This window comes from Klebsiella terrigena, assembly GCF_006539725.1.
GTDB lineage: Bacteria > Pseudomonadota > Gammaproteobacteria > Enterobacterales > Enterobacteriaceae > Klebsiella > Klebsiella terrigena.
Window position 1 is genome coordinate 115,344 of the sequence record NZ_BJNO01000009.1, and the last position, 52,764, is coordinate 168,107.

The following is a 52,764-nucleotide window of genomic DNA, read 5'->3' on the forward strand; positions in this document are numbered from 1 at the left end:
AGCATGTAGATGCGGATGGTGGTCCCACGCGTCGAAATGCCCATCAGGTTCGCCGAGACGGCGCTGCCGCCGATGGCGTACACCTGATTGCCAAAGCGGGTGCGGTGAGCCATAAAAATGCCCGCCACCACCACCAGCAGCATCAGCAGCCCCATCGCGCTCAGGCGACCGCCGCCGGGAATGGTCCACGCCAGCCCAGAGAGCGTGTCATACACCGGATGATCGATAGGAATGGACTCTTCAGAGACCAGGTAGCTCACGCCGCGCAGGAAGAACATCCCGGCGAGGGTAATAATAAACGCCGGGATCTTCAGCGTATCGATAAGCCAGCCCATCAGCGCGCCAAACGCACAGCCCATTACCAGCACCAGCGGGAACGCCAGCAGCGGCGTGATCCCCCAGACGCCAATCGCTTTTGCGAGGAACACGCCGGTGAAGGCGATGACCGACCCGACCGAGAGGTCGATGCCGCCGGAGAGGATCACGAAGGTCATCCCGACGGCAATAATGCCAAGAAAGGCGTTATCGGTGAGGATATTGCAGATCACCCGCGTCGAGGCGAAGCCGGGAAACTGGGTCAGACAATAGAGGTAGCCCAGCACAAATACGGCAAGGGTAATCATCAACGGCAAGTTACGTTTTATCACGGCCGCGCACTCCTTTCAGTAAGCTGATAAAGCGCGGCGACTGAACGATCAGTACGCACAGCACCACCACCGCTTTCACTACCTGGTTTAACTCCGGCGGGAAGCCCGACAGCAGGATCCCGGTGTTCATCCCCTGGATAATCAGCGCGCCGATGACCGAGAGCAGCAGGTTAAAGCGCCCGCCCATCAGCGATGCGCCGCCGATCACCACCGCGAGGATCGCGTCCAGCTCCAGCCACAGACCGGCGTTGTTGGCATCGGCGCCGCGAATATCCGCCGCAACGATGATCCCGGCTATCCCCGCGCACACGCCGCTGAGCACGTAGGCCAGCATCACGACGATGCGGGTGTTGACCCCGGCATTTTTCGCCGCCCGAATGTTGATCCCGACCGCTTCAATAAACATCCCCAGCGCGGTTTTGCGGGTGAACAGCCAGAACAGCAGCAGCGTGGCGGCAGCAATCAGCACCGGCGTCGGCAGCAGCAGCAGCGAGCCGCTGCCGAGCCACGCCAGAGGCGGCGAGTCGAAGGTGACAATCTGCCCGGAGGTGATCAGCTGCGCGACGCCGCGCCCGGCCACCATCAGGATCAACGTGGCCACGAACGGCTGGATCTTCAGCACCGCCACCAGGATGCCGTTCCATAGCCCAGCCAGCGCGCCCGCGCCCAGCGAGGCCAGCAGCACCACCGGCAGGCTATGCCCGGCAACGGTCATTGAGGCGGCGGTCGCGCCGGCAATCGCCATCACCGCGCCGACCGACAGGTCAATCCCGCCGGTAGCGATAACCAGCGTCATGCCAATCGCCAGCAGCGCGACCGGCGCCGCGCGGTTAAGAATATCGATGGGGCTACCGAACAGGCGCCCCTCCTGGAGGACAATCTGGAAAAAGTGCGGCGCCACCAGGCTATCAACGGCCAGCACCAGCAGCAGCGCAATAATTTGCGGCATACCCTTCGGCCAGTTGAAGCGACGCTTCGTTTGGCCGGTTTGCGGAAGAGATCCTGGCATCATGATTTACTCCTATGCCGCAATTGCGTTCATGATCGCCGGAACGGAGAGCTCCCCAAGCGGGATCTCCGCCACCTGCTTGCGATCGCGCATAATAATGACCCGATCGGCATAGCCCACCAGCTCTTCCAGCTCTGACGAAATGACCAGCAGCGCCAGGCCATCGGCGCACAGGGTTTCAATCAGGCGGATGATCTCGGCGTGGGCGCCGACGTCTATCCCGCGGGTCGGCTCATCGAGGATCAAAAACTGAGGTTTGGTCAGCAGCCAGCGGGAAAGCAGCACCTTCTGCTGATTGCCGCCGGAAAGAAATTCGATCGGCTGCTCGGCGCTGGGGGTACGGATACCCAGCTGGCGGATAAAGCGTTCGGCAATTTCATTTTGCTCACGCCGGGAAATCGGACGCAGCCAGCCGCGCTGCGCCTGCAGGGCCAGCACGATGTTCTCCCGCACCGACGCCGCCGCGATAATGCCGTCGGTTTTTCGGTCTTCCGGACAAAAGCCGATCCCGAGGCTGGAGGCCTGATGCGGCGAGCGCAGCGTCTGCGGCTTGCCTTTAATCCACGCGTTGCCGCTATCGGCCGGCTTGATGCCAAAAATCACCTCTGCCGTTTCGGTGCGTCCGGAGCCCAGCAGCCCCGCCAGGCCGACGATTTCGCCGGGGCGGACCTGGAGGTCGAACGGCGCGATGGTGCCCTTTTTACCAAATCCTTCAAAGGCGGCGATCGGCTTGTCGCTCAGCAGGGTGCGGCCCGCACGCTGCAGTGCGTTATGCTCCAGCTCGCGGCCCAGCATCATTTTCACCAGCTCAATCTGCGGCAGTTCGCGGGTTTCCCGGCAGCCGACGAAGCCGCCGTTGCGCAGCACGGTGATCCGATCGCTCACGGCATACACCTGATCGAGAAAGTGGGTAACAAAAATCAGGCTGACGCCGCTATCGCGCAGCTGGCGCATCAGGGTGAAGAGCATCTCCACCTCCTGGGTATCCAGGCTGGCGGTAGGCTCATCGAGGATCAGCACTTTGGCCGACAGGTCAATGGCGCGGCAGATAGCGACAATCTGCTGCATCGCCACGGAAAAGCGGTTAAGCGGTTCACGCACGTCGAGGGAGAAGCCGTAGGAGGCCATCAGATCGGTGGCGCGCTTTTCCATCTCTTTGCGCCGCAGCAGGCCAAAGCGGCGGGGCTCGCGGCCGATAAACAGATTGTCCGCCACCGACATATTCGGCAGCAGGTTCACTTCCTGGTAGACGGTACCGATGCCCAGCTGCTGCGCGTGGGCGGTATTTTTCGGCGCAATGGTCTGGCCCTCAAGCCAGATAGTGCCGCGATCGGCGTGATAAACGCCGGTGAGCGCTTTGATCAGGGTCGATTTTCCCGCGCCGTTTTCACCCAGCAGGGCCATGATCTCACCGCGCCGCAGGCTGAAATCGACGTTATCCAGCGCCTTAACGCCGGGGAAAAATTTGCTCAGTCCCTCGGTACGAAGGATCTCCTGGTGTACATCGCCGTTCATGGTTTCCCCTCCCCTAACCCTCTCCCCACCGGGGAGAGGGGACTAAACCGAGCGTCCTGATGGCCTACGCTCACTCAATAGCCCATGTTTTTCTTCTTCTCTAACTCTTCTTTCGCCGTATCCGGCAGGTAGAGCGTCGATTTGGTGATGGTCAGCTTCTCAGGCAGGGTGCCGTCTTTCTTGAATTTCTCCAGCGCATCAAACGCCGGCCCGGCCATGTTTGGCGTCAGCTCGACGCTGGCGTTAGCTTCGCCGGCGATCATCGCTTTGTAGATATCCGGTACGCCGTCAATCGAGCCGGTCAGAATATCTTTGCCCGGCTTCAGCCCGGCCTCTTTAATTGCCTGGATGGCGCCGATGACCATGTCGTCGTTATGGGCGTAAACCATGCAGATGTTCTTGCCGTTGTTTTCCGCTTTGATAAAGCTCTCCATAACCTCTTTCCCTTTACTGCGGGTAAAGTCGCCGGACTGAGAGCGGATAATCTTGATGTTCGATGCTTTAGCGATGGCGTCAGCGAAGCCTTTTTTGCGGTCAATGGCGACGCTGGCCCCGACGGTGCCCTGCAGCTCAACGACGTTGCACGGCTTGCCGTCGACGGTTTTCACCAGCCAGTCGCCAATCAGCTGGCCTTCCAGCACGTTATTGGCGGTGACGGTGGTCATGTAGAGATCTTTGTCTTTTACATCAATGGAGCGGTCGAGCAGGAATACCGGAATTTTGGCCTCTTTGGCCTCTTTCAGCACCGGCTCCCAGCCCGTCGCCACGACCGGGGCGATAAAGATGGCGTCGACGCCCTGCGCAATGAAGGAGCGTACGGCTTTAATCTGGTTTTCCTGCTTTTGCTGGCCGTCGGCAATCTTCAGAGTAATACCGCGCTTAGCGGCCTCCTCCTTCGCAACGCTGGTTTCGGCCGCACGCCAGCCGGATTCAGACCCGACCTGCGAAAATCCTACGGTCAGAGGGGCAGCTATTGCCATAGATGACATAGCTGCGGAAACTGCTGTGACAAGAAGTAAGCGCTTCCACATAAGGCGATCCTCGTAGGGTTATTGTTAGTAAGATTGTTATCTGCGGACAAACTATAGACAATCAGAGATGTAACTGAATGCGTTACATCACACTTCGAAGAAGTAAACCAAATGTTAATTCATGCCGTTTAAGGCAGCTCAGAGCGGGTAAGGCTTTTGCAGCGATGCCACTATCGCCGCAGATGGCGAAAAATTTAGCACTTTGATAAATCAATCACATGCAATGTAAACGGTTACATAAATTTATTCAGGATGTGGCTATGTTTATGGATTTTCAGGTTGTTTTGCGATCGAAAATGACGCCATCTTTCCGCTGCCGGAAACAAAAGAAGCGAAGACATTCGATGTGAGTTGGCTATAATACCGGGCACTTGTTTGCTATACATTTTAAAGGAACAGACATGAGCTTACTCAACGTACCTGCGGGTAAAGATCTGCCGGAAGACATCTACGTCGTTATCGAGATCCCGGCGAACGCAGACCCAATCAAATACGAAGTCGACAAAGAGAGCGGTGCACTGTTCGTTGACCGCTTCATGTCCACCGCGATGTTCTATCCGTGCAACTACGGCTACATCAACCACACCCTGTCTCTGGACGGTGACCCGGTTGACGTGCTGGTCCCGACTCCGTATCCGCTGGAGCCAGGCTCAGTGATCCGCTGCCGTCCGGTTGGCGTTCTGAAGATGACCGACGAATCCGGTGAAGATGCCAAACTGGTTGCGGTACCGCACACCAAGCTGAGCAAAGAGTACGATCACATCAACGATGTGAACGACCTGCCGGAACTGCTGAAAGCCCAGATCACCCACTTCTTCGAGCACTACAAAGATCTGGAAAAAGGCAAATGGGTTAAAGTTGACGGTTGGGACAATGCTGCTGCAGCGAAAGCTGAAATCATTGCTTCCTTCGAGCGCGCTGCGAAGAACTAAGTTCGCCTCTGCGTGAAGCCAGACCCTGAACGCCGCCTGCCGGCTAGTAAGGGTTTTTTTATGTCCGCTGTTCACCCCTGCCCGTTTATTTCCCCTCTTTCTCCTGCCCTGCGGACAAACCTGCGGCCAGATTTGCGCCTACCAGAATAGGGAGTCGGCTGGTCACATTTGCAATTGCGAATGAAATTAAAAATCATTATCATTTTCAATTCGTAAACAAATGTGAATAAACGTCAATGAACCTCCACAATGTGAAGACCTTAACGCTCTGTTCCGGCATGGCGCTGACCGCGGCTCTGCTACTCACCGGCCTGACCGCAACGGCTGCCGCGCTGCCTGAGAAAGATTTCCTGACGCGTGAAGTGGGCCATGGCGTCTATGAGCTGGCGGTAGACGCGCAGCAGCATGCGCTGTTCGCCGCCTCCGCCCCTTCGTTTGATAAAGACAAAACGACGGGGCAGATTTACAAGCTGGACCTGGAAAGCCTCACCACCGTTGAAGTCATCAAAACCAGCCGTCGGGCGTTTGCCACCGCGCTGGATGAGGTGAACCATGTCCTGTACGTCGGCAATACCCTTGAAGGCTCGGTCACGCTGGTCGATACCCGCAGCGGCAAGGAGCTGGCGGTGCTGCAGCTCAGCGAGGCGAGCGACCCGAAAGCGATTATCCATACGCGCGAAATGGTCCTCGATAAGCAGAACCACCGCCTGTACGTCTCCGGCGTCGCGGAGAAGGGCGTTGTCTGGGTGATCGATACCGCTAAGCGGGCGAAGATTGCGACCATCAGCGAGATGGGCGAATACCCAACCGGCATGGCGGTCGATCCGCTAAAAAACCGGCTCTACGTGGTGAACGGCAGAAATGGCCTGATCGTCATCGATACCACCAGCAATAAAATTATCGACCGCTTTACCGTCGCTCCGGATAAAAAGCGCTTTTTCCTTAATATCGCCGTGGATGCCAAAAACAGCCGCGCCTTTATTACCGACCCGGATTTACCCAATGTATTAGTGGTCGATATTGGGAACGGTAACGTCCTTTCTAAAATTGACGTGATTAACTCCCTGGCCGTGATTTATAACGAGAAGCGCCAGGAAGTTTATATTACCCACCGCAACGCCAAACTGATAACCATCGCCGACAGCGAAACCGGCAAGGTAAAACAAAGCATTCAGACTACCGCCCTGCCCAATAGCCTTGCGCTTTCCGCCGATGCCAACACGCTGTACGTCAGCATTAAACAGCCCGAAGAGCTGATCGGTAAAAAGCCTGACTACGTGATGAAAATCGACCTGACTCAATACTAATCATCATCACGCGTTATTTTTCACCTTGTGGCGGCGCACCGTCGCGAGGTGATGTCGTTATTTTCTCTTTGCAGGTGTCTATATTATGAAAACGCGTCAACTGATTACGCTTACGGGGATCGTCGCGCTGTCCGGCGGGGTTATTTTGCCCTCTCAGGCGGAAGAACTCAGCGAAACCTCGCGCAGCGGCGAAGATCAAATGGTGGTGACAGCCACCGGCTTTGCGCAGGAAAAGCGTGAAGCACCGGCGACCATCTCGACAATCGATCGTAAAACGCTGGATGTTCAGCCCGATCGCAACGTCGGCGAGGCGATAAAAAATCTCCCCGGCGTGTCGGTGTCGAGCGGCAGCGAAATATCCTCGGGCAGCATCATGATGCGCGGCATGGACCCTTCCTACACCGCCTTCATGGTGAACAGCGTCAAGCAGAATACCGGCGAATCTCGCCCCTATGGCCAGGACCTCGGCACCGAAGCCAGCTTCCTGCCGCCGATGGAGGCGATTGAGCGTATTGAGGTGATTCGCGGCCCGATGTCCTCCCTCTACGGCTCAGACGCCATCGGTGGGGTGGTGAACGTCATCACCAAAAAGCCTTACGGCGTGAAGGAGTGGACCGGCGCCCTGGCCGCCAACACCTGGCTCCAGGAGCACCGTGATTTTGGCAATACCAGCCAGATGAATCTGTTCACCATGGGCCCGCTGATCCCCGACGTCCTCGGCCTGAGCCTCGCGGCCGACTGGCTGGATCGTCGCGATGACGAACGCGAAAACTACTTCGGCAAGCACAACCGCAAGTCCCTCGATATGACGCTCGGCCTGGCCGCCAGCGAGAACAACCTCTTTGACCTGAACGTGGTCACCGGCGAGCAGGAGAAAAATCGGACCTGGCAGCGCGGCACGCCCTGGACGTGGCGCTTCGACCGCGACGCCTTAACCCTGACGCACTCCGGCTGGTATGCCGACGATACCGTCGCCACCACCAACTACATTAATTATGAAAAGGGCCGCTCAAAGTACGTCTATGACGGGCAAACGCCGCAATACGTGCAGACGGAAAACTACGTTGCCAACAGCCAGACAACCCTGAGCCTGGATAACCACAAGCTGACCGTGGGCGCGAACTTTACCCGCGAAGAGCTGAATGACCGCTTTGATGTCGCCAACAAAACCCTGCCGGGCGCCACGCCGGTCACCAAAGTGAGCCGCAACGGCTGGGCGCTGTTTGCCGAAGACGGCTGGACCCTCGGCGATTTCATCCTGACCACCTCAGGGCGCCTCGATCGCGATGATAACTTTGGTACCCACGTCACGCCTAAGCTGTACGGCAACTGGGCGTTTAGCGACGCATGGGCGCTGAAGGGCGGGGTCTCTGCAGGCTATAAAAAACCGGAGCTGCGCGCCACCTCCAGCGATTTTATTACGCCGCACGGCTCAACCGTACCCTATCCCTTCCTGACGGTCGGGAACGACGACCTGAAGCCGGAGAAAAGCGTTAACTCCGAGCTCGGCCTGTACTGGACGGGCAGCGCCCTGGCGCTTGACGGCACGGTCTTCTATACCCAGTTCAAAGATAAAATTACCGAGCAGAACATCTGCGAAACCACGGCCACCAGCCAGTGCTCCGTTAACGGCTACAAAGCAGACTCAATCGACAAGTACTTTAACGTCAGCAAAGCGGACGTCTACGGGGTCGAGCTCAACGCTGACTGGCAGATTAGCGCCGATATCAAGGCTAACGCCAACTACACCTACAACCACAGCGAGCAGAAAAGCGGGGCGGAAAAAGGCTATGCCCTGAACGACTACCCGCGCCATATGGCCAATCTGTCGCTCAGCTGGGCGGCAACGCAGCGTCTGGACGCCTGGAGTACGGTGAACTATCGCAGCAGCAACCGCGATAGCGGCAGCCACGATGAGTATGAGGCCTATACGATGGTTGATGTCGGCCTGCGCTATCGTGTCAACAAAAACGCGCAGCTGCTGGCGGGGATCTATAACCTGTTTGATGCCGACCCTAAACGCACCACCTCGTGGGGCGAGTACGGTCAGATAGAGGGTCGACGCTATAACCTCGGCGCGCGCGTCGAGTTCTGATTAGCGGCCACAAAAAACAGCGCCACCCGAGGGTGGCGTTGTCGTTTTTAATACTGGTCTCTGTCTAACCAGTTACCGCTCTCTATCCGCGTAAATCCCTCAACCGGGCGCTGATAGACATACATCCATGCGCCGCCATACGGCGTCTGGATAAGATGGCGCGCGTATTCGCCGCCTTTGGTACGCAGAGCATCCAGTTCGGCCAGCGTCGATGCGTCAATACGATAGACTTCACCATGTACCGTGCCTTCACCGGGCACCGCGCCTGGATAGTGGCCCAGGCTGTACAGCTGATAATCGTTGACACTATGAGCGCCCAGCCACTGAGCGTTGGTCATCCAGTGGCTGTTGCCTTGTTTGCGTCGTAAACTGCCGTAAACAAATATTCGCATTGCTAAAACTCAAACTGATAGAGCAAATCGAGAGCCTGGTCTACGCCAGACACCGCTTCCATATATAGCTTCGGCATCAGGCGATAGCGTAATGTCAGCGTCGCCAGGGAGTCGAAGATACCGACCCCGTATTTTACCTGCAGACCCGGCAGCACGTAGCCGCTGACTACCACCTGGGAAGAGTCGCCTACCCCCTCGGTATCCAGCGCCAGATTGCTTACGCCAAACGTCTCGCCGATTTTACCCACAACCTGACCACTTTGTGCAACCCCCAGGCCAATAAGCATTGACGTCATTGCGGCGCTATCGCTCTGCCCGCTGCTCAATCCCTGGCCGCGCAGCAGATAAGAAAGCGCTTCCTGCTGCGACATGACCGGGTCGGAGAAGATCTCTGCCCGCGGCTGGTCGGCCGAGCCGGTGACGCGAACGCCGGCAATTACGTCGTCTTCTGTGGCATCCGGGTTGCGAATGGCTTCGATATTCAACGAAGGCTGATCCGGCGGACCGGAGAACAGCAGCTCGCCTTTACGGACGATCAGATCCTGACCGTAGGCGTGGAAGCGCCCTTCAGGAATATTGATCTGCCCGTTGAGGCCCAGACCCTGTTTATCCTGAGCAACTTTTAAATCGCCGGTCAGGCGCGCCTTCAGGCCAAACGCGCTGAGGCGAACGTTGTTACCGACGTGGATAGTCAGGTTGCTGTTGATCGGGATACCGGCGCTCTGCGGCTTAATCGGCTGCAGGGAGTCGTTCAGCATCACCTCATCGGAAGAGACGCCGACCGCGCTCTCCGGCACGTCGTTAACCACAATACGCGCCCACGGAATATCGACGCTACCGTCAAGATTAAACAAGCTCGGCGTCGCGGTAAAGACCACGTCCGGTGAAACGTCCAGGCGCACCATCGGTGGCACCGTAATACGCACCCGGCTGCCCTTCGCCGCGATCTGCGCGCGCCAGTTGTCTATCTGGGTCCAGTCGGCGTTACCGTTCAGGCTAATCTGCCCCTGGCGCGTATTCACCGTTCCCTGCAGCGTCGAGCGGGTGCCGTTGAAGTTCATCGCCAGCTGGCTCGGCTGCATATCGAACGGCATAAAGTTACCGTCAATATCCACGCCGTTCAGCTGCATCTGACCAAACAGCTGCGGATTTTTCACATCGCCGCCGAGGCGCAGGTTGGCGTTAAGCCGCCCTTCCGCCTTTTCCCCGCGCGAGAAGATCGGATTAATCATCGCCAGCGAGAAGTTATTGATGTTGATATTGCCGCCGAGATTGCGTCGGCCCTGCGGGTCGGTGACCTGAACCTGCCCGTCAAGCTGACCGTTATTGGTCAGGCGGATCAGCCAGCCGAGCTGCGCGCGGTTGTTGTGCAGATCGGCGGTGAGGTTCAGGGTATCGAAAGCCACCGGCAGGGGCGCATCGTTGACCGTCTGGGTCACCTTCACGTTGCGCCCGCTCAGCGTCACCTTGCCCTGCGGCAGCCCCTCTTTGGTGGTGTCCCAGCTCACGTCGGCGTTACCGCTAAATACGCCGCTGGCCTGGGTGGCTTCCGGCATAAACGGCTTGAGCATCGCGAGGTCGAAACGGTTGAGGTTGACGACCGCCCGTCCGCTCGCGCCCGCATCGATCGTCTGCGGCACGCAAAGCTCGGCGTTCGGGTTGGTCCAGCAGTGCGGCCCAATGCTGATTTTCTGCTCGCGGTTACGGTAGTCCAGCGCGATATTACGCGTCAGCGAAACCGGGCCCACCGGCGTCTGGAAGCGGGTATTGCTCAGCGCGCCTCTCCAGCGCTCCTCTTTGCGGTCAAAGCTCCCCGCCAGCGACAGCTGGCCGGATACCGGGTCGCCCTGCACCCTAAGCTGCAGGTCATGCTGCTTCTCATTCCCCTTCGCATTGAGCTGCACCAGGCTGATATTGACGCCCGGCTGGCTGATACGATCGATACGCACGTCGAGGTTGCCGCCGATCTGATCGCTGGATTTCACGTCGCCTTTGACGTTAACCTGGGCGATCGACAGCTCCTGCCAGCGCAGGGCGCGGGCGGTGATATCCGCCAGCAGCTGCGGCGCCTCCACGGTGCCGCGCACCTTCACCAGCCCTTTCGCCGTTCCGCCAAGGCCCGGCAGGGCGTTGTCGAGATGCGGGGCATCAATGGTGGCGTCGAGATCGAGATCTTTAACCCCCAGCTCGCCTTTCACATCGGCGCTGTTGGGACCTAACGCCAGGTGCAGGCCGGGAATTTTCCACTGCATATAGCTATTGCCCTGCAGGGAACCGCTGACATCAACCTTATTCTGCTTCACGTTACCGGTGATTTTCAGCTCCGGCACCGACATCTGCCAGCTGCCGCCGTAGAGGCTGCCCTGGGTTTTAATCAGACCGTTGAGCTTCGAAGGCCAGTCCGGAACCTCTTTGGCGGTGTTAATGCCGTCGAGGGTCAGCTCGCCGCGCCAGCTGATCGCCTGCTGCCAGTCGAGCAGCGCCTTAAGCTCGGTTTTCCCTTCCAGCGCGGCGACGGTCAGCTTATCAATATTCACCTGCTGCTCGTTGCCCTTCGCATTGAGGCTGATTTTCGCCGGCGGCAGGGATTGCCCCTTCACCGCGGTACTCATCGCCAGGGCGTAGTCGGTCATCTTGCCGCTGAACGTCAGCAGCAGATCGTCGGCCTGGAACTGCTTTTCACCGCTAAACGGCCAGTAGAGCTGTTTGCTTTTCAGTTCCATATTGAGCGGCAGCCCGGCTTCCGCCAGCTGCGTTTCGGCGCGCAGCGTCATCGCCACCGGGCCGGCTAAATCAACGCCAACCGTCAGCTTTTTACGCATCTCGCCGCCGACCTTCAGCTGGACCTTCTCGCCCTTGAGCGGGTCAATATTCAGCGCACCGTTGAGGGTGATATCAACCGGCCAGCTGTCCTGCAGCTGCGCGCTGCCCGAGGCGGTGACTTTGCCCTGGTCGGAATCGACATCCAGCGTATCGAGCTTCATCTGCCCATCAATGCTGCTGACCTTCAGCAGCAGGCTGTAGATGGTCATATCGGTATCGCCGGTGATCCGCAGCTGCTCGCCGCGGAACTCCTCGATATTGAGGTTAAGCGGCAGGTGGACGTCGGCCATCTCCGGGAGCACCGGCTTCTCAAACAGCGCCTTCATCGTCTCGCCGAGCGGTTTCTCTTCCGGCTGCGGATTCTCTATCTTCGGCTCGACGATCTGCTCCTGCGCCACCTTGACAACTTTCGGCAGCGCGATAAGCAGCCCCTGCAGCGACGTCGGCGTCAGGGTCAGGTTTTTCTCCTGCCAGCGCAGGCCGGTGGAGAAGTCGCGCACCGAAACGGCGGTATCATCAATTTTGACGTTAACGTTTTGCAGCGCGACGCGGCTCAGGGTGATGGGATACGGCGTGGAGAGATTCAGCGGCCCCGTATCTTCCTCTTCTGCCGGTGCGGAAGGCGGCATTTTTGCGGTATCGATAGCGACGTAGATATCGCGCAGCGAAATATCATTGACGCACAGGCTGCTGTCCCACAGGCAGCGTAATTTGACCGCAAGGTGGAACTGACCGGCGGTCACCGCTACGCCCGGCTGGGCAAAGCGCACGTTCTCCAGCGTCAGGTCACGCCAGCCGCCGGTGACCTTGCCGATCTCCAGGCCAGGTACCCAGCGGTCCGCCGCCTTCAGCACCAGGTGCAGGCCGCTGGTGGTGCCGACCAGGAAGCCAACCGTGCCCAGCAGCAGGACCAGAAAGAGCATGATCCCGAGGCTTATCTTCATCCATAAACTCATAATTCAGGCCCCAGACCGATGTAAAACTGTAAACCGTGTTCGTCTTTATCGCCGACCGGAGCAGCGATATCCAGCTTGATCGGGCCGACCGGCGACTGCCAGCGCACGCCAACGCCGGCGCCGGTTTTGAAGTCGCTTTTGCGGATATCGCTGACCGCTTCACCGCCGTCGATAAACATCGCGCCCCACCATTTTCCGCTGACGTTGTATTGGTACTCCAGCGAGCCGGTAGCCAGCTTCGATGCACCAATCAGCTTGCCATCATCGTCTTTTGGCGAGATAGATTTGTATTTGTAGCCGCGAATGCTGCGGTCACCCCCGGCGAAGAAGCGCAGATCCGGCGGGACCTTGTCGAAATTATCGGCCTCAATCCAGCCGAGGTTACCGCGCACCACGAAACGGTGGCGATCGTAGAGGGTGCGGATCCACACTTCCTGTGCCTGGGCGACGACAAAGTTAATGTCCGAGCCCCACATGGTGTTGGAGTAGTCCACCGAATAGCGCTGGGAATCGCCCCAGGTCGGCATCAGGCCGCCCCGCGAGCGGGTGCGGTTAACCGATACCCCGGGATAAATCAGCATGGTGGTATTGGTGACGTTAGCCTGGGTAAAGTGATCGAGGCTCCAGCGCAGGTTGATCGCGCGCTGCCAGCCGCTCGACATCTCCCAGAAACGCGACGCCCCGAGGGTGGTGGAGTCGGCTTTGGTATCGTTGAGATCCGTGCGCTTGAAGCCGCCCTGCATCAGGTAATACTGCTCCAGCGGGCTTTTCAGCAGCGGGACCTTATAGCTGAAATCAACCTGCTGCTCCGGCGCGGAGAGGCTGAGGCTGGAGGTTAGGCTGTGGCCGTAGGAGTTCATCCATGGCTTTCTCCACGTCGCCTTCACCCGCGGCCCGACGTCGGTCGAATAGCCGACACCGGTTTCGACGGTATTCTCTTTGCGCGGTGCGACGACGCCCTTCAGGGGCAGGACTTTCGTTTTTCTGGATTTTTCAAACTCCGGCGCGACCACCACCGAGCTGAACCAGCCGGTGGCTGCCAGGCGGCGGTTTAGCTCCGCCAGATCCTCGGAGGTGTACTCATCCCCCTCCTTAAACGGCACCAGATTTTGCAGATATTCGTCGCGGATCTGCGATCCGCTGAAGGTCACGGCGCCGAAGCGATAGCGCTCGCCGCTGTTGTAATCGATATCCCAGAAGGCCTGATGGCGATCGAGAGAGACCCCGAGCTGGCTTTTATTGAATTCACTATCAAAGTAGCCTTTGCGCAGCGCAACGCGGGTCAATGAGCTTTTAAAACCGTCGTAATCGCCGTGGTTCAGCACGGTGCCGATTGCCGGACGCGTTTTTAACAAATCCAGATAGTCACGGTCGGTTCGCGCGCCGCCGCGCAGGATCACGTCGGTGCCGCCAATACGCACCGGTTCGCCGGGCGTCACTTTGGCGATCAGCACCTGCCGCCCTTTTGCCGGCGGCGGACGTAAATCAAAATCGATCGTCGGTTCGTAGTAACCTAGCGCTTTTAGGCCTTCACGGATGGCATCATCAACGCGCGCGCGAAAGCGGCGATCCGGCGTGACTTCATCACTTTGGATCGTCGACAGCCGGGCACGGACGTTTTTTTGCAGCTCCCCGGATAGTCCCTCAACCTGCAAACGCACGCTCGCGGCGCTAGCGACCCCGCTGACCAGCAAAAGGCTGGTGACACATAACTGGCGGATTTGTAGCACGTTTTCTCCTGAATATCCTTGTTTCCCCCCGAAGGAAACGAAAGCGCCGTTCCACGGCTTAACAAAACCCTAACAACTAAGGGTTGAAAAAGTGACGATAACCCAAATAATTCTTATGTTTAAATCCAGACGTACCGATCGTGTTTATTGTGTAAAAAGACACGCATCGTTACAACCTTAACTACGACTTATGTTTCAGAGAGGCCAACCGTGAGTCTATTTGATAAAACGCATCTTGTCGCCCAGGCGGATGCGCTACCCGGACGCAACACCCCCATGCCGGTGGCAACGCTCCACGCCGTCAATGGCCACTCCATGACTAACGTTCCTGCGGGAATGGAAGTTGCGCTGCTGGCGATGGGCTGCTTTTGGGGAGTTGAGCGCCTGTTCTGGCAGTTGCCTGGCGTTTACAGCACCGCCGCAGGCTACACCGGCGGCTACACCCCTAACCCCACCTACCGCGAAGTCTGTTCCGGCGACACCGGCCACGCCGAGGCCGTACGCATCGTGTATGACCCGCAGGTCGTCAGCTATGAGCAGCTGCTGCAGGTATTCTGGGAAAACCACGACCCGGCTCAGGGAATGCAGCAGGGCAACGATCGCGGTACCCAGTATCGTTCGGCCATCTATCCGCTGACGCCGGAGCAGGATGCGGCCGCCAAAGCCAGCCTGGCGCGTTTTCAGGCGGCGATGCGCGACGCCAACGACCCGCGGCAGATCACCACTGAGATAGCCACGGCGAAGCCGTTCTACTATGCTGAAGACGACCACCAGCAGTATCTGCATAAAAATCCGTACGGATACTGCGGGATCGGCGGGATCGGCGTATGCCTGCCGCCACAGGCCTGATAGTGAATATTACCGGGGCGCACAATTAACGCTCTGGCGGCTTTACAGTACCTTACGCTATACTAGGCTGTGTTGTAGCCGGTCCAGTGCCTTCGGACCGGTTTTTTATGTATTCCACATTAGAGTTATCAACTTCCCTTCCGAGGATCTGGCCTCAACGGCTAGATAAACTATGTTAAACAGTATTTTAGTAATACTTTGTCTGATTGCCGTCAGCGCATTTTTTTCGATATCCGAAATCTCGCTGGCCGCCTCACGTAAAATCAAACTCAAACTGCTGGCCGATGATGGCAACCTGAACGCTCAGCGCGTTCTCAAAATGCAGGAAAACCCCGGGATGTTCTTCACCGTTGTGCAAATCGGCCTGAACGCGGTGGCGATTCTCGGCGGTATCGTCGGCGATGCGGCATTCTCACCGGCCTTCAACAGCCTGTTAAGCCGCTATATGTCCTCGGAACTCTCCGAGCAGCTCAGCTTTATTATCTCTTTTACTCTGGTCACCAGCCTGTTCATCCTGTTTGCTGACCTGACCCCGAAACGCATCGGTATGATTGCGCCAGAAGCAGTGGCTTTGCGCATCATCAACCCGATGCGCTTCTGCCTGACGGTGTTCCGCCCGCTGGTGTGGCTGTTCAACGGCATGGCTAACAATATTTTCCGGCTGTTCAAAATACCGATGGTGCGTAAAGACGACATCACCTCCGACGATATTTACGCGGTCGTTGAGGCCGGCGCGCTGGCTGGCGTGCTGCGTAAGCAGGAGCATGAGCTGATTGAGAACGTGTTCGAGCTGGAATCGCGTACCGTTCCGTCGTCGATGACCTCGCGTGAAAATGTTATCTGGTTCGATCTCCACGAAGACGAGCAGAGCCTGAAGAACAAGGTTTCGGAGCATCCACACTCCAAGTTCCTGGTCTGTAACGAAGATATCGACCATATCATCGGCTACGTGGACTCCAAGGATCTGCTGAATCGCGTGCTGGCGAATCAAAGCCTGGTGCTGACCGGCGGCGTGCAGATCCGCAATACGCTGATTGTCCCCGATACCCTGACGCTCTCCGAAGCGCTGGAAAGCTTCAAAACCGCCGGCGAAGACTTTGCGGTCATCATGAATGAATATGCGCTGGTGGTGGGGATTATTACCCTGAATGACGTCATGACCACCCTGATGGGCGATCTGGTCGGCCAGGGGCTGGAAGAGCAGATCGTCGCCCGCGATGAGAACTCATGGCTGATTGACGGCGGTACGCCGATTGATGACGTGATGCGCGTACTCGATATCGACGATTTCCCGCAGTCCGGCAACTATGAAACCATCGGCGGCTTTATGATGTTTATGCTGCGCAAAATCCCCAAGCGCACCGACGCGGTGAAATTCTCAGGCTACAAGTTTGAGGTGGTGGACATCGATAACTACCGCATCGATCAGCTGCTGGTCACCCGCATCGACAATAAGCCGACGGTGCTGGTACCGAAGCAGTCGGAAACGATGGCAGGCGAAAAAGAGTCGGCATAATCGCCGCCTTCAGAAACACTAACGGCTCCCATCAGGAGCCGTTTTTCTTACCGTACAGCTATACCACTTTTCAGATTAAGCCATCTCTGTTTGCAGACGCAGAACCTGACGATTGACCTCGGACATCACAGAAAAGTGCTGCTTGTCCTTTACCTTCGGGATAAGGATTTTGCCCTTATCAAACTCAAAAGCGCCAACATCCTTGATATATAACCGTCCACGGAACAGGATCTTCACGTACTTCGCCACTTGCAGCGGATTGTAGCGTTGGAAAATTTTCATTGTTGTCTCCTGCCAGGGTTACGCTCCTGTGGTGCCACACTTAGCCCACGAGTCCAGAACGCAAATTTTAATGCCCTGAAACTATAGTCCAGAACTTCTGTAATACCCAGCATGCATAAGTTTATTTACCTTTTGATGACACTAATTAAGAATTTTCTTTTCATACATACGTAGAAGTGAGTATAAGTCACCGATTTTATTCGAATATGTGCGTTAACACGCAATCTGGCACTCTGATTGCGTGTCATGCCGATAAATCGCACTTATGCTTAAGCCAGACCAAGTGGTCGGATCACCTGTACATAATAAGGAAACATCATGGCCCTACGTAAAATTCTGGCGGCTTCACTCCTTCTGCTTCCGCTGATCGCCTCAGCGCATAATTTTGTCGATGGTCAGCGCGTCGCGCCGGTTGGCATCGCCGACCGGGGAGAATTAATTCTGGATAATGATAAGTTTAGCTATAAAAACTGGAATAGCTCGCAGCTGGCAGGAAAAGTTCGCGTACTGCAGCACATCGCCGGGCGCACCGCGGCAAAAGAGAAAAACGCCACGCTGATAGAGGCTATCAAGGCCGCGAAGCTGCCGCACGATCGCTATCAGACCACCACTATCGTCAATACCGATGACGCGATCCCGGGCTCAGGAGTGTTCGTGCGCAGCAGCATTGAGAGCAACAAGCAGCTCTACCCGTGGTCGCAGTTTATTGTCGACGGTAACGGTCTGGCGCGTAAGGCGTGGCAGCTGCAGGAGGAGAGCTCGGCCATCGTGGTGTTGGATAAGGACGGCCGCGTTCAGTGGGCTAAAGACGGTGCGCTAACCCAGGATGAAGTGCAGCAGGTTGTCGCCCTGCTGCACAAGCTGCTCAGTAAATAGATACCCGGAAGCCGGGGTTGAGGAAGGATTCACGCGGCGTGTAGTCGAGCGTTCTTCCCTGCCAGTCGTGAACGTGCGCCCCGGCGGCAACCGCGACCGCATGGCCGGCGGCGGTATCCCAGCTATTGGTCGGCCCGAAGCGCGGATAGAGCTGGGCCTGACCTTCCGCCACCAGGCAGAACTTCAGCGATGAGCCGATCGAAGTGGTTTGATGTTCACCGATCTGCTCCAGGTACTCCTCCAGCTCCGGATCGTTGCCGTGGGAGCGGCTGATGACCACCAGCGGAGGCCGGGCGTCGCGAACCTGAATTTGCTTACGCCTGCCGCACTCATCTTTCCAGGCCTTGCCGTTTTCCGCGCAGTACAGCACCTTCATCACCGGCGCATAGACCACGCCAAGCACCGGTTTACCCTTCTCAATCAAGGCGATATTGACCGTGAACTCGCCGTTGCGCTTGATAAACTCTTTGGTGCCGTCCAGCGGATCTACCAGCCAGTAGCGCTGCCAGTGCTGGCGCACCTGCCACTCCTGGGGGTCTTCTTCAGACAGGATCGGGATATCGGGGGTCAGCGCCAGCAGGCCGCTCATAATGACTTTATGCGCAGCAATATCCGCCGCGGTGACCGGAGAATCATCCTTCTTGCTGGCGACGTCCATCGGCTGATTTCCATCATAGACTTCCATAATGGCATCGCCGGCGATCCGTGCGAGCTGACATACTTGTTCTAACATTCTCCACCTCATCTGGTTGCAGTGGCGTTAACTCGTTGTTTTATTTATATCGCATCGCTGCGAGTTCCGCTATCTGTGATAGCGATGGCGGTTTCAATTGTCGTTTTTCTGGCATGATTCACAATTCTGTAAGCAACAGAATGTAAATACATTTTCTTCTGTGCCATTGCTCATAAAAAAGGACGCCTCTGATGATTAAGTTTAGCGCAACGCTCCTGGCCACGCTGGTCGCTGCCAGCGTAAACGCGGCGACGGTCGAGTTGCGGATCATGGAAACCACCGATCTGCACGGTAATATGATGGATTTTGATTATTACAAAGACGCCGCTACGGAAAAATTTGGCCTCGTGCGCACCGCCACGCTGATTGAAAAAGCCCGCCAGGAAGTGAAAAACAGCGTGCTGGTCGATAACGGCGACGTTATTCAGGGTAGTCCACTGGGCGATTATATGGCGGCGAAAGGTCTCAAAAGCGGCGATATTCACCCGGTTTATAAGGCCATGAACACGCTGGATTACGCCGTGGGCAACCTTGGCAACCACGAGTTTAACTACGGCCTCGATTTCCTGCACAAAGCCCTCTCCGGCGCGAAATTCCCCTACGTCAACGCCAACATTATCGACGTAAAAACCGGCCAGCCGATGTTCACCCCGTACCTGATTCAGGATACCAAAGTCGAGGATAGCGACGGCAAAACGCAGACCCTGCGCATCGGCTATATCGGCTTCGTGCCGCCGCAAATCATGACCTGGGATAAAGCCAATCTCGCCGGCAAAGTGACCGTCAACGACATCACCGAAACCGCGCGCAAATTCGTTCCACAAATGCGCGAGAAAGGCGCGGACCTGGTGGTGGTTATCGCCCACTCTGGGCTCTCCGCCGATCCGTATCAGGCCATGGCGGAAAACTCGGTCTACTACCTCAGCCAGGTTCCGGGCGTTGATGCCATTATGTTCGGCCACGCGCACGCGGTATTCCCGGGGAAAGATTTCGCCAGCATCAAGGGCGCCGATATCAGCCAGGGCACGCTTAACGGCGTTCCGGCCGTGATGCCTGGCATGTGGGGCGATCATTTAGGCATCGTCGATCTGGCCCTCAGCCACAAAGACGGCAGGTGGCAGGTCACCCAGGCGAAGGCCGAAGCCCGGCCAATCTACGATCCTCTGGCGAAGAAGTCGCTGGCGGCAGAAGATGGCAACATGGTGACGGTGCTTAAAGCCGACCACGACGCAACGCGCGAATTTGTCAGCAAGCCTATCGGCCGCGCCTCCGACAATATGTACAGCTTCCTTGCGCTGGTACAGGACGACCCGACCGTGCAGGTGGTCAATATGGCGCAGAAAGCCTACGTCGAGCACTTTATTCAGGGCGATCCTGACCTGGCGAAGCTGCCGGTGCTCTCCGCCGCCGCGCCGTTTAAGGTCGGCGGACGCAAGAACGATCCCGCCAGCTTCGTCGAAGTGGAGAAAGGCCAGCTCACCTTCCGCAACGCCGCCGATCTGTATCTCTATCCGAATACCCTGGTGGTAATGAAGGTGAGCGGCAAGGAGGTTAAAGAGTGGCTGGAGTGCTCTGCCGGACAGTTCAATCAGATAGACCCGACCAGCAGCAAGCCGCAGTCATTAATCAACTGGGACGGTTTTCGCACCTATAACTTCGACGTGATTGACGGGGTCAATTACCAGATTGACGTCAGCCAGCCGGCGCGCTACGACGGCGAGTGCCAGATGATTAACCCGCAGGCGCAGCGCATTAAGGATCTGACCTTTAACGGCAAGGCCATCGACCCGGCGGCCACCTTCCTTGTCGCGACGAACAACTACCGCGCCTACGGCGGCAAGTTCGCCGGTACCGGCGATAGCCACATTGCTTTTGCTTCCCCGGATGAAAACCGTTCGGTGCTGGCGGCGTGGATTAGCGCCGAGTCGAAAAAGGCGGGGGCCATCCACCCGGCGGCGGATAACAACTGGCGCCTGGCGCCGATCCACGGCAAGGTGCCGCTGGACATCCGCTTTGAAACCGCGCCAACCGAAAAAGCGGCGGCATTTATTAAAGAGCAGGCGCAGTACCCGATGCGTCAGGTTGCTACCGACGATATCGGCTTTGCCATTTATCAGCTGGACCTGAGTAAGTAGCTCTCTGCTCAGGCAACGGTCTGCTCGTGGTTCGCCAGAACCGCGGGCAGATTCAGCTCAATCCAGTCGGCCAGCGCCGCCACCTTCTCGCTCACCTGCTCACCCAGCGGAGTCAGGCTATATTCAACGTGCGGCGGGACCACCGGATACGACACCCGGTCGATAAAGCCATCCTGCTCCAGCGCCTGCAGCGACTGGGCCAGCATCTTTTCACTCACCCCGCCCATCTTGCGACGCAGGTCGCTGAAGCGGTGGGTTCCCGCGCGCAGCGCCACGAGGATCAGCACGCCCCAGCGGCTGGTGACGTGCTTCAATACATCACGGGACGGGCACTGCTCGGCAAACAGATTGCCGTCGCGCAGCTGCTCACTCAGCGTCGGATTCGCCATTTCATACTTACCTTTTTGTACGTACTTACTAAAAGTTAGCTAAGGTGTTAGCTTACCACAACAGTCAATAAACACGAAGGAGAAGACCCATGATCGCAATTACCGGCGCCACCGGCCAGCTAGGCCACCACGTTCTGCAAGAGCTGTTAAAAACCGTTCCCGCCAGCCAGATTGTGGCGATTGTCCGTAACCCGGCGAAGGCCGAATCCCTGAGCCAGCAGGGCCTCGTCGTTCGTCAGGCGGATTATACCGACCAGGCGGCGTTCACCGCCGCGCTGCAGGGCGTGGATAAGCTGCTGCTGATCTCATCCAGCGAAGTGGGCCAGCGTGCGTCCCAGCATCGCAACGTCATCCAGGCGGCCAGGGCCGCCGGGGTCAAATTTATCGCCTACACCAGCCTGCTGCACGCGGATCAGTCTCCGCTTGGCCTGCACGCTGAGCACGTGGAAACCGAGAAGATGCTGGCCGAGTCCGGTATCGCCTATACCCTTCTGCGCAACGGCTGGTATACCGAAAACTATCTCGCCAGCGCGCCGCCGGCTCTGGAACACGGCGTCTTTATCGGCGCTGCCGGCGACGGTAAAATTGCCTCAGCAACCCGTGCCGACTATGCCGCCGCTGCCGCCCGGGTCATCGCCGAAGAGGGCCACGCCGGGAAGGTTTACGAGCTGGCGGGCGACGAGGCCTGGACCCTCAGCGAGCTGGCCGCCGAGCTGAGCAAACAGAGCGGTAAGAACGTGGTTTATCAGAACCTTAGCGAAGCCGACTTCGCCGCGGCGCTGAAGAGCGTGGGCCTGCCGGCAGGGCTGGCGGATATGCTGGCGGACTCCGATATCGGCGCCTCTCAGGGCGGCCTGTTTGACGATAGCCATACCCTGAGCAGCCTGATTGGCCGTCCGACTACCTCCCTGGCGGAGAGCGTCAAAGGCATTCTGTAACTGTTGCAAACTGGTTAATTTTTGTAGCATCCCCGCAGGTCATCTCCGATAATCAGGGATGGCCTACGGGGAGAAAGCAGATGCAGGGTGTACCGGAACAGTTCAGCGATGAGAGAGACAGCGCGCGCTTTCGCCATCTGGCGCAGGTGCCGGGCGTGGAGCTGTACCATGCCCATATCTCCCGCTACGCCTTCGAACCGCATACCCACGAAGCCTTCGGCATTGGCGCGATTGAGCTGGGCGCCGAGCGCTTCCGCTATCGCGGCAGCCAGTACGTCGCCGCGGTGAACTCCATCGTTACCATGAATCCCGACGAGCTGCACACCGGCGAAGCGGAAACCGCCGACGGCTGGCGCTATCGGATGGTCTACCTCGATCCCGCGCTGCTGGAAGAGGTAACCGGCACGCGCCACTGGTGGTTCAGCGAAGTCGTGCGCCAGGATCCAAAGCGCTCGCGACAGCTCTGCCATCTCATATACGGCCTGTGGCACACCGACGATCCGCTGGCCCAGCAGGGCCTGCTGCTCAACCTTATCGACACCTTTCGCCCGTTTGCCCATCACGCGCCGGTACTGACGGAAGCGGCCCATCGCTTCGAGCGCGTGCGCGAATATCTGCACGATAACTATATGCGCGCGGTCACCCTTGATGAGCTGGCGCAGGTTGCCGCCCTCAGCCCGTGGCACTTTCAGCGCCAGTTTAAAGCCCATTTCCACGTCACGCCCCATCAAATGCTGATGGCTATTCGCCTGTGGCGCGCCAAGGCCTTCCTGACGCACGGGATGCCCGCCGCCGAAGTTGCCGCCGCCGCCGGCCTTACCGACCAGTCGCATCTCACCCGCGCCTTTACCCGCCGCTACGGCATTACCCCGGTACGCTATCAAAAGCAGGTCATCCAGCGCTAATGCGCAATCTCATACAATATTCCCGCGCCGGCCTCCCCTACACTTTGGCCAACGATAACGATGATGGATGGCAAGATGATTAGCGGCGTGCTGTATGCCCTGCTGGCAGGGTTGATGTGGGGACTGATTTTTGTCGGCCCTCAGGTGGTGCCGGAGTACCCGGCGGTATTGCAGTCAATGGGGCGCTATCTGGCGCTGGGGCTTATCGCCCTGCCGCTGGCGTGGCTCGGCCGCGTGAGGCTGCGCCAGCTTTCGGCACAGGACTGGTGGGTTGCCTGCGGGCTGACCATGATGGGCAACCTTATCTATTATGTTTGTCTCGCCAGCGCTATCCAGCGTACCGGCGCCCCGGTCGCCACCATGATTATCGGCACCCTGCCGGTGGTGCTGCCGGTGTTTGCTAACCTGCTCTACAGCCAGCGCGACGGCAAGCTGCCGTGGCGGCGCTTATTCCCGGCGCTGGCGTGCATTGCGCTCGGCCTGGCGTGCGTTAATATCGCCGAACTGCGCCAGGGCATGGAGGCGTTTAGCTTCTGGCGCTACGGCTCCGGGATCGCGCTGGCGCTGATCTCCGTTGCCTGCTGGGCGTGGTACGCGCTGCGCAACGCCCGCTGGCTGCGTGAAAATCCGGATAAGCATCCGATGATGTGGGCAACGGCACAGGCGCTGGTGACGCTGCCGCTGTCGCTGGTGGGCTACGTCGCCGCCTGCTGGTGGCTGCACGGCCAGCAGGTCAGCTTCCCCCTTCCCTTTGGCCCGCGTCCGCTTGTCTTCGTGACGCTGATGCTGGCCATCGCCGTGCTCTGCTCGTGGGTCGGGGCGTTATGCTGGAACATCGCCAGCCAGAAGCTGCCGACGGTGATCCTCGGGCCGCTTATCGTCTTCGAAACGCTCGCTGGCCTGCTGTATACCTTCCTGCTGCGCCAAAGCCTGCCGCCGCTGCTGACGCTCAGCGGTATCCTGCTGCTGGTATTAGGCGTTATCTCCGCCGTGCGTGCCCGACCGGAAAAGCCGCGGCTGGTAGCGCAGGTCAGCGCGAATAAAAAATAGCCTGGTATCCGAAAGGGGTATTCCCTTGTCAATAAGATGCATTTAAAATACATCTTATATTCTTGATGACGAGGTAATTGCTATGGCTTTCCGTGACCAACCTTTAGGCGAGCTGGCGCTGACGATCCCGCGCGCCTCCGCGCTGTTCCGTAAATACGACATGGACTACTGCTGCGGCGGGAAACAAACGCTGGATCGCGCAGCATCGCGCAAAGAGCTGGACGTTGCGGTCATCGAAGCGGAGCTGATGGAGCTTGCGCAAGAGCCGGCAGAGCGTGACTGGCGCGTCGCGCCCTACGCCGAGATCATCGACCATATTATCGTGCGCTATCATGACCGCCATCGCGAGCAGCTGCCGGAGCTTATTCTGCAGGCCACCAAAGTTGAGCGCGTGCATGCCGATAAGCCCAACGTGCCGAACGGCTTAACCAGGTACCTGACGATGCTCCACCAGGAGCTCTCCAGCCACATGATGAAAGAGGAGCAGATCCTGTTCCCGATGATTAAGCAGGGCATGGGAACTCAGGCCGCTGGCCCCATCAGCGTGATGGAAAGCGAACACGACGAAGCGGGCGAGCTGCTGGAAGTGATCAAGCACATCACCCATAACGTGACGCCGCCGCCGGAATCCTGCACCACCTGGAAAGCGATGTACAACGGCATTAATGAACTGATCGACGATCTGATGGAACACATCAGCCTGGAAAATAACGTCCTGTTCCCGCGCGCCCTTGCCGGAAACTAAATAAAAAAAGGCGCCCGCGGGCGCCCTCGATACTGTCACTCTTATTGGCCACTCCGGTTGGCCTTTTTTATGACGGCCGTTGCAAGCAACGTTAAAAATCTCTCCCGGAGATTTTTTTATTTCGCGAGACGTTTCTTACCGGCAAAGAACCAGCCCACCGCCAGCAGAACAAACCACAGCGGCGTGACGATCAGCGCCTGGCGCGTGTCGGTTTCCAGCGTCAGCAGCACCACCACGAAGACGAAGAACGCCATACAAACCCAGCACATCAGCTTGCCCAGCGGCATCTTATACTTCGACTGCTCGTGCAGCTGCGGGCGCTTTTTGCGATAGACCAGATACGAGCACAGGATAATGGTCCAGACGAACATAAACAGGATCGCCGAAACCGTGGTGATCATGGTGAACGCGGAAATCACGCTTGGATTCACCATCAGCATCACCACGCCGCCCAGCAGGCACATGCAGGAGAAGGTCAGGCCTTTCGCCGGTACCGCACGTTTCGACAGTTTGGCGAACATCGACGGTGCCTGACCATCCTGCGCCAGGCCAAACAGCATACGGCTGGTGGAGAATACGCCGCTGTTGGCCGAAGAGGCCGCGGAGGTCAGCACCACGAAGTTAATCAAGCTGGCCGCAGCTGGCAGGCCCACCAGCACAAAGAGTTCGACGAACGGGCTCTTGGTCGGAACCACCGAGCTCCACGGCGTCACCGACATAATCACGATCAGCGCGAAGACGTAGAACATAATGATACGCAGCGGGATAGAGTTAATCGCGCGCGGCAGGGATTTCTCCGGATCTTTGGTTTCCGCAGCGGTGGTGCCCACCAGCTCAATCCCAACGAAGGCGAAGACCGCAATCTGGAAGCCGGCAAAGAATCCGCTGATCCCTTTCGGGAACCAGCCGCCGTCATTCCACAGATGAGAAAAAGAGGCTTCTACGCCGGTCGGCGATTTGAAGTGCATCATCACCATGACCAGGCCGACGACAATCAGCGCCACGATAGCGACGATCTTGACCATCGCAAACCAGAACTCCATTTCCCCGAACATTTTCACGGTGGCAAGGTTCAGGCTCAGCAGCAGCAGGATAACCGCCAGCGAGGCCACCCAGTCGGAGAGGCCCGGGAACCAGAACTGGGCGTAGGCGGTAATCGCCACGACGTCCGCCATCCCGGTCACCACCCAGCAGAACCAGTAGGTCCAGCCGGTAAAGTATCCGGCCCACGGCCCCAGAAGATCGGCGGCGAAATCGCTGAACGATTTATATTCCAGATTCGACAGCAGCAGTTCGCCCATCGCACGCATGACGAAAAACAGCATGAAGCCAATGATCATATAAACAAAAATGATGGATGGCCCGGCGAGACTGATGGTTTTACCGGACCCCATAAATAAGCCGGTACCGATAGCGCCGCCGATGGCAATAAGCTGAATATGCCGGTTTGTGAGATTTCGCCGCAGCGTTTGTTCCGTCGGAGCCTGCTCTTCAGCAGCGACTTTAACCTGATCTACCATGTGATATTTTCCTGTTGTACCTGTCTGTGTTGTTCAGGCTCTACTGGCCCGTCATTGGTCATTACCCTTGGAAAAGGGCTTATCGATATTAGGTAAGAATCGGAAGGATGAATACAATGATTTAGATATAATGTTAATTTTATGTTTAAAGTGAGTGTTATATCACTCCGGTCACGCGAAACAGCTCACAAAACTACGCCAAAAAATCATTTAAGCAATATTAAACTCTAACTAAATTCAAACTTAAGCGTTTTACGCTATTTTTATTTGCTTCCCCGCCCCTTGGGGAGAGGAAGCCACTACTGCTTAGATAATATCCAGCAGCTCTACTTCAAAAATCAGGGTGCTGAACGGAGGAATCGATGCGCCCGCGCCGCGCTCGCCGTAGGCGAGGTTGTGCGGAATGGTCAGCTCCCATTTTGAGCCAACCGGCATCAGGGTCAGCGCCTCAATCCAGCCGCCGATCACGCCGGTTACCGGGAATTCAGCCGGCTCGCCACGCGCAACGGAGCTGTCAAAAACGGTACCGTCGATAAGCTTACCGGTGTAGTGCACGCGAACGTGGTCGGTACGCGCCGGGATAGCGCCTTCGCCCTGGGTCAGGACGCGGAACTGCAGCCCGGATTCGGTGCTGTTCACGCCTTCGCGCTCGCGGTTTTCATCGAGGTATTTCTGGCCATCTGCCGCCAGCTCCTGGAAACGTTCGCGGCGTACCGCATCGGCACGTTCGTGAATTTCACGCAGCGCGCGGTGAACGGCTTCTACCGGCACCTGCGGCTGATTGCCTTCCAGCGCATCAGCAATACCGGCCACCAGCGCCTCAGGCAGCAGCCCCTGCAGGCCAGATTCGCTCAGCTGTTGTCCAACCTGCAAGCCGATACCGTAACTTGCCTGCGCTTCGATAGTGTCAAAAGTCGGGGTTGCCATCTTTGTTCCTTTTTTGGGGGGAAAATTCATACTCTATAAACTTCGGCCTGCGGGAAGGCGGCAGGCTCCTGAGCCTTAGCGGTATAAATAACGCCATAAGCGAAGCGAGCAGCACTGCCAGCGCACCGGCAACCCGAAAGACGACGAGTATAAAGTGGTGGGCAGCATATCAGCCACAGCACGATGGGTAAAACTTTGTCGCTGGATGATGACAAATCTGAGGGAAACAGAAACAATAGGCAATATCAGGCTAACCTCACGAAACATATCTTTGTCTCGTCCATCAGGAAGTTAGCCATCTATACTCTACGGAGCAGCATAAAAATATGCGGAGCAGGAGGAAAGCCATGCCCGGGCGCTTTGAAATGACACCTACCCTGGCGAAGATCTGGCACGCCCCGGATCATATTCGCATTATGGATCCGCTGCCGCCAATGCACCGTCGGGGCATTATCGCCGGAGCCCTGCTGGTGGTTATCGGCATACTGCTCCCCTCCGAGGACAGCAGCACGTCCGCCCAGGTCAGCCGCGACGCCAGCCTCGATATGCAGTCGCAGTCCCAGCCGCAATCGTCTTCACAGCAGGCTATCCCGCTGCCGCCCATTACCTCAACGCCTACGGTGAGCGACGCCGATCAGATGGCGCCGGTGGCACCAGAGCCGGTTCAGGACGAGCAGCCGGCCGAGCAGCAGAATCAGACCTACTCTCCGCCTCCGCAGCAACAGCAGCAATCTGCGCCGGGCATCGAGCAGCAGTGGCGCACCTATCGCATCGAGTCAGGGAAAACCCTGGCCCAGCTGTTCCGCGACCATAATCTGCCGCCAACCGACGTTTACGCGATGGCCCAGGTCGAAGGTTCGGGGAAACCGCTCAGCTCGCTGCAAACCGGGCAAACGGTACAGATTAGACAGAATGCGAATGGGGTGGTAACCGGCCTGACTATCGATATCGGCGGTGGGCAGCAGGTGCTGTTTACCCGTCAGGCAAACGGCAGCTTTATTCGTGCGCGATAGTCTATCGCGAATAAATTAGCGTGGGGGAAGGCAGAAAAGCAAAACGCCGGCACAAGGCCGGCGTCTCGACGCGAGCAGAGTAAAAAATTACTCAGCTACAACGTTAACAACCAGTTTCGCGAAGACTTCGCTGTGAACCTGGAAGTCCACTTCGTGCTCACCGGTGGTGCGCAGAACGCCGTTCGGCAGACGAACTTCGCTCTTAGCGACGGCAACGCCAGCTGCAGTTACAGCGTCAGCGATGTCGCGGGTACCGATGGAACCGAACAGTTTACCTTCGTCGCCTGATTTAGACGCGATGGTAACGTTGCCCAGTGCATTGATTGCTTCAGCACGTGCGTTAGCAGCTGCCAGAACGTCAGCCAGTTTGGCTTCCAGTTCAGCGCGACGCGCTTCGAAGAATTCAACGTTTTTCTTGGTAGCTGGAACAGCTTTACCCTGTGGAACCAGGAAGTTACGAGCGTAGCCCGCTTTAACATTAACCTGATCACCCAGGCTGCCCAGGTTTGCTACTTTATCAAGCAGAATAACTTGCATTACCTTATCCTCTTAAAGTCGTTAATAGACAGCGGCCGATTACTGATGACGATCGGTATATGGCAGCAGGGACAGGTAGCGAGCGCGCTTGATGCAGCGAGCCAGCTGACGCTGGTATTTTGCGCGAGTACCGGTAATACGGCTCGGGACAATTTTACCGCTTTCGGTAATGTAGTTTTTCAGCGTAGCGATGTCTTTGTAATCAATCTCTACAACGCCTTCCGCGGTGAAACGGCAGAACTTGCGACGACGGAAATAACGTGCCATTTGGCTAGTCTCCAGAATCTATCAATTCAATCTGCTCGGCATGCAGAACCATTTTGCTCAGGCCGTTCTTTGCCTTGTGGCAAGAAATGAACCCCCGAACGATTACTGCACTGCCGACCGTTATACTGTGAGTAATGGCCTGGTTTTGGTGTCCGCTAATGATAACGGGCATTTGACACCATGCCTGCCGGTGAAAACCGGCTTCCTCCTGCACTGAACGATGCTCAAGCACGAACTGGCAGTGTGGAATTCCTGACGGGCTGACCTTACGAATTGGCGTCCTGCAGATAATGCCGGACAGCTCCAGACGGTTGGTCATCAGGATTACTCTTCAGAATCCCCAGCTTCGGAATCATCTGCGGTTTCGTTTGCGAAATCTTCGCGACGCTCACGGCGCTCGTCTTTCGCTTTAACCATCGGAGATGCTTCGGTAACAGCGTGCTTAGTACGCATTACCATGCTGCGGATAACGGCGTCGTTGAAGCGGAAGTTTGTTTCCAGCTCATCGATCGCTTCCTGCGGGGCTTCAACGTTCAGCAGAACGTAGTGAGCTTTGTGCAGTTTGTTGATCGGGTAAGCCAGCTGACGGCGGCCCCAGTCTTCCAGACGGTGGATCGTACCTTCTGCTGCAGTGATTGCACCAGTGTAACGTTCGATCATACCCGGAACCTGTTCGCTCTGGTCAGGATGGACCATAAAAACGATTTCGTAATGACGCATCGAATTGCTCCTTACGGATTATTCAGCCTCCTGTCTGGGTCAGCCGCGGCCCATGGAGGCAAGGAACGTGGTTAAAGGGCGGCTGAAAAATTGACGCGTCATTCTAATTGCGAACCACCATAAACTCAAGCTGATTGCGCAAATAATTCGCACTAACGGCAAAGCCGCGCTAAGTCAGTGATTTAAAATTAATCAACGGCAGCAGCGACACTTTTTTGAACAACTTCATCAGAAATGGTCGCGATGCACCCGGCAGGGAGTGATTACACTTACATCAAGAGCAATCTATAGCCCAAGGGAGCCCGGGTTAACGTCAGGACAGTTATAAGGAGCGTAGATTATGAAATACATCCTCATTGCCGTAATGGCTGCGCTTTTACTGAGCGCCAACGCGCTGGCAGCCATCAAAATCGATGGACGTCAGGCACGTAACATGGACGATGTACAGAGCCTGGGCGTTATCTATATCAACCACAATATGGCCACTGAGCAAGAGGCCGATAAGGCCCTTAACCAGCTGAGCGACGAACAGGGGGCAAAATACTTCCAGCCGATCCTGATCCACGAACCGGAAAGCAACGGCGCAATCCACGCCAGCGCCGCGCTCTATCGCTAACCACCCTTCTCTAACCCCTTCGCCTCCGCTGCGGGGACGAAGGGCCCAGCCCGCCGCCGCGCCTAAAGCGTGCGCTTAAAGAACCCGACCGTTTCGGCCAGCGCCTCTGGCGTAATGCGATGGCGCACGCCCTGCTGCCAGACGCAGGTCAGGTTTTCGGCCAGGCCGCTTTGCTGCAGGGCCTGCTGGAGGCGGAAGGTTTCGCCAGGCGGTACCACGTCGTCCTCATCGCCGTGCCAAAGCAGCAGCGGCCTGCTGGCGAGCGTCACCAGCTGATGGCTGACGTCCCACTCCGTCAGCTGCTCCGCGTCCAGGGAGGGTGAAGGAAACAGGCTTTGCGCGAGGCTGCTGAAATAGCCGGACCCCATCAGACAGGCGACGCTTTTCAGCTGCGGATGATGGGTCATAATGCCCAGCGCCGTCATTCCGCCCATCGAGGCGCCGGCGACCGCCAGCCTGTCGTCCGCAATCCACCCCTGCGCGGCGATCGCAGCGCGCAGCGCGGTGAATTCGGCGAAGTTCTGTAGCAAGATGGGCCAAAAGCGCTGCATTCGCCCTTTTTCATCACCGAAGTAGCGCGCGCCATGCTCAGGCGCATCGGGCATAATGACGCGAAATCCCGCCTCCGCCAGCGCCACGGCAAAGTAGCTATAGACCAGCTTAGAAGAGGTGAATCCGTGATAAAAAACGATACACGGCAGAGGCCGGTCTGACGCATTTTGCGGACAGGCATGAAGCACCTCGCCGCCCGCAAGATTACGCACTTCCAGTACAATCATTTATCGTCTCCCGTCTCTAGAGTAGCGGTGTGCCATGGGCTAACATATAGCCAAAGGCGTGGGTTCAGCCGCGATTTATAATGTTGAGAACTGGGTTACGCTTTCACAACATTTTCATTCGAAAATCGCGTCAGAGATAACAATTCGGGAACATTCCCCGGAAATGTCATTCAGGCTACCACTACACTGTGACTAACAGGAAACGAGATATGGTTATGCGTAGGTTTACACCGTGGTTACTGGCGATTGTTCTGAGCGGCTGTAGCGCCCTGCAGGGAACGCCTGAAGCCCCGCCGCCTGCGACCAGCCATCCGCAAGAGATTCACCGTAACCAGACCAGCGGGCTACAAAAAATGGGGACGGTGAGCGTGCTGATGTATGGTTCGCCGATGGATGTTGAAGCTGCGCTGAAGGTCAAAGCAGAAGCGGCTAAAGCGGATTACTACGTCATCATAATGATTGATGACACCCTGGTTCCCGGCCAGTGGTATTCGCAGGCAATTCTGTACCGTAAATAACGGTGCGACGCCTTTAACCCCGCTTTACATTGCTTTGCATCCGTTCACGTTCTCCTGTGCATAATAACGTTCAGCCAGTCAAACCTGGCAGGACGTTAGCAACGGACTGCCCTCGGGCCACGCGAAATGGAGCTGACGATGAAACGATCATTTACCTTACCCAGCCTGCTGTTTAACGCTACAACGGCACATACTGCAGCACAGTCCGCAGAATTTGCCAGCGCGGACTGCGTCACTGGCCTGAATGAAATCGGCCTGATTTCCGTCAACAATATTGCCGGCAGCCAGCAGGACGTCGAGCATGCCATCGCCGTGAAGGCCGATGAGCAGGGCGCCTCCTGGTATCGCATCGTCCAGATGTACGAGGAACAGCAGCCGGACAGCTGGCGGGTACAGGCCATTCTCTACGCCTGAGGCGCCTGGCGCCCGCGCCCGGTGCCGCGCAGCAGCAGGTCATCGAGCGTTTGCGCGTCCAGCCGCACGCCGCCGCGCGGGTCGAGCATCATTCGACACCAGGCCTGAGCCAGCGGCGGTGAAGCGTAGCGCAGCATCTGCGCTCCCGCGCCTAGCCGGTACACCAGCCGGGTTATCTCCCGGCCCTGCTCTTCCGCTGGCCGCCTCAGCAGCTGCTGCAGCTGACGCCATCCGCGATCGAAATGGCGATTCTGCCCTTTAACTTCCGCACACTCTGTCGCCAGCAGCTCCAGCGCCGCCGGCTGCTTGCTCAGCACCCGCATCACGTCGAGACACATAATATTCCCGGAGCCTTCCCAGATGCTGTTCACCGGCGTCTCCCGGTACAGGCGCGGCAGCTCGCTCTCCTCGCAGTAGCCGATACCGCCCAGCACCTCCATCGCTTCGCCAACAAAGGGGATCGCGGATTTGCAGATGGCAAACTTCGCCGCCGGGGTAAACAGGCGGGCCCACAGCACCTCCTGCCCGTCGTTTCGCTTGTCCCACGCGCGCGCCAGGCGGAATAAAAAGGCGGTTTGTCCCTCAAGCTGCAGCGCCATCTGGCCCAGCACCTGGCGCATCATCGGTTGCTCGACCAGGCTTTTACCGAACGCCTGGCGCTGAAAAGCGTGATAGAAGGCGACCGACCAGGCCCGACGCATTAAGGCATGGCTGCCCAGCGCGCAGTCGAAGCGGGTCAGGCCGCCCATTTTGAGGATTTGCCGTACGCCGTCCCCCTCTTCGCCCACCAGCCAGCCGCAGGCGTCATAGAACTCCACCTCGCTGCTGGCGTTAGAGCGGTTGCCGAGCTTATCTTTGAGCCTTTCGAGGTGTAGCGCATTGCGCTGGCCGTCCGGCAGAAGACGCGGGACAAAGAAACAGGAGAGCCCGCCGGGCGCCTGCGCCAGCACCAGGTGCGCGTCGCTTTGCGGTACCGAGAAAAACCACTTGTGGCCCACCAGACGATAAAACCCGTCGGCGCTCTTTTCGGCGCGGGTGGTATTGCTCAGCACATCCGATCCCCCCTGCTTTTCCGTCATTCCCATGCCGATCAGCAGCCCGCGCTTCTGGCTGCCCGGCACCAGGTGCGGATCGTAGCGATCGCTCAGCAGCGGCGTCAGCCAGTCGCTAAACGGCCCGGGGAGCGACTGCTGCAGCAGAGGCGTGGCGGCGAAGGTCATGGTTATCGGGCATAGCGTTCCGGCCTCCACCTGCGCATGCAGCATAAAGCGCGCCGCCCGGGCCACGAAAGCGCCGGCGCGCGCGTCGTCCTGCCAGGCGAGATTATGCACCCGGTTAGCGCACAGACCCTGCATCAGCAGGTGCCAGGCGGGATGAAAGCGCACATCGTCAAGCCGCGTACCGGTCGCGTCATAGCGCAGCAGCTCCGGCGGATTAACGTTAGCCAGCCTCCCCAGTTCCAGCGACTCTGCCGTTCCCAGCTGCTGGCCGATGCTGGCCAGCAGATCGCCATCCCAGGCGGCGCCCTCGCGGGCTACGGCTTCGCGCAGCGCGGTATCGGACAAGAATAAGTTGCTGTTCAGCAGCGGCGTCGGCTGATTAAACACGGTATGAGTTGGCCAGTGCATAGTGCTTCCCTCCGTCAATGGCGTTGTACTCAGTATGGTCAGCCTGGGCCGGGAGCGCCCGCGAGCCGGGTCACAAAAAACCATTCGTCCCTTCGTGAAGCGCATCACAGGCATAAGAATTTAAAATTTTATCAGGCTGAAGTTGTGGAATAATTTATTCACTTGTTATTTTTTTGTTGAAATCAGGATGGCCTATGCAGACCGCGACACGCCCTACGGGCGCGCACAAGCGCGCGCTGATCGCCGGATCTATCGGCAACTTTATTGAATGGTATGAGTTTGCGGTCTACGGCTTTCTGGCGACGGTTATCGCCCGGAACTTCTTTCAGCTGGCCGGCGAGGCGCCACTGACGGGCCTGATCCTGACCTACGCCTCCTTCGCTATCGCCTTTTTCTTCCGTCCGCTAGGCGCCATTATTTTTGGCCGCATCGGCGATCGAATCGGCCGCAAGCCGACGCTGATCGTCGTCCTGGTGATGATGACGCTCGCCACCACGGCAATTGGCCTGGTACCGACGTATGCCAGCATCGGGGTAGCGGCCCCGCTGATTTTGACCGGGCTGCGCATTCTGCAGGGGCTGTTTGCCGGCGGGGAGTATGGCGGTGCCGTCTCGCTGATGACCGAGTTTGCGCCTCGCGGCAAGCGCGGCCTGTATGGCGCATGGCAATCCTTCACCGTCGCCCTCGGCCTGCTGGCCGGCGCCGGGGTCGTCGCCCTGATATCCGCGGTGCTGAGCCCGGAAGAGCTCCATGCCTGGGGCTGGCGAATTCCGTTCTTCCTCGCCATCCCGATGGGGGTAGTCGCACTCTGGCTGCGGGTGAAAATGGAAGAGACGCCGGGGTTTCTCCGCCAGCAGCAACAGCAACAGCAGCGTCCGCAGGCCAGCGCCGACCTGAGCCATACTCTGAAAGCGATTATCACCGGCATCGGCCGCCTGATGGTCTGGTCCGCCGCAGGCTACACCTACCTGGTGATTATGCCCGCCTACCTGCAGTCGGCGCTGCACACCGGCTTTAACCAGGCGCTGCTGATCGCGGTGATCTCCAATATTGGCTTTGCGCTCACCATTCTTCCTGCCGGGATACTCAGCGATAAGTGGGGTCGGCGTAACGTGATGGTGATGGCCGCGGTGCTGCTGCTGATACTGGCGCTGCCGCTGCTGAAAATTCTTCAGGCGGAATCCAGCACGCTGCTGATAAAAGGCGCGGTGGTGCTCATTGCTGGCGGTCTGGTGGGGGTGCTGGCAGGGCCGGGACCGGCGATGCTGGCAGAGATGTTCCCGACAAGGGTGCGCTATACCGGCCTTGGGCTGGCCTATTCGCTCTCTAATGCGGTGTTTTCCGGCTGCGCCGGGCTGATTATTACCGGCCTGATTAAACAGACCGGTAATCTTGATATTCCGGCTTACTACGTCATGGCGACGGCGGTAGTCAGTATCATCGCGCTGATGACGCTCAATAAGAACGATCACCTGCGCTCGCTGGACGAGTAGCCGCCGGGCAGCGTGCGCCCGGCGTTAATCAGCTGCGCTGGCGCACGGCTTCAAACAAGCAAATGCCGGTCGCGACGGAGACGTTCAGCGAGGAGACGCTGCCGGCCATCGGAATGCTGATCAGCTCATCGCAGTGTTCGCGCGTCAGGCGGCGCATCCCTTCACCCTCGGCACCCATCACCAGCGCCATCGGGCCGGTCATCTTACTCTGGAAGAGGGTATGGTCCGCTTCACCGGCGGTGCCGACGATCCAGACGTTCTCTTCCTGCAGCAGACGCATGGTGCGCGCGAGGTTAGTCACGCGGATCAGCGGTACGTTTTCCGCCGCGCCGCAGGCGACTTTTTTCGCCGTCGCGTTCAGCTGCGCCGAACGGTCGCGCGGCACGATCACCGCGTGTACGCCAGCGGCATCGGCGCTGCGCAGGCAGGCGCCAAGGTTATGCGGATCGGTAACGCCGTCGAGAATCAGCAGCAGCGGCTGATCGAGAGAGGCGAGCAGTTCAGGCAGGTCGTTCTCCTGGTACTGACGTCCCGGCTTCACGCGGGCAATAATCCCCTGATGCACGGCGCCTTCGCTTTTCTCATCGAGAAACTGGCGGTTAGCGACCTGAATCACCACGCCCTGGGCTTCCAGCGCATGGATCAGCGGCAGCAGGCGTTTATCCTCGCGGCCTTTGAGAATATAGACTTCCTGAAAACGCTCAGGAGCGCGCTCCAGCAGGGCCTGCACCGCGTGGATGCCGTAAATCATTTCACTCATTGATGTACTCGTTGCTTGTTAATATTGCCGTTCGGCTTTACAGGCCGGATGTACCGGCCTGTAAGATTGATGCCCGCTTACTCAGCGGTTTTCTTTTTCGCCGCGCGCTTCGCTTTGGTTGCGGCAGCTATTTTCTGCGTTTTGGTCGACGGCTTCTTCGCTTTTTTCTCGCCTTTAGGCTGGGCAGCCTGGGGCTGAGACTTGCCTTTCTCTTTGCGGAAGGCGCTATCCGGCTCGAAGTTGACCTGCTTACCGGCCTGGCGACGACGCCCGGAAGGTTTGCCGGCGTTCGACTTTTTCGCCTTCTCGCGCTCGGTCTTGCCGACGTTGCGCGGGGCGCGTTCGCTGGAGATCAGCGAGAAGTCGATTTTACGCTCGTCCATATTGACCGCTTCCACGCGGACTTCCACGCGATCGCCCAGTCGATAGGTCTGACCGCCGGACTCGCCGATCAGACGCTGCCCGACCTGGTCAAAGCGGTAATAGTCGTTATCCAGAGATGACACGTGCACCAGGCCGTCGATAAACAGCTCGTCCAGGCGGACGAAGAAGCCAAAGCCGGTGACGCTGGCAATCACGCCCTTAAAGACGTTGCCTACCTGATCCAGCATAAAGTCACACTTCAGCCAGTCAGAGACCTCGCGGGTCGCTTCGTCGGCACGACGTTCGGCCATCGAACAGTGCGCGCCCAGCTGCAGCATCTCTTCCATGCTGTAGTGCCAGCCGCCGGTTTCAGTGCTGTTGCCTTTGTGCCCCTGCTCTTTCGCCAGCAGATACTTAATGGCGCGGTGCAGCGACAGGTCAGGATAGCGGCGAATAGGCGAGGTGAAGTGCGCGTAGGACTGCAGCGCCAGGCCAAAGTGGCCGCGGTTTTCCGGATCGTAGACCGCCTGCTTCATCGAGCGCAGCAGCATGGTTTGCAGCATCTCGTGGTCAGGACGATCGGCGATGGAGGTCAGCAGCTCGGCGTAGTCGCGCGGCTCCGGCTTGTTGCCACCAGGCAGCTCCAGACCGAGCTCCGCCAGGACCGTGCGGAAAGCGGTGATCGCTTCAGTGGTCGGCTTATCGTGGATACGGAACAGGGCCGGCTCCAGCGCCTTCTCAACGAAGCGAGCGGCGGAGATGTTCGCCAGAATCATACACTCTTCGATAAGCTTATGGGCGTCGTTACGCTGGGTCTGCTCAATACGCTCGATGCGGCGTTCAGCGTTAAAGATGAACTTCGCTTCTTCACTTTCAAAGGAGATGCCGCCGCGTTCTTCGCGCGCGCTATCGAGGACTTTGTAAAGGGTGTGCAGCTCTTCGATATGCTTCACCAGTGGCGCGTACTGCTCACGCAGCTCGCCGTCGCCCTGCAGCATATGCCATACCTTGGTATAGGTCAGGCGCGCGTGCGAGCTCATTACCGCTTCATAGAATTTGTAGCCGGTCAGACGGCCTTTTGACGAAATCGTCATTTCGCAAACCATGCACAGGCGATCGACCTGCGGGTTCAGCGAGCACAGGCCGTTAGAGAGCACTTCCGGCAGCATCGGTACCACCTGCGAAGGGAAGTAGACCGAGGTGCCGCGGCTGCGCGCTTCGCCGTCCAGCGGCGTACCGGGACGCACGTAGTAGCTTACGTCGGCAATGGCGACCCACAGGCGCCAGCCGCCGCCGCGTTTCTTCTCGCAGTAAACCGCGTCATCAAAGTCGCGGGCGTCCTCACCATCGATGGTGACCAGCGGCAGATCGCGTAAATCAACGCGGCCGATTTTCGCCTCTTCCGGCACCTGCTCTTTGAGCACGGATACCTGTTTTTCCACCTCTGGTGGCCAGGTGTAAGGGATTTCATGGGTGCGCAGCGCCATATCGACCGCCATGCTGGTGCCCATGTTATCGCCCAGCACCTCAACGATTTTGCCCACCGCTTTCGTGCGACGGGTCGGGCGCTGGGTCAGTTCAACGACCACCACAAAGCCCATCCGCGCGCCCATGACTTCTTCAGGCGGGATCAGGATATCAAAGCTCAGGCGGCTGTCGTCAGGGACCACGAAGCCCACGCCGGCGTCGGTGAAGTAGCGGCCGACGATCTGGCTGGTTTTTGGCACCAGCACCCGCACAATACGCGCTTCGCGGCGGCCTTTACGGTCCGCGCCCAGCGGCTGCGCCAGCACCTGATCGCCATGAATACAGGTTTTCATCTGCTCAGACGACAGGTACAGGTCGTCTTTACGCCCCTCGACGCGCAGGAAGCCAAAGCCATCGCGATGGCCGATAACCACGCCTTTGAGCAGGTCAAGACGCTCCGGCAGGGCATAGCACTGACGACGGGTAAACACCAGCTGCCCGTCGCGCTCCATGGCGCGCAGGCGGCGGCGTAGCCCTTCTAACTGCTCATCGCCTTCGATATTCAGTTCTATCGCCAGCTCGTCTCGGCTGGCCGGTTTTTCACGTTTTGCTAAATGATCGAGGATAAATTCCCGGCTAGGGATTGGATTCGCATACTTTTCAGCTTCGCGGTCCTGGAAAGGATCTTGTGACATGTCGGTTCCTCCGTTGTCATCTCTGATGAGAGTTTACGTCACTCCACCAGTAATAATTTATAAAGCGGTTGATTCTCTTCAACCAAATCAGCCAGCGTGTAGTTATCAAGTTCCTTAAGAAAACTTTGCGCCGCTTCTGCAAGCGCCTGTTTCAGGCGACACGCGGGAGTAATGTGGCAAAATTCGCTGCTGCAGTTGACCAGCGATAGCGGCTCAAGGTCGCGAACCACGTCACCTACACGAATCGTTTTTGCCGGCTTACCGAGGCGGATCCCCCCGTTCTTTCCCCGCACTGCCATAACGTAACCAGAGCGACTCAGCTGATTGATTATTTTTACCATATGATTACGCGACACGCCGTAGACCTCCGTCACTTCGGAGATACTCGTCATTCGGCCATCCGGTAGCGACGCCATGTAGATAAGCGCTCGTAATCCGTAATCAGTGAAACTCGTTAACTGCACAGCAACCTCAGGGTAAGGGAAAAGCGGTGAATCCGCAGGGTATGACTATATTGATGATAAACCAGCCGACGCACAGGCCGCTAATTTATTTGAAATGGGGCGGGTAGGCAGCAAAAACAAGGGGCGCCCAATCGGCGCCCCTGGAGATAATTATGCGTCGAACGGGTCGCGCAGAATCATCGTCTCGGTACGGTCAGGACCGGTAGAGATAATATCAACCGGTACGCCGGTCAGCTCTTCAATACGCGCGATGTAGTTCAGCGCCGCCTGCGGCAGGCCGCTACGCTCTTTCACGCCGAAGGTGGTTTCGGACCAGCCCGGCATGACTTCGTAGATCGGCTCAATGCCTTCCCAGTTGTCGGCTGCCAGCGGAGTGGTGGTCACTTCGCGGCCGTCCGGCAGACGGTAAGCTACGCAGATTTTAACTTCTTTCAGGCCGTCCAGCACGTCCAGCTTGGTCAGGCAGAAGCCGGACAGGGAGTTGATCTGCACCGCGCGACGGATCGCCACGATATCCAGCCAGCCGGTACGACGACGACGGCCGGTAGTGGCGCCGAATTCGTTACCCTGCTTGCACAGGAACTCGCCGATGTCATCAAACAGCTCGGTCGGGAACGGACCTGCCCCTACGCGAGTAGAGTAAGCTTTGATGATACCCAGAACGTAATCCACATAACGCGGACCCAGGCCGGAGCCGGTTGCCACGCCACCTGCGGTGGTGTTGGAGGAGGTTACGTACGGATAGGTACCGTGGTCGATATCCAGCAGAGTGCCCTGCGCGCCTTCGAACATCACGAAGTCGCCGCGCTGACGCGCCTGATCCAGCAGATCGGAGACGTCTACAACCATCGCCGTCAGGATGTCGGCAATCGCCATCACGTCATCAAGGACTTTTTGATAATCAACCGCTTCCGCTTTGTAGAAGTTCACCAGCTGGAAGTTGTGATATTCCATCACTTCTTTCAGTTTGTCAGCGAAGGTGGCTTTATCAAACAGGTCACCCACGCGCAGACCGCGGCGAGCGACTTTATCTTCGTAAGCAGGCCCGATGCCGCGACCGGTGGTACCGATAGCTTTCGCACCGCGTGCTTTTTCACGCGCAACGTCCAGCGCAACGTGATAATCGAGGATAAGCGGACAGGCTTCGGACAGCAGCAGACGCTCACGGACAGGGATACCACGGTCTTCCAGTCCTTTCATTTCTTTCATCAGCGCAGCCGGAGACAGCACAACACCGTTACCGATGATGCTGGTGACATTTTCGCGGAGAATACCTGATGGAATAAGATGCAGGACGGTTTTTTCACCGTTGATTACGAGAGTATGGCCTGCGTTGTGACCACCCTGGTAGCGCACAACATATTTAGCCCGTTCAGTCAGGAGATCGACGATCTTCCCTTTACCTTCGTCACCCCATTGGGTGCCCAGTACGACGACGTTGTTGCCCATTTTTCAAAATCACCGTTTGCTTAAAAATGGATTCTACCATCGCTTTTTCAGAGTTACAGCACTTTTTGCACTCAATATCAGCCAGGTCTGGCCATTTTTTGATCAGCCCAGTGATTTCGTCAACATGTAGTAGATGACTATCCCGGCAACCACAAGACCGCCGCCAAAACGGCGTAATAAATTATCAGGCAGCTGGCTCATTGTGGCGATCATTCGACGCCAGGCGCGCGGATAAAGCAGCGGACCCAGCCCTTCAAGTACTAAAACCAGCGCCAGTGCCAGCCAGATTGTTGAGTTCATGATTAACCTTTAGAGAGAAACGAAACCCGCATCGCCGCAGAGCATCAGGGCCTGAGTCATGATGCTTTTTGCCCATGTTGCATATTGTCCGGCATTTCGCGTTGATTATGCACTTTTTTTGCAGAAAAAACGTATAACCCATTGTGTTAAGAGTTATTTCTGGAATTAAAAATATAAAAAAGGCGCCTTTCTCAAGGCGCCTTTTCGCTGACTAAATCGCTTATTTGCGAGCGGAGTCAGGTGACTTCATGTAGCGGAAGAAATCGCTGTCCGGGCTGAGAACCATCACATCCTGGTTACCCTGGAAGCTGTTCTCATAGGCGCGCAGGCTACGGATAAAGGCATAGAAGCCCGGATCCTGGCTAAACGCATCGGCAAACAGCTTGGCCGACTCTGCATCGCCTTCACCACGCATGATGCGGCCCTGGCGCTCGGCTTCTGCCAGCGTCTTGGTCACTTCATAGTCCGCGGTAGCGCGCAGCTTCTCAGCCTCTTCCTGGCCCTGTGAACGGTGGCGACGGGCAACCGCTTCACGCTCAGCGCGCATACGGTTATAAATCGCTTCAGAGACTTCGGCCGGCAGGTTGATCTGCTTGATTCGTACGTCGACGACTTCAATACCCAGCGCCGCCATACTGTTCGGGTTAACAACCGGAACCTTGCCGTTAGTTTCTGCCGATACGCGCTCCGCCGCTTTGGCGATAGCATCGTCAGCGGCCGGCGTGCTGACTTCATCTTCGGTGCCCGCTGAGCCGGAGTTCAGCGCATCGCGCACTTCCAGCGTCAGACGACCGCGGGAATCGGTTACGATATCCTTCACGTCCAGACGACCAATCTCAGAACGCAGACGGTCAGAGAATTTACGCTTCAGCAGCACCTCGGCCTGGGAGACGTCGCCGCCGCCGGTAGCCAGATAGTAACGGCTGAAGTCGCTGATACGCCACTTGATGTAGGAGTCGACGATCAGGTCTTTCTTCTCTTTGGTAACAAAGCGATCGGCCTGATTATCCATGGTCTGAATACGCGCATCGAGCGTTTTCACGGACTCAATAAACGGGATCTTGAAGTGCAGACCCGGCGAATAGACCAGCGGTTTATTTTCGCTATCGCGCAGTACCTTACCAAAACGCAGCGTAATACCGCGCTCGCCCTCTTTGACCACAAAGATAGACATGTAAAGCACTACCAGCACGATGGCAATAATCGCAATTACAGGTTTACGCATCGTTATTCCCCCTGACGCTGGTAGTCGTTACGCTGCGCGTTAGCGCGACGTTGGTCCATAATGTTGCCATCCGTAGTGGTCGACGTGGTGCTGGCGCTGCTTGAGCTGGAAGCAGGCGGCAGGCGCAGCAGATCGTTCGCACCGCTGCTATTGCCCTTTGCTGCCGGCGTACCGGCGCCTTTTAGCATCTGGTCCAGAGGCAGAACCATCAGATTGCCGCCCTTATCGTTAACCAGCACTTTACGGGTATGGCTCAGCACTTTTTCCATGGTTTCGATATACAGACGCTCACGGGTAATCTCCGGCGCGGCTTTGTACTCAGGCAGGATCTTCGCAAAGCGCGCGACCTCACCCTGAGCTTCAAGAACGGTCTGAGTCTTGTACGCACGCGCCTCTTCGAGGATACGCTGCGCTGCACCGTTAGCTCGCGGCTGCACTTCGTTGGTATAAGCTTCGGCTTCACGGATGTACTGCTGCTCGTTCTCACGCGCGGCAATCGCATCATCAAACGCGGCCTTCACCTCTTCCGGCGGACGTGCCGTCTGGAAGTTGACGTCCAGCAGGGTAATACCCATATCGTACGGGCGAATCGTCTCTTCCAGCTCGCGCTGGGTATCGCTACGAATCACGGTACGGCCTTCAGTCAGAATACGGTCCATGGTGTACTTGCCGATAACGCCTCGCAGGGCGCTGTCGGTTGCCTGACGCAGGCTATCGTCGGCGCTGGCAACGCTAAACAGGTAGCGTTCTGGATCGGTTACCCGATACTGCACGTTCATCTCAACGCGCACGACGTTTTCATCAGACGTCAGCATGACGCCAGAAGCCGCCAGTTCACGTACCGATTCAACGTTGACTGCCTGAACGTTATCGATAAAGGTTGGCTTCCAGTTAAGACCCGGCTCAACCAGATGGCTGAATTTACCAAAGCGAGTCACCACACCACGTTCCGCTTCCTTGATGGTATAGAAACCGCTGGCTGCCCAGATAATAACGGCGGCTGCGGCAACGATGCCGACAATGCGTCCGCCCATAGGCCCGCGAGGTCCCTGAGAGCCGCTAGCGCCTCCCTGTCCCCCTTTGCCGCCGCCGAGACCGCCAAGTTTTTTACTTAACTTGCGGAAGATATCATCCAGATCGGGCGGCCCCTGCTCGCGACCACCTTTATTGCCATTTCCCCCGGAGTTGCCGCCTTGGTTATTGCTGCTCCCCCACGGGTCGCGGTCCTGTCCGTTATTACCGGGCTGATTCCACGCCATGTATATGCTCCATATTTGTTTTTGATATCCCCACAGGGGTTAATATCTTCAGGCAAGCTGCAAGGTCAAATCACGTAATCAACCAGCGCTGGCTCTTGTTTACAGAGGCGACGCCAGTCAACGATCGGCATGCGCACCTGCAGACTCACGCTGCCGTCATCCTCCAGCCACTCTTTTTCTATCGCCTGAAGCTGATAGAACCGACTTCTCAGTCGCCCTTCCTGCGGCGGTAAGCGCAGCGTGTGCTGAGCCACTTCACCGGAAAGCCGTTCCGTCAAAGCCTGAAAAAGCAGCGGTACCCCAACTCCGGTCTGCGCAGAGAGCCAGACCCGAATCGGTTTATTCTCTTCATCCCGGTCGATACGCGGTTCAAAATCGTCAAGCATGTCGATTTTGTTCATCACCAGCAGCACCGGGATCTCATCGGCCTCGATTTCAGCGAGAACCGTATTCACGGCATCAATGTTTTCCTGCAGACGGACGTCGGCTGCGTCAATCACGTGCAGCAGCAGCGTCGCCTGACGCGTCTCCTGCAGCGTGGCTTTAAACGCGGCGACCAAATCGTGCGGCAGGTGACGAATAAAGCCTACGGTGTCCGCCAGCACGGTTTCACCTACGTCAGTGACGTCGATGCGGCGCAGCGTCGGGTCCAGAGTCGCGAACAGTTGGTCCGCCGCGTAAACCTCAGCTTCGGTTATCTGGTTAAACAGCGTTGATTTCCCGGCGTTGGTGTACCCCACCAGCGACACGGTGGGAATATCGGCTTTGGCTCGTGACCGCCGTCCCTGTTCACGCTGCTTTGATACTTTTTCCAGCCGCCCGAGGATCTGCATAATGCGGTTACGCAGCAGTCGACGGTCAGTCTCGAGCTGGGTTTCACCCGGGCCACGCAAACCAATCCCGCCCTTCTGTCTTTCAAGGTGGGTCCAGCCGCGTACCAGGCGCGTCGCCATATGGCGCAGCTGCGCCAGCTCAACCTGAAGTTTCCCTTCGTGGGTGCGCGCTCGCTGGGCGAAAATATCTAAAATAAGTCCTGTACGATCGATAACCCGGCATTCGCACAGCTGCTCCAGGTTGCGTTCCTGGGCTGGGCTCAGGGCATGATCGAACAGCACGACCGACGCGCCAGTCGCTTTTACGGCTTCCGCAATTTCGACAGCCTTACCTTCACCAACAAAATATTTCGGGTGCGGTGCTTTACGGCTACCGGTAATCACCTGCATTGCTTCGACACCGGCAGAGGAGACCAGGGATTCAAACTCCTGAAGGTCTTCCATATCTTTGTCTTGCGAAAAATAGATGTGTACCAGCACCGCCTGCTCACCGGCATCATAACGGTCAAACAAGCGTAAACCCCTTCTAAAATACCAGCGGGGAACAGAGTCACTCGTGGTCTTTCTGGCTGCGTGAGTATTGGCCTTACTCGTTTACCCCAGCCATTTACGGCTGTAAACGCCTGGGGATTCACTACATACCGCCTTCCTGCAACCCAAACTCATAGAGTAAAATCTGGCTCCCCGCCTGGAAAAACAGCATTAACCTTACTCGGCGTCTTCGCTGTCTTGCTGCGGCGCAGAAGAACCCTGCGCGCTACCACCGTGGTGATAGTTGCTTGTACCGCCGCCAGCATTATTGCTGTGGTGAGACACCGGGCGAGACGGAACAACGGTAGAAATTGCGTGCTTGTAGACCATCTGGCTGACCGTGTTCTTCAACAGGATCACGAACTGATCGAAAGACTCAATTTGCCCTTGCAGCTTAATACCATTCACCAAATAAATAGAAACCGGAACGCGTTCCCGACGCAAAGCGTTCAGGAACGGATCTTGTAAAGATTGCCCCTTAGCCATTCTCTCTTTTCCTTATATGTATGCTTGTTTTGTACTCAGAACCTTACGATTCTTAAAAAAAATTACGCACGATACCGTTTAATTGTACACGTTCAGTCCTAGCTCGCACCAACTACCTGTAATACTTTGTTGAGCGCCTGTTCAGGTTGTTCACTGTCTAACCAGTGAATATCTTCCCAGCCGCGCAACCAGGTTATCTGACGCTTGGCTAACTGTCTCGTGGCGCAAACACCTCGATAAACCATTTCATCATACGGGATCTCGCCATCAAGGTATGACCACATCTGGCGATATCCTACACAACGAATGGAAGGCATATCCGTATGCAAATCTCCGCGGGCAAATAGCGCCCGTACTTCTGCTTCAAAACCCGAAGCTAACATCTGATGAAAACGCTGTTCAATGCGCTGATGGAGCAGTTCCCGGCTCGCCGGGGCGATGGCGAACTGATGCACCTTGTACGGCAGAGCGTCTCCCGACGTTTGCGTCAGTTCCGTTAAAGTTTTACCCGAAATGAAAAAAACTTCCAGTGCTCGGGAAAGTCTTTGCGGATCATTTGGATGAATACGCGCGGCGGCGACGGGATCGATCTCCTGTAGCTGCCGGTGCAGTGCGTGCCACCCCTGCTCTGCTGCCTGTTGCTCAATCTTTGCTCTGACCTCAGGATCTGCCGACGGTAGCGGCGAAAGCCCTTCCAGCAACGCTTTGAAATACAACATTGTTCCGCCAACCAGTAGCGGAATACGCCCGGCAGCGACGATATCCGCCATTTCTGCCAGCGCATCGCGACGAAAGTCCGCCGCGGAGTAAGCCTCTGCCGGGTCGAGAATATCCAGCAGTCGATGCGGCGCTGCACTCAGCTCTGCCGCCTCCGGCTTGGCCGTACCAATGTCCATTCCACGATAGATAAGGGCGGAATCGACACTAATCAACTCTACCGGTAAAATTTTACGCAAAGCAATGGCCAGCGCCGTTTTACCGGAGGCCGTTGGGCCCATTAAAAATATTGCCTTAGGCAGGCTCGCCTCAGTTACATCACTCATCTTTCAGGGCATTCATCGCCGAATTCAGGTCAACGGGTTGTAACAGGCCACCCGGCGGAGCTTTTACCAGCTGCGGACATAAACGCTCTACGTCCGCCAGCACGCTAATCGCCTGCGCCATATTCCACTGCGCGTGCTCGCTCGCCAGATTACGCGCGATCCACTGCGCGATGTCACCGACGTCAAATGCGTTTCGCTGCGCCAGGTAGCCTATCAGTTCAGGAATCAAGATTTGTAAATTTTGTTGTCTTAAGGGTAAAGGCACCGCGCGAACCGTCAAATGCTGCGCATCGGACTGCAGATCGATACCCAAAGTCACCAGCGCCGCCTGCGCTTTCGCCAGCGCGTCCTTTTCCGCGCCCGAGACCTTTAGCCGCAGCGGGATCAGCAGCGGCTGTCCGCATACCGGCTCCCCGGCGGGTGTCAGCTGGGCCTGACGCAGCCAGCGTTCGGCCACCGGCAGCGCCAGAAGCGCCAGCCTGCCGTTGCGCTCCAGCAGCGCGCAATCACCCTCAACGATGGTCAGCACGCGGCCAAAGCTTTGGCTGTGCCCGGATAAACCTTCCGCCGCGGGCGCCGGGGCGCTACTTTTACGCTCGGCGGCCGGCGTCTCGAGCAGCTGACGATACAGGGCCCCCTGCTGCTTTTGGTATCCCGGCTGCGCGTGCGGCCAGCCGGTGCTGGCTCCGCCAGACGAGCTGGAAGGCTCGCGCGGCGTTTCGCGGCCGTAGCGCGCGGCGGCTGGCTCTCGTGCGGAAACCGGCTGAGCAAAATGGTTAGCGCCGGCCGCGATCCGATTCTCCGGTATCTGCAGACGCGGCGGCTGGCCCTCATCCTCTCCCGCCAGCGGCGCGCTGAGCTGCTGCTGGAGGACGCTGAGCACCCCTTGATAGATAAAATCATGGACCAGCCGGGACTGGTGAAAACGCACTTCATGCTTCGCCGGATGGACGTTGACATCCACCTGGTGCGGGTCAATCTCAAGGTACAGGACAAAAGCCGGCTGCTGATCGGCCCCGAGCTTATCTTCACAGGCCTGGCGAATAGCGTGGTTGATCAGCCGATCGCGCATCATACGGCCGTTGACGTAGCAGTACTGGATCTCCGCCAGCGCCGGATTGGTATGCAGCGGATCGGCCACCCAGCCGCTGAGGGTCAGATCGCCGTGCTGCCACTCAATCGCCAGCGCCTGCTCGAGGAACGGCGTACCGCAGATAGCCCCCAGCCGCCGCTCGCGCTGTCCGCCCGCGGGTACGGCGCGATACTGGCGCATCGCCTTGCCGTTATGGCTGAGATTAATCGTGACGTCGAAACGCGCCAGCGCGATGCGGCGGACGATTTCATCGATGTGGTTGAATTCCGTCTTTTCGGTACGCATAAACTTGCGGCGTGCCGGAGTGTTATAGAACAGATCCAGCACTTCCAGCGTGGTGCCGACCGGGTGCGCCGCCGGCTTGACGGTCACGTCCTGATCGCGCCCTTCGGCGTAGGCCTGCCAGGCCTCCTGCTGCTCCGCCGTGCGGGAGGTCAGGGTCAGCCGCGCCACCGAGCTGATACTGGCCAGCGCTTCCCCGCGAAAGCCAAGGCTGATGATGGCTTCCAGATCGTCAAGAGAGGCAATTTTACTGGTGGCGTGGCGAGCCAGCGCCAGCGCCAGCTCGTCCTTTTTGATGCCGCAGCCGTTGTCCCGAATGCGGATAAGCTTCGCGCCGCCGCGTTCGATATCAATATCAATTCGGGTCGCGCCGGCATCAAGGCTGTTTTCGACCAGCTCCTTAACCACCGACGCCGGACGTTCCACCACCTCCCCTGCGGCAATCTGGTTGGCGAGCTGCGGCGGCAGAACCTGAATCGGCATGACTGACTCCTTAATTTATCAACGTCCTGCCAGGCGACGCGGCGCTGGCCGTTTGTGCGGGCTCGCCGCGCGGGGCTGATTGCAGCGGGTGCTGCATAAAGTAATTACGCAGACCGTTATAAATCGCTTCGGCAAGCTGCTGCTGATAGTTGTCGCTGGCCAACAGCCGCTCTTCGCCGGTGTTGCTGATAAAGCCGGTTTCGACGAGGATCGACGGAATATCCGGCGAACGCAGCACGCCAAGGCTGGCGTGTTCCGGACGGCGCTTGTGGAGATCGCCGACCCGCTGCAGCTGGCTCAATACGTTAGTCGCCACATCATACCCGACGCGCTGGGAATGGCCGAACTGTAAATCCAGTACCGCCTGGCTCAGGTAGGGGTCCGACTGGCTGTTCGCCAGCACGTCGCCCGCGCCGCCGAGCAGCTCGGACTGCTTCTCATGCTGCTCAAGCCAGCCCGCCATTTCGCTATTGGCGCGACGGTTAGACAGCACCCATACCGACGCGCCGGTCGCGTCACGGTTCGGCGCCGCATCGGCGTGAATCGACACCAGGAAGTTGGCATTTTGCTTACGGGCGACGTCAGAACGACCCATCACCGAAATAAAGTAGTCGCCGTCGCGGGTCAGCACCGGCTTGAACAGCGGATCGGCGTTCAGCAGCGTACGCAGCTTGCGGGCAATCGCAATCGTCACGTTCTTCTCTTTGGTACCATCCGGGCCGATCGCGCCCGGATCCTGGCCGCCGTGGCCGGCGTCGATCGCAATAATGACCTTATCGTCCGTCGCCACCGCGCGCGCGGCCGGCCGCGTCACGGGCTGACTCTCAGTCATCACCGTTTGCCGTTCGTTACCGGATGACTTAAACGGATTGCGCGCCGGCGCCACCGGCACCGGACGTGGGGCGATCGTCGGCGTCTCCACCCGCTTCACGACCGCCGGAGGCGGTGGAGGCGGCGGCGGAACGTCGGCGTTAATCGTGAACACCACGGTATAATTAGAGCCGTTTTGCTGCTTCACCGCGCGGGTTTTACCGTCTTCCGTCAGGTCCACCAGCAGGCGCAGAGACTGGGTATCCTGCGCGGCGCCCGCGCGGATGCTTTTCACCAGGTTGCTGCCGCTAAACAGCAGCGGTAATCCCTGCAGGGTGCCGGTCTGCTTGATATCCAGCGCCACCGTGCGTTTGCCCTGCGGGCTAAAGGAGTATTCGGGATCGCCGATAAAGCTAATGGTAATACGGGCCTGCCGATCTCCGTTAGAGACCTGGATATCGGATAAACTTGCCGCAAGGGTCTGCATGCTAAACAGCATCAGCGCAGCGGCCAGCCAGGGGGTTATGCGATATTTCATCCCGCGATCCTTCAGGCTAAACGCGCCAGTAAAGACTCACCCAATGAGGAGACTGCCGTTACGCGCGCCTCACGCCCTTGTGCCTGATACTCAAGATGAATTTCGACATCCGGCTCGGGCAGCACGCCCGCGCCCTGCTGCGGCCATTCAACCAGGCAGATAGCATCGTCAGTAAAATAGTCACGGATCCCCATAAACTCGAGCTCTTCGGGGTCCGCCAGGCGGTAGAGATCAAAGTGATACACCATCAGGTTTTCGAGGGTGTACGGCTCCACCAGCGTGTAGGTAGGGCTTTTGACATTCCCGCGGTGGCCGAGTGCGTGTAAAAAGCCGCGGCTGAAGGTAGTTTTACCCGCGCCTAAATCGCCATACAGATAGATGACCGTGGCGCCCGTGCAGAGCCGTGCAATGCGGTTGCCAAGGTCCAGGGTTGCCTGCTCGTCGGGTAAAGGAATCACTCGGTTAATCATGGTCTACGTCAATCACATCCGGGTTAACAACACGCCTGAGCGTGGAAAAGAGATCGGTCGCCAGCATCCCACGGGTGCCATCTCTGGCAGCCAGTCGGTCTGCGGCTTCGCCGTGCGCCACGCAACCGGCGCAGGCAGCATCATACGGCGTCAGCTTTTGCCCTAACAGAGCGGCAATAATGCCGGTGAGCACATCGCCCATTCCGCCGCTGGCCATACCGGCATTGCCGGCATCGATAATACCCATCTCGCCTGCTTCACTGGCCACCACCGTCCCCGCGCCTTTCAGCACGACCACGCCACCATAACGTTTTACCAGACGTTGAGCAGAATGTAAGCGATCGCTTTCAATTTCTGCCACGCTGCAGTCAAGCAGGCGGGCGGCTTCGCCGGGGTGTGGCGTCAGCACGCGATTGTGACGTTTATCGGCATTGATTGCCAGCAGGTTCAACGCATCCGCATCCCACACCATCGGTTTCGTAAAGCTCTCCAGCTGGCGTAGCGCCCGCGTCGCCCATTCGCTTTGACCGAGTCCCGGCCCGATCGCCACCACATCAGCCCACTGCAGGCTATCATCGAGGCTCTGCGGCGTGAGCGCATCCACCATCAGCTCCGGCCTGGCGGTAATAATCGGGGCAATATTTTCCGGATGAGTCAACACCCGCACGAGCCCCGCTCCCGCCCGCAGCGCCGCTTCTCCGGCCATCCTGATGGCGCCAGCGGTGCCGCGGTCGCCGCCAACGATCGCCAGCCTGCCGTGATCGCCTTTATGGGAGGTCGCGCGGCGCGGCGGCAGCCAGCCCGCCAGCTGCGAGGCATCAAAGCGCGCCAGCGGGAACCGTTGTCCGGCAAGCCAGCCGTCGAGGCCCAGGGAGTGGTAGTGCAGCTGACCCACCGCGTCGCGGGCTTTACCGGTCAGCAGCCCCGGCTTGAGGGCGATAAACGTTAGCGTGTGCGCCGCATGGATCGCCGCTCCCGGCGTGGTTCCGGTCTGCGCATGGAGCCCGGAGGGGATATCCAGCGCGACTATCGGCGCCGGATGCGCATTGGCGCGCGCGATAAGCTCGGCGGCAGGCCTGCGCGGAGCGCTGCGCAGGCCCGTGCCCAGCAGTCCGTCAATAATCAGCGAGATCGCTTCCGGCCAGGCGATATCCGCCGCGTGGATCGTCCCGCCGGCGTTGAGCCACTCTTCGCGTGCGGCGTGCGCCTCCTCCGGCAGCGGCTTCTCGCTCTCCAGCGCCAGCAGCGTCACCTCAATCCCTTCCGCCTGCGCCAGGCGCGCAACGACGTAGCCGTCGCCGCCGTTGTTGCCGTGGCCGCAAAGAATCAGCCAGTTCTGGCTGCCAGGGTAGCGGCTGCGCGCCAGCTGGAAAGCCGCTTCGCCGGCCCGACGCATGAGCTCAAAGAGGGTCAGCCCGAGGCTATCGGCAGCCTCTTTTTCCGCCCGCTGGAGCGCCTCTGCAGGGCAGATGAAGTGTGGTATACTGACAGGGTTTTTCGTCATTGTATGGTCCATCATGTTACAGCCCCTCGATCTCAATAAGTTAGCGCAACAAATCAAGCAATGGGGCACTGAACTCGGGTTCCAGCAGGTGGGTATTACCGATACCGATCTCAGCGTCAGCGAACCCAAACTGCAGGCATGGCTGGACAAACAGTACCACGGAGAGATGGAGTGGATGGCGCGCCACGGCATGATGCGCGCGCGCCCTCATGAGCTTCTTCCCGGTACGTTACGCGTCATCAGCGTACGGATGAACTACCTGCCCGCGAATGCCGCTTTTGCCCGCACCCTGAAAGATCCCGCGCTTGGCTACGTCAGCCGTTATGCCCTTGGGCGTGATTATCATAAGCTGCTACGTAACCGCCTGAAAAAACTCGGTGAGATGATCCAGGACCAGTGTGCTTCGCTCAATTTTAGACCGTTTGTCGATTCCGCGCCTGTTCTGGAGCGTCCTTTGGCGGAAAAAGCAGGCCTTGGCTGGACGGGCAAGCACTCGCTGATTATTAACCGCGACGCCGGCTCGTTCTTTTTCCTCGGCGAGCTGCTGGTGGATATTCCCCTGCCCGTCGATCGTCCGGTCGCCGAAGAGTGCGGGCGCTGCGTCGCCTGCATGACGATCTGCCCGACCGGCGCCATCGTCGAGCCCTATACCGTCGACGCCCGCCGCTGTATCTCCTATTTGACCATTGAGCTGGAAGGCGCTATCCCCATCGAGTTCCGCCCGCTGATCGGCAACCGCATATACGGCTGCGACGACTGCCAGCTGATTTGCCCGTGGAACCGCTTTTCCCAGCTTACCGATGAAGAGGATTTCAGCCCGCGCAAAGCGCTGCATGCCCCGCCGCTGGTGGAGCTGTTTGCCTGGAGTGAGAGTCATTTTCTGAAGGTGACCGAAGGATCGGCAATTCGCCGCATCGGCCATCTGCGCTGGTTACGCAATATTGCCGTGGCGCTGGGAAATGCGCCGTGGGATGAAGCGCATCTCAAGGCGCTGGAAAGCCGCCGGGGCGAGCATCCGCTTCTCGATGAGCATATCGAGTGGGCAATAGATCAGCAAATCGCCAGGCGTAGCGCCGGCGCGGTTGAGGTGCAGTTGCCGAAGAAACAGCGGCTGGTCAGGGTGGTCGAAAAAGGTCTTCCGCGAGACGCCTGATTCATTCACAGGCTGTGAATAAAAACAAAAACACATTGCGTTTCAACATGCACACGAACGTCAAGTGATCGTATTAACACTTTGAAATGAAATTTTATTGTTAAATTTCAATGAGATGAATTGATACTATTCAAAAGTCGAAGTTTTTCCGCAACGCGTCGTTTGCATTTAACCTGTGGATAACTCTGTTTACAGTATTTTCCGGTATTCAACGGAAGGCATCCCCGGCGCGCTATTGCACTGTGGATAAATTGAGTATGAGGAAGAAA

General features: G+C 57.9%; 49 protein-coding genes (1 of these 49 cut by a window edge). 17 read left to right on the forward strand and 32 right to left on the reverse strand.

What is annotated here, in order from left to right; translation table 11 throughout:
- The 4 genes from yjfF to ytfQ all read right to left on the reverse strand — a co-directional run.
- Positions 1-647: the 5' portion of a galactofuranose ABC transporter, permease protein YjfF gene (yjfF, locus tag RTE01_RS12585; protein ID WP_041143751.1), read on the reverse strand. It extends 352 nt beyond the left edge of the window; 647 of the gene's 999 nt are visible here — the first part of the coding sequence; the start codon lies at positions 645-647; the stop codon falls past the left edge of the window.
- On the reverse strand, positions 634-1,659 hold the full coding sequence (gene ytfT / locus RTE01_RS12590; RefSeq protein WP_134525154.1) for a galactofuranose ABC transporter, ATP-binding protein YtfT: 1,026 nt from the start codon (positions 1,657-1,659) through the stop codon (positions 634-636). The genes yjfF and ytfT overlap by 14 nt, the downstream gene beginning before the upstream one ends.
- Before the next feature lie 9 nt (positions 1,660-1,668).
- The gene (gene ytfR / locus RTE01_RS12595) at positions 1,669-3,171 is read right to left on the reverse strand and encodes a galactofuranose ABC transporter, ATP-binding protein YtfR (RefSeq protein WP_041143749.1); all 1,503 of its coding nucleotides are present in this window, start codon (positions 3,169-3,171) and stop codon (positions 1,669-1,671) included.
- Between the two features lie 74 nt (positions 3,172-3,245).
- Positions 3,246-4,202, reverse strand: a complete 957-nt coding sequence (ytfQ, locus tag RTE01_RS12600) for a galactofuranose ABC transporter, galactofuranose-binding protein YtfQ (RefSeq protein ID WP_041143748.1) — start codon at positions 4,200-4,202, stop codon at positions 3,246-3,248.
- A gap of 401 nt (positions 4,203-4,603) precedes the next feature.
- On the opposite strand from ytfQ, the gene ppa reads away from it, so the two are divergent.
- The 3 genes from ppa (at position 4,604) to RTE01_RS12615 (ending at position 8,536) form a co-directional block, all read left to right on the forward strand.
- Positions 4,604-5,134 (forward strand): inorganic diphosphatase, encoded by a 531-nt coding sequence (ppa, locus tag RTE01_RS12605; protein ID WP_041143747.1) that lies wholly within the window; start codon positions 4,604-4,606, stop codon positions 5,132-5,134.
- A gap of 236 nt (positions 5,135-5,370) precedes the next feature.
- A complete protein-coding gene (gene yncE / locus RTE01_RS12610) occupies positions 5,371-6,441 on the forward strand; it encodes a 7-bladed beta-propeller protein YncE (protein ID WP_134525153.1) in 1,071 nt (356 codons plus the stop codon).
- A gap of 85 nt (positions 6,442-6,526) precedes the next feature.
- Positions 6,527-8,536: a TonB-dependent receptor domain-containing protein gene (locus tag RTE01_RS12615; protein WP_141335064.1), complete on the forward strand. Its 2,010-nt coding sequence runs from the start codon at positions 6,527-6,529 to the stop codon at positions 8,534-8,536.
- 47 nt (positions 8,537-8,583) lie between these two features.
- On the opposite strand, the gene RTE01_RS12620 is transcribed toward RTE01_RS12615, so the two are convergent.
- The 3 genes from RTE01_RS12620 to tamA are packed head-to-tail and all read right to left on the reverse strand — an operon-like array spanning position 8,584 to position 14,437.
- A complete protein-coding gene (locus tag RTE01_RS12620; RefSeq protein WP_041143744.1) occupies positions 8,584-8,928 on the reverse strand; it encodes a gamma-glutamylcyclotransferase family protein in 345 nt (114 codons plus the stop codon).
- A gap of 2 nt (positions 8,929-8,930) precedes the next feature.
- Complete coding sequence (tamB, locus tag RTE01_RS12625) at positions 8,931-12,707, reverse strand: autotransporter assembly complex protein TamB (protein ID WP_134525152.1); 3,777 nt, start codon at positions 12,705-12,707, stop codon at positions 8,931-8,933.
- Complete coding sequence (gene tamA / locus RTE01_RS12630; protein WP_041143742.1) at positions 12,704-14,437, reverse strand: autotransporter assembly complex protein TamA; 1,734 nt, start codon at positions 14,435-14,437, stop codon at positions 12,704-12,706. The genes tamB and tamA overlap by 4 nt, the downstream gene beginning before the upstream one ends.
- A 210-nt stretch (positions 14,438-14,647) precedes the next feature.
- Between tamA and msrA the strand changes: the two genes are divergently transcribed.
- Together msrA and RTE01_RS12640 are read left to right on the forward strand one after the other, a co-directional pair.
- Positions 14,648-15,286, forward strand: a complete 639-nt coding sequence (gene msrA / locus RTE01_RS12635; RefSeq protein WP_045853335.1) for a peptide-methionine (S)-S-oxide reductase MsrA — start codon at positions 14,648-14,650, stop codon at positions 15,284-15,286.
- Positions 15,287-15,458: 172 nt separating this feature from the next.
- The gene (locus tag RTE01_RS12640) at positions 15,459-16,802 is read left to right on the forward strand and encodes a polyamine export protein PaeA (RefSeq protein WP_115193729.1); all 1,344 of its coding nucleotides are present in this window, start codon (positions 15,459-15,461) and stop codon (positions 16,800-16,802) included.
- 75 nt (positions 16,803-16,877) lie between these two features.
- On the opposite strand, the gene RTE01_RS12645 is transcribed toward RTE01_RS12640, so the two are convergent.
- Positions 16,878-17,084, reverse strand: coding sequence for a DUF1107 domain-containing protein (locus RTE01_RS12645; RefSeq protein ID WP_041143739.1), 207 nt, complete (start codon positions 17,082-17,084; stop codon positions 16,878-16,880).
- 318 nt (positions 17,085-17,402) lie between these two features.
- On the opposite strand from RTE01_RS12645, the gene RTE01_RS12650 reads away from it, so the two are divergent.
- Positions 17,403-17,960, forward strand: coding sequence for a YtfJ family protein (locus tag RTE01_RS12650; protein WP_041143738.1), 558 nt, complete (start codon positions 17,403-17,405; stop codon positions 17,958-17,960).
- On the opposite strand, the gene cysQ is transcribed toward RTE01_RS12650, so the two are convergent.
- Positions 17,950-18,693: a 3'(2'),5'-bisphosphate nucleotidase CysQ gene (gene cysQ, locus RTE01_RS12655; protein WP_041143737.1), complete on the reverse strand. Its 744-nt coding sequence runs from the start codon at positions 18,691-18,693 to the stop codon at positions 17,950-17,952. The genes RTE01_RS12650 and cysQ overlap by 11 nt on opposite strands.
- A gap of 191 nt (positions 18,694-18,884) precedes the next feature.
- Here cysQ and RTE01_RS12660 point away from each other — a divergent pair, with 191 nt between their 5' ends.
- A complete protein-coding gene (locus RTE01_RS12660; RefSeq protein ID WP_134525151.1) occupies positions 18,885-20,828 on the forward strand; it encodes a bifunctional 2',3'-cyclic-nucleotide 2'-phosphodiesterase/3'-nucleotidase in 1,944 nt (647 codons plus the stop codon).
- Between the two features lie 8 nt (positions 20,829-20,836).
- Here the strand turns inward: RTE01_RS12660 and RTE01_RS12665 are convergent, their stop codons facing one another.
- The gene (locus tag RTE01_RS12665) at positions 20,837-21,217 is read right to left on the reverse strand and encodes a winged helix-turn-helix transcriptional regulator (protein WP_041143735.1); all 381 of its coding nucleotides are present in this window, start codon (positions 21,215-21,217) and stop codon (positions 20,837-20,839) included.
- 89 nt (positions 21,218-21,306) lie between these two features.
- Between RTE01_RS12665 and RTE01_RS12670 the strand changes: the two genes are divergently transcribed.
- The 4 genes from RTE01_RS12670 to ytfE all read left to right on the forward strand — a co-directional run bounded on the left by RTE01_RS12670 (position 21,307) and on the right by ytfE (position 24,855).
- Positions 21,307-22,155, forward strand: a complete 849-nt coding sequence (locus RTE01_RS12670; protein WP_041143734.1) for an SDR family oxidoreductase — start codon at positions 21,307-21,309, stop codon at positions 22,153-22,155.
- Positions 22,156-22,235: 80 nt separating this feature from the next.
- Positions 22,236-23,060 (forward strand): AraC family transcriptional regulator, encoded by an 825-nt coding sequence (locus RTE01_RS12675; protein WP_115193733.1) that lies wholly within the window; start codon positions 22,236-22,238, stop codon positions 23,058-23,060.
- Positions 23,061-23,135: 75 nt separating this feature from the next.
- Positions 23,136-24,110 (forward strand): DMT family transporter, encoded by a 975-nt coding sequence (locus tag RTE01_RS12680; protein ID WP_115193734.1) that lies wholly within the window; start codon positions 23,136-23,138, stop codon positions 24,108-24,110.
- A gap of 82 nt (positions 24,111-24,192) precedes the next feature.
- Positions 24,193-24,855 carry an iron-sulfur cluster repair protein YtfE gene (ytfE, locus tag RTE01_RS12685; RefSeq protein ID WP_134525150.1) on the forward strand — a complete coding sequence of 221 codons (663 nt, stop codon included), beginning with the start codon at positions 24,193-24,195 and terminating at the stop codon, positions 24,853-24,855.
- A 116-nt stretch (positions 24,856-24,971) separates the two neighbouring features.
- On the opposite strand, the gene cycA is transcribed toward ytfE, so the two are convergent.
- A complete protein-coding gene (gene cycA / locus RTE01_RS12690) occupies positions 24,972-26,375 on the reverse strand; it encodes a D-serine/D-alanine/glycine transporter (protein WP_041143730.1) in 1,404 nt (467 codons plus the stop codon).
- Between the two features lie 306 nt (positions 26,376-26,681).
- Positions 26,682-27,302, reverse strand: a complete 621-nt coding sequence (fklB, locus tag RTE01_RS12695; RefSeq protein ID WP_041143729.1) for an FKBP-type peptidyl-prolyl cis-trans isomerase — start codon at positions 27,300-27,302, stop codon at positions 26,682-26,684.
- Positions 27,303-27,649: 347 nt separating this feature from the next.
- On the opposite strand from fklB, the gene RTE01_RS12705 reads away from it, so the two are divergent.
- Complete coding sequence (locus RTE01_RS12705) at positions 27,650-28,315, forward strand: LysM-like peptidoglycan-binding domain-containing protein (RefSeq protein ID WP_041143728.1); 666 nt, start codon at positions 27,650-27,652, stop codon at positions 28,313-28,315.
- Positions 28,316-28,402: 87 nt separating this feature from the next.
- Here RTE01_RS12705 and rplI read toward each other — a convergent pair whose 3' ends face one another.
- From rplI to rpsF, 4 genes are read right to left on the reverse strand one after another with little or no spacing between them, the layout of a single operon-like run.
- Positions 28,403-28,852, reverse strand: a complete 450-nt coding sequence (rplI, locus tag RTE01_RS12710; RefSeq protein ID WP_041143727.1) for a 50S ribosomal protein L9 — start codon at positions 28,850-28,852, stop codon at positions 28,403-28,405.
- A gap of 39 nt (positions 28,853-28,891) precedes the next feature.
- Positions 28,892-29,119 carry a 30S ribosomal protein S18 gene (rpsR, locus tag RTE01_RS12715; protein ID WP_002210155.1) on the reverse strand — a complete coding sequence of 76 codons (228 nt, stop codon included), beginning with the start codon at positions 29,117-29,119 and terminating at the stop codon, positions 28,892-28,894.
- 4 nt (positions 29,120-29,123) lie between these two features.
- Complete coding sequence (priB, locus tag RTE01_RS12720) at positions 29,124-29,438, reverse strand: primosomal replication protein N (protein WP_041143726.1); 315 nt, start codon at positions 29,436-29,438, stop codon at positions 29,124-29,126.
- 5 nt (positions 29,439-29,443) lie between these two features.
- Positions 29,444-29,839 (reverse strand): 30S ribosomal protein S6, encoded by a 396-nt coding sequence (gene rpsF / locus RTE01_RS12725; protein WP_004098001.1) that lies wholly within the window; start codon positions 29,837-29,839, stop codon positions 29,444-29,446.
- Between the two features lie 340 nt (positions 29,840-30,179).
- Here rpsF and RTE01_RS12730 point away from each other — a divergent pair, with 340 nt between their 5' ends.
- Complete coding sequence (locus RTE01_RS12730) at positions 30,180-30,455, forward strand: YdgH/BhsA/McbA family protein (protein WP_041143725.1); 276 nt, start codon at positions 30,180-30,182, stop codon at positions 30,453-30,455.
- 62 nt (positions 30,456-30,517) lie between these two features.
- On the opposite strand, the gene yjfP is transcribed toward RTE01_RS12730, so the two are convergent.
- Positions 30,518-31,234, reverse strand: a complete 717-nt coding sequence (yjfP, locus tag RTE01_RS12735) for an esterase (RefSeq protein WP_134525149.1) — start codon at positions 31,232-31,234, stop codon at positions 30,518-30,520.
- A gap of 209 nt (positions 31,235-31,443) precedes the next feature.
- Here yjfP and bsmA point away from each other — a divergent pair, with 209 nt between their 5' ends.
- Both bsmA and yjfN read left to right on the forward strand, forming a co-directional pair.
- Positions 31,444-31,752 (forward strand): biofilm peroxide resistance protein BsmA, encoded by a 309-nt coding sequence (gene bsmA / locus RTE01_RS12740; protein WP_041143723.1) that lies wholly within the window; start codon positions 31,444-31,446, stop codon positions 31,750-31,752.
- A 138-nt stretch (positions 31,753-31,890) separates the two neighbouring features.
- Positions 31,891-32,166, forward strand: coding sequence for a DUF1471 family protease activator YjfN (gene yjfN / locus RTE01_RS12745; protein WP_041147507.1), 276 nt, complete (start codon positions 31,891-31,893; stop codon positions 32,164-32,166).
- On the opposite strand, the gene RTE01_RS12750 is transcribed toward yjfN, so the two are convergent.
- On the reverse strand, positions 32,157-33,794 hold the full coding sequence (locus RTE01_RS12750) for an isovaleryl-CoA dehydrogenase (RefSeq protein WP_134525148.1): 1,638 nt from the start codon (positions 33,792-33,794) through the stop codon (positions 32,157-32,159). The genes yjfN and RTE01_RS12750 overlap by 10 nt on opposite strands.
- A gap of 194 nt (positions 33,795-33,988) precedes the next feature.
- Here RTE01_RS12750 and RTE01_RS12755 point away from each other — a divergent pair, with 194 nt between their 5' ends.
- Positions 33,989-35,287: an MFS transporter gene (locus RTE01_RS12755; RefSeq protein WP_134525147.1), complete on the forward strand. Its 1,299-nt coding sequence runs from the start codon at positions 33,989-33,991 to the stop codon at positions 35,285-35,287.
- Between the two features lie 28 nt (positions 35,288-35,315).
- Here RTE01_RS12755 and rlmB read toward each other — a convergent pair whose 3' ends face one another.
- The 14 genes from rlmB to nnr all read right to left on the reverse strand — a co-directional run bounded on the left by rlmB (position 35,316) and on the right by nnr (position 51,342).
- Positions 35,316-36,047 carry a 23S rRNA (guanosine(2251)-2'-O)-methyltransferase RlmB gene (gene rlmB / locus RTE01_RS12760; RefSeq protein ID WP_041143720.1) on the reverse strand — a complete coding sequence of 244 codons (732 nt, stop codon included), beginning with the start codon at positions 36,045-36,047 and terminating at the stop codon, positions 35,316-35,318.
- Between the two features lie 77 nt (positions 36,048-36,124).
- A complete protein-coding gene (gene rnr / locus RTE01_RS12765) occupies positions 36,125-38,572 on the reverse strand; it encodes a ribonuclease R (protein WP_041143719.1) in 2,448 nt (815 codons plus the stop codon).
- 38 nt (positions 38,573-38,610) lie between these two features.
- A complete protein-coding gene (gene nsrR, locus RTE01_RS12770; RefSeq protein ID WP_041143718.1) occupies positions 38,611-39,036 on the reverse strand; it encodes a nitric oxide-sensing transcriptional repressor NsrR in 426 nt (141 codons plus the stop codon).
- 150 nt (positions 39,037-39,186) lie between these two features.
- Complete coding sequence (gene purA / locus RTE01_RS12775; protein WP_041143717.1) at positions 39,187-40,485, reverse strand: adenylosuccinate synthase; 1,299 nt, start codon at positions 40,483-40,485, stop codon at positions 39,187-39,189.
- Between the two features lie 102 nt (positions 40,486-40,587).
- Positions 40,588-40,785 carry a DUF2065 domain-containing protein gene (locus tag RTE01_RS12780; protein WP_041143716.1) on the reverse strand — a complete coding sequence of 66 codons (198 nt, stop codon included), beginning with the start codon at positions 40,783-40,785 and terminating at the stop codon, positions 40,588-40,590.
- A gap of 220 nt (positions 40,786-41,005) precedes the next feature.
- On the reverse strand, positions 41,006-42,010 hold the full coding sequence (gene hflC / locus RTE01_RS12785; protein WP_041143715.1) for a protease modulator HflC: 1,005 nt from the start codon (positions 42,008-42,010) through the stop codon (positions 41,006-41,008).
- A 2-nt stretch (positions 42,011-42,012) separates the two neighbouring features.
- Positions 42,013-43,269: an FtsH protease activity modulator HflK gene (hflK, locus tag RTE01_RS12790; protein ID WP_041143714.1), complete on the reverse strand. Its 1,257-nt coding sequence runs from the start codon at positions 43,267-43,269 to the stop codon at positions 42,013-42,015.
- A gap of 65 nt (positions 43,270-43,334) precedes the next feature.
- Positions 43,335-44,615, reverse strand: a complete 1,281-nt coding sequence (hflX, locus tag RTE01_RS12795) for a ribosome rescue GTPase HflX (protein ID WP_041143713.1) — start codon at positions 44,613-44,615, stop codon at positions 43,335-43,337.
- A 195-nt stretch (positions 44,616-44,810) separates the two neighbouring features.
- On the reverse strand, positions 44,811-45,119 hold the full coding sequence (gene hfq, locus RTE01_RS12800; protein ID WP_041143712.1) for an RNA chaperone Hfq: 309 nt from the start codon (positions 45,117-45,119) through the stop codon (positions 44,811-44,813).
- A 98-nt stretch (positions 45,120-45,217) separates the two neighbouring features.
- Positions 45,218-46,162, reverse strand: a complete 945-nt coding sequence (gene miaA / locus RTE01_RS12805; RefSeq protein WP_134525146.1) for a tRNA (adenosine(37)-N6)-dimethylallyltransferase MiaA — start codon at positions 46,160-46,162, stop codon at positions 45,218-45,220.
- Positions 46,155-48,020 carry a DNA mismatch repair endonuclease MutL gene (gene mutL, locus RTE01_RS12810; protein ID WP_141335066.1) on the reverse strand — a complete coding sequence of 622 codons (1,866 nt, stop codon included), beginning with the start codon at positions 48,018-48,020 and terminating at the stop codon, positions 46,155-46,157. The genes miaA and mutL overlap by 8 nt, the downstream gene beginning before the upstream one ends.
- 10 nt (positions 48,021-48,030) lie before the next feature.
- The gene (amiB, locus tag RTE01_RS12815) at positions 48,031-49,368 is read right to left on the reverse strand and encodes an N-acetylmuramoyl-L-alanine amidase AmiB (protein WP_041143709.1); all 1,338 of its coding nucleotides are present in this window, start codon (positions 49,366-49,368) and stop codon (positions 48,031-48,033) included.
- 11 nt (positions 49,369-49,379) lie between these two features.
- Positions 49,380-49,838, reverse strand: coding sequence for a tRNA (adenosine(37)-N6)-threonylcarbamoyltransferase complex ATPase subunit type 1 TsaE (tsaE, locus tag RTE01_RS12820; protein ID WP_041143708.1), 459 nt, complete (start codon positions 49,836-49,838; stop codon positions 49,380-49,382).
- Positions 49,831-51,342, reverse strand: coding sequence for a bifunctional ADP-dependent NAD(P)H-hydrate dehydratase/NAD(P)H-hydrate epimerase (nnr, locus tag RTE01_RS12825; RefSeq protein ID WP_166793703.1), 1,512 nt, complete (start codon positions 51,340-51,342; stop codon positions 49,831-49,833). Before nnr ends, tsaE begins: the two co-directional genes overlap by 8 nt.
- Before the next feature lie 13 nt (positions 51,343-51,355).
- On the opposite strand from nnr, the gene queG reads away from it, so the two are divergent.
- Positions 51,356-52,495 carry a tRNA epoxyqueuosine(34) reductase QueG gene (gene queG, locus RTE01_RS12830; protein WP_141335068.1) on the forward strand — a complete coding sequence of 380 codons (1,140 nt, stop codon included), beginning with the start codon at positions 51,356-51,358 and terminating at the stop codon, positions 52,493-52,495.
- The last annotated feature ends 269 nt before the right edge of the window (positions 52,496-52,764 follow it).

Coding starts and splice junctions, on each gene's coding strand:
- ytfT (WP_134525154.1), bottom strand. CDS start 1,659: ATGATGCCAGGATCTCTTCCGCAAACCGGCCAAACGAAGCGTCGCTTC.
- ytfR (WP_041143749.1), bottom strand. CDS start 3,171: ATGAACGGCGATGTACACCAGGAGATCCTTCGTACCGAGGGACTGAGC.
- ytfQ (WP_041143748.1), bottom strand. CDS start 4,202: ATGTGGAAGCGCTTACTTCTTGTCACAGCAGTTTCCGCAGCTATGTCA.
- ppa (WP_041143747.1), top strand. CDS start 4,604: ATGAGCTTACTCAACGTACCTGCGGGTAAAGATCTGCCGGAAGACATC.
- yncE (WP_134525153.1), top strand. CDS start 5,371: ATGAACCTCCACAATGTGAAGACCTTAACGCTCTGTTCCGGCATGGCG.
- RTE01_RS12615 (WP_141335064.1), top strand. CDS start 6,527: ATGAAAACGCGTCAACTGATTACGCTTACGGGGATCGTCGCGCTGTCC.
- RTE01_RS12620 (WP_041143744.1), bottom strand. CDS start 8,928: ATGCGAATATTTGTTTACGGCAGTTTACGACGCAAACAAGGCAACAGC.
- tamB (WP_134525152.1), bottom strand. CDS start 12,707: ATGAGTTTATGGATGAAGATAAGCCTCGGGATCATGCTCTTTCTGGTC.
- RTE01_RS12640 (WP_115193729.1), top strand. CDS start 15,459: ATGTTAAACAGTATTTTAGTAATACTTTGTCTGATTGCCGTCAGCGCA.
- RTE01_RS12645 (WP_041143739.1), bottom strand. CDS start 17,084: ATGAAAATTTTCCAACGCTACAATCCGCTGCAAGTGGCGAAGTACGTG.
- RTE01_RS12650 (WP_041143738.1), top strand. CDS start 17,403: ATGGCCCTACGTAAAATTCTGGCGGCTTCACTCCTTCTGCTTCCGCTG.
- cysQ (WP_041143737.1), bottom strand. CDS start 18,693: ATGTTAGAACAAGTATGTCAGCTCGCACGGATCGCCGGCGATGCCATT.
- RTE01_RS12660 (WP_134525151.1), top strand. CDS start 18,885: ATGATTAAGTTTAGCGCAACGCTCCTGGCCACGCTGGTCGCTGCCAGC.
- RTE01_RS12665 (WP_041143735.1), bottom strand. CDS start 21,217: ATGGCGAATCCGACGCTGAGTGAGCAGCTGCGCGACGGCAATCTGTTT.
- RTE01_RS12670 (WP_041143734.1), top strand. CDS start 21,307: ATGATCGCAATTACCGGCGCCACCGGCCAGCTAGGCCACCACGTTCTG.
- RTE01_RS12675 (WP_115193733.1), top strand. CDS start 22,236: ATGCAGGGTGTACCGGAACAGTTCAGCGATGAGAGAGACAGCGCGCGC.
- RTE01_RS12680 (WP_115193734.1), top strand. CDS start 23,136: ATGATTAGCGGCGTGCTGTATGCCCTGCTGGCAGGGTTGATGTGGGGA.
- ytfE (WP_134525150.1), top strand. CDS start 24,193: ATGGCTTTCCGTGACCAACCTTTAGGCGAGCTGGCGCTGACGATCCCG.
- cycA (WP_041143730.1), bottom strand. CDS start 26,375: ATGGTAGATCAGGTTAAAGTCGCTGCTGAAGAGCAGGCTCCGACGGAA.
- fklB (WP_041143729.1), bottom strand. CDS start 27,302: ATGGCAACCCCGACTTTTGACACTATCGAAGCGCAGGCAAGTTACGGT.
- RTE01_RS12705 (WP_041143728.1), top strand. CDS start 27,650: ATGCCCGGGCGCTTTGAAATGACACCTACCCTGGCGAAGATCTGGCAC.
- rplI (WP_041143727.1), bottom strand. CDS start 28,852: ATGCAAGTTATTCTGCTTGATAAAGTAGCAAACCTGGGCAGCCTGGGT.
- rpsR (WP_002210155.1), bottom strand. CDS start 29,119: ATGGCACGTTATTTCCGTCGTCGCAAGTTCTGCCGTTTCACCGCGGAA.
- priB (WP_041143726.1), bottom strand. CDS start 29,438: ATGACCAACCGTCTGGAGCTGTCCGGCATTATCTGCAGGACGCCAATT.
- rpsF (WP_004098001.1), bottom strand. CDS start 29,839: ATGCGTCATTACGAAATCGTTTTTATGGTCCATCCTGACCAGAGCGAA.
- RTE01_RS12730 (WP_041143725.1), top strand. CDS start 30,180: ATGAAATACATCCTCATTGCCGTAATGGCTGCGCTTTTACTGAGCGCC.
- yjfP (WP_134525149.1), bottom strand. CDS start 31,234: ATGATTGTACTGGAAGTGCGTAATCTTGCGGGCGGCGAGGTGCTTCAT.
- bsmA (WP_041143723.1), top strand. CDS start 31,444: ATGGTTATGCGTAGGTTTACACCGTGGTTACTGGCGATTGTTCTGAGC.
- yjfN (WP_041147507.1), top strand. CDS start 31,891: ATGAAACGATCATTTACCTTACCCAGCCTGCTGTTTAACGCTACAACG.
- RTE01_RS12750 (WP_134525148.1), bottom strand. CDS start 33,794: ATGCACTGGCCAACTCATACCGTGTTTAATCAGCCGACGCCGCTGCTG.
- RTE01_RS12755 (WP_134525147.1), top strand. CDS start 33,989: ATGCAGACCGCGACACGCCCTACGGGCGCGCACAAGCGCGCGCTGATC.
- rlmB (WP_041143720.1), bottom strand. CDS start 36,047: ATGAGTGAAATGATTTACGGCATCCACGCGGTGCAGGCCCTGCTGGAG.
- rnr (WP_041143719.1), bottom strand. CDS start 38,572: ATGTCACAAGATCCTTTCCAGGACCGCGAAGCTGAAAAGTATGCGAAT.
- purA (WP_041143717.1), bottom strand. CDS start 40,485: ATGGGCAACAACGTCGTCGTACTGGGCACCCAATGGGGTGACGAAGGT.
- RTE01_RS12780 (WP_041143716.1), bottom strand. CDS start 40,785: ATGAACTCAACAATCTGGCTGGCACTGGCGCTGGTTTTAGTACTTGAA.
- hflC (WP_041143715.1), bottom strand. CDS start 42,010: ATGCGTAAACCTGTAATTGCGATTATTGCCATCGTGCTGGTAGTGCTT.
- hflK (WP_041143714.1), bottom strand. CDS start 43,269: ATGGCGTGGAATCAGCCCGGTAATAACGGACAGGACCGCGACCCGTGG.
- hfq (WP_041143712.1), bottom strand. CDS start 45,119: ATGGCTAAGGGGCAATCTTTACAAGATCCGTTCCTGAACGCTTTGCGT.
- miaA (WP_134525146.1), bottom strand. CDS start 46,162: ATGAGTGATGTAACTGAGGCGAGCCTGCCTAAGGCAATATTTTTAATG.
- mutL (WP_141335066.1), bottom strand. CDS start 48,020: ATGCCGATTCAGGTTCTGCCGCCGCAGCTCGCCAACCAGATTGCCGCA.
- amiB (WP_041143709.1), bottom strand. CDS start 49,368: ATGAAATATCGCATAACCCCCTGGCTGGCCGCTGCGCTGATGCTGTTT.
- tsaE (WP_041143708.1), bottom strand. CDS start 49,838: ATGATTAACCGAGTGATTCCTTTACCCGACGAGCAGGCAACCCTGGAC.
- nnr (WP_166793703.1), bottom strand. CDS start 51,342: ATGACGAAAAACCCTGTCAGTATACCACACTTCATCTGCCCTGCAGAG.
- queG (WP_141335068.1), top strand. CDS start 51,356: ATGTTACAGCCCCTCGATCTCAATAAGTTAGCGCAACAAATCAAGCAA.